We start from the raw sequence: 57,671 nt of genomic DNA, 5'->3' as shown, positions 1-57,671 counted from the left end.
CAGCACCTTGCACTGGGCCAGCGTCAGGTTCAGGCCGACCGCTTCGCGCTCGAAGTTGAGCCCGGACAGGCGCGATACGTCCTTGAGCAGAAAGCCGAAATTGCGCAAACGATCCATGGGATGAGCCGCCGCCAAGATGAAAACGGGAGAGATAATATCATATGATATTAAATAATGTGAGCCTATTTACACAGGAATGCGGGCGGGGGCCCGGCAAGTGCAAAGCCGGTTTCCGCCGGGGGTGGTTTGGTGGTGCAATACCCGCACGGGACAAGCGAAGCCGTTCGAGCATCGCCACGGGGGATAGCCGATGAAGGTTGTTGCTACGGTATGGCTGGCCGCGCTGCTGTGCGCCTGCTCGGTCTGGCCGGCGGGACACGATCCGCAGGGGGATGTGTTGATGCAGAACGCCACGGCGGTGCTGGCGGCGCTGAATCACTATGTCCAGGTCAACCACCGCGTGCCGGCCACGCTGCGGGCCCTGGTACCGCGCTACATCGCCGCCCTGCCGGAGCAGCCCGAGCTCAACTACTCGACCAAGCGCAGTTCACTGGTGTTCAACTACGCGCCGAGCTGGCCGACGCCGGGGATCAGCGCCTGCGAAGCCCATTTCGGGGAAACGGCGTTCCACTGCATCGATGCCCGCTAAGGTTCCCTAGCCCGAAATCGGCGCCATGCAGGCGTTCCAGGCCTCGGCATGGGCTTCGGCGCGGGTCTGCGACTGCGCATAGACCTTGCCGATGATCGCCTTGGGCAGTTCGCCGGGGAAACGCGAGAAATACTGGTCCACCTTTTCGATCGGCACGCCCGCCGCTTTCGAAGCCTGGGCGTTGGCGGCGATCATGCTGTTGAGCATGCAGAAACCGGCCGGCCCGGAGCGGTCCCGCGGCACCCGGGAAACGCGCGTGGCGCAGTCGCCGAAGAAGACCACGGCGTAATCCCAGACATTGCCGATCCTGTCGTCGTAAACCCGGTCGGCGGTGGCCAGGGTGAGCTGCGCATTCGGCCGCTCGGCGAAGAAGGCCTTGACGTCCTGGATCGCCGCGCCTTTCTGCTTCATCTCGGCGATGATCATGGCGCTGTCGGTCAGGGCCGAACAGCCATACAGGCTGTTCCGCTCCTGCGCCGAGTAGTGCGGCATGTCGGCGGCGGCCTGCGCCGCGCCGCCGTCCGCGGCCGGCGTGACGGGATGCGTCGAGCAGGCGGCGCAGAAAACGCCCAGCGCCAGGGCAAAGGCGCGTAAAATCTTCATCGGATTCCCGGTTCGTGCGATGCGGCAGTTTAGCCGCTGGCTATTCGTGGCGCGCCGCCCCCGCTACCGTAAGCCGCACAGGGAATCGGTGATATAAGCTGACTCGCCGGCCTGGCTGCCCGGATGGTCGAACCCGATTGATGCACGCACCTGGCCGGTGCGATTTCCAGGAGTGTGGATGATTCGTCATGTGAAGGCCGCGGTGCTGTGCCTGCTGGCGCTGGCTACAGCGGCTCCCGAGTGTTATGCCGACGTCGTGGTGCAGAAGCCGGAATTCTCCGTGGCGCTGCCGGACGGCTGGGTGGAGATGCCGCAGGACGCGCTGGCCGCCGCGCGCGACAAGATCGCGCGGACGGTACCGAACGCGGTGATTCCCAGATACGACTACGGCTTCCAGCTTGCCGCCAACAAGACGATGGAATACCCGTACATCCTGGTCCAGCTCACCGACAAGGGCCGGATCCCGCCGGAGCAATTGCAGAAACTGCCGAAGCTCGATCTGGGCGCCGCGCTCGACGGCAAGACCGATGTCCTCAAGGCCCTGGTATCCGGTGTTTCGCTGGGCCACATGCAGTACGACGAGAAGGTCGGGGTGATCTGGCTCAGCTCGCAGTCCGAGGTACCCGGCGTCGGCACCATTCACGGCCTGTCCGGCCTGATCCCGACGCAGAACGGCGCGCTGCAATTGCATTGCTATGCCCTGGACGCCTCGTTCGACACCTACCTGCCGCTGTTCCGCCAGATCGTCGCCTCGGCCACGCCGTCCGCGGCCCTCGCTTACCAGCCGTCCCCGGCTGCCGCGCACGCTCCTGCTCCCGCACCGGCCGCGGCGGGCTTCGACTGGCGCATGGCGCTCCGGCGCACGGCCCTGGGGGTCTTCATCGGCGGCGCGGCGGCTTGGCTGCTGCGCATCCGCAGCCGCAAGAAGCCGGCATGAGCGGACCGGCTTGCCCCGCGAGAACTGCGGCAGCAGCCATGCGGTCCATGGTGCTTCACCAACGATTTTCCTGCGGGAGCTGCAGTGCGGTGACCGGCAACGTATCGACAGGCAATAGATGAGTTCAAGGATTCCCCCGGGCCGCGGTTCCGGCACTTCGCAGATCGGGCGCGGGCCGCAGGCGGGGTTCGGCCTGCCCGAGACGTTCGAGTCGGTCAAGGACATCTTCGAGGAGAAGCGCTCCTTCACCCGGCGCGTCGTGGTGGCCGGCCTGTTCGTGGTGGTGCTGGCCGGCCTGCTGCTGGCGCGGCTGACGCAGATCCAGCTGGTGCAGCACGACTACTACGTCACCCGTGCCGACGAAAACCGCATGCGCCTGATCCCGGTGGCGCCGGTGCGCGGCCTGATCTACGACCGCAACGGCGCCCTGCTGGCGCAGAACCAGCCGAGCTTCGTGCTGGAAATCACCCCGGAGAAGGTCAAGGGCCTGGACAACACCCTGGCCCGGCTGGGCGAAGTGCTGCAACTGAGCGACCGCGACATCGCGCGCTTCAAGGACCGCATGCACAAGACCCAGCGCTACAACGCCGTACCGCTGCGCACCCACCTGTCGATGGAGGAAGTGGCGCGCTACGAGGTGCGCCGCTACGAGTACACCGGCGTCGACGTCAGCGCCCAGCTGTCGCGCGACTACCCGATGGCGGACGTGACCTCGCACCTGATCGGCTACGTCGGCGGCATCTCGGACGCGGACTACGCCAACCTGAAGGAAGACGAGTACCAGGGACTGACCCAGATCGGCAAGGCCGGCATCGAGCGCAGCCACGAGGACGATCTGCGCGGCCTGCCGGGCAACAAGGTGATCGAAGCCAATGCCGGCGGCCGGCCGCTGCGCGAGCTGGACTACCATTCCGGCAACCCGGGCGAAGACCTGTACCTGTCCATCGACGCCAAGCTGCAGGCCGTGGGCGAGCAGGCCTTCGGCGACCTCGACGGCGCGGCGGTGGCGATCGACCCCAAGACCGGCGAGGTGCTGGCCCTGGTGAGCAAGCCCGGCTTTACGCCGGCGCCGTTCGTGGAAGGCATCGACAACGACACCTACCACGCCCTGCTGGAGGATCCATCGCGGCCGCTCTACAACCGCGCCCTGCTCGGCACCTATCCTTCCGGCTCGACCATCAAGCCCTTCCTCGCCATCGGCGGCCTGCACTACGGCACCATCAACCCGGAAAAGGCGATCTTCGATCCCGGCTATTTCCAGCTGCCGGGCGTGTCGCGCAAATACCGCTGCGACAAGCGCACCGGCCACGGCTGGCTGGCCCTGGACCAGGCCATCGCCCAGTCCTGCGACGTCTATTTCTACCAGGCCGCGGTCAACCTCGGCATCGATCGCATCGACGAGGTGCTGGCGCAATTCGGTTTCGGCAAATCCACCGGCATCGACATTCCCAACGAGAAGGCCGGCATCCTGCCGACACGCGAATGGAAGCGTCGCGTCCACCACGACAGCTGGTACCTGGGCGAAACCGTCAACATGGGCGTCGGCCAGGGCTACTTCACGGTGACGCCGGTGGAGCTGGCACAGGCGGTGGCGCGCCTGGCCATGCACGGCGGCGGCTACAAGCTGCATATGGTGCATGCGATGAAGGATCCGCTCACCGGCAATACGCGGGAAGTGCGGCCGGAAGCGCTGACGCCGATCAAGGATATCGAGGAAAGCGTCTACGCGCGGGTGATCAAGGGCATGTCGATGGTGACGCAGACCCCTACCGGCACCGCCTACAACGTGTTCAAGGACGCGCCCTACACCTCGGCCGGCAAGACCGGCACGGCGCAGGTGGCGGGGCTGAAGCAGGATGAAACCTATGCGCCGAAGCTGGACACGGTCGCCAAGCAGCTGCGCGACCACGCCCTGTTCATCGCCTTCGCCCCGGTGGAGGATCCGCAGATCGTGGTGGCGGTGGTAGCCGAGCACGCCGGCTGGGGCGCTACCTCGGCCGCGCCGGTGGCGCGCCAGATGATCGACCAGTACCTGCTCGGCAAGGTGCTGTACCACCCGCCGCAGGCCAAGGGCGTGGTCACGCCGCAGGACAGCGTGCCGGCGGAGACCGACGACGACGGCACTGCCGACGACAGCGCCGGTGCGCCGGCACCGGTACCCACGGATGCGGCGCCGGTACCGCCTAATTAACTGTCCTGCGCCGGATACCCCAGTGCGCCTGGCGCAGAGATGGTCTCAGCGCTTGACCGCCGAGCGCTCGAACGGCGCCAGTGCGGCGACGATACGGTTGCACACGTGGTAGCGGGTGTGTGAGGCCTCGCAGGCGAGGTAAGCGTTCTCGATCACCGCGTTGTACTCGGTCTTGGTCAGGGACAGGCCGTACTTGGTGCCCAGATCCTGGTCGACGGTGCCGGTCAGTACCAGCGTTTCGAGATCGTCCTGCAAGGCCTTCTGGCGCGCGGTGTCGCCGTTGAAGCCGAAAATGCGGTTGATGCGGTTGTCGCCCTGAACGTAATAGTTCAGGTCCTGTGCCCACACGTCCATGGCGGCCTTGCTGCCAAAACGGTTGTAGGCATCGGCGGGAACGCCGCCGTAGGTGACCTCGGCGTGCGCGGTCGCGGCCAGCAGCAGGGCGGCAGGCGCCAGCAGGGTCAAGGTTTTAAGGGTGCGGTTCATGGGTAGCCTCCAGCGAAACAGGTGGACCGGAAACGATCCGGAATTCCTTGATGGCGCGTCGTCGGGCCATTGCGGCGCATCGTCGGGCCGCATCTTAGTTTACGTCCGTTGCTTCGTCATGGATGCATGTTTGCGGCGATGAACCAGAATGGTGCGAGCGGACGCCGGAGTCACCACCCCTCCGCTTGGCGACCCTGCCGTTCCCCCGCGCTCAAACCGCCCAGATGTCCTTGAAGGCGCGGCGGAAATTCAGCCCCAGCACCTTGTCCACAGCGGCGCTGCCGTAGCCGTGCGCAAGCAGCGCATCCGACACTTTTTCCAGCTTGCGCGGCATGTTCAGATCCGGAATGTAGGGCGGCCGGTTTTCGCCGGGTGCGGCGATGCCCTTGGCCTGGCGCTCCGCCTCGTCCCGCTTCATCTCTTCCAGGTCGCTCGCGCTGACGGTGAAGAACGGCACGTCGGTGCCGATGCCGACGTGATCCTCGCCGCAGACCTGGAGCGCATGCAGCATATGCCGCATGTAGTCTTCCAGCATCGGCTGCCGGGTGTCCTCGGTCAGGAAGGGCAGCATGTAGATGCCCATGACGCCGCCCTTGTCGGCCAGCGCCTTCATCTCCCGGTCTTCCTTGTTGCGCGGATGGGCGAAGACGCTGCGGCAGCCGGCATGGGTGATCAGCGGCGGCTTCGTCGACAGGGCGATGCCGTCGGCGGTGGTGCGGGTGTTGGCGTGGCTGAGGTCGAGCGCGACGCCCAGCGCATTCATCTTGGCGATGGCCTGCTTCCCGAGTTCGGTCACGCCATCGGTATCGCCATCCAGGCAGCCGCAGCCGAACGGCGACTTGCGGTTGTAGGACAACTGCATCACCCGCACGCCGAAGCCGCGGAACAGTTCGATGCGGTCGAGCTTGTCCTCCAGCATGCTGGCCGCTTCGAAGGAAAAGATCACCGCCAGCTTGCCCTCGCGTTTGGCGCGATCCAGATCGGCGATGCCGGTGGCCTTGATGAACAGTTCCGGGTGGCGCTCCATCAGCCCCTGGGCCGCGGCGATATCGGCGACCGTGGCTTCGAAGTTGCCCCCGCCGCCGCCCAGCGTGCTCTTGACCACGTTGACGCCGGAGTCGCGCAGGAGTTGCTTGATTTCGGGGATGTCGCTTTCGGAAAAGCTGCCGATCGAAGCGAGGGTGTTGCAGTCCAGCACGAAGGCCTTGCGGTAGACCTCGGCGTTACCCGCCTTGCCTGCGGCCGCCCCCGACAGCGGGGCCACGCCGGAGGCGAGCAGTGCGCCTCCCGACAGGCTGAGGAAGTCGCGGCGGGTCCAGGATGCATTCATGTCGGAGGCTCTTTTTTTTTGATTTCAGGAAGGGCGTGGCCGTCCATGCTCCCGGCATGGACTCCAGTCCGCGTCCAGGTTGGATGCTTCTCCGGGCCAATTGGATTACAGGGTGACCACCTGCCGGTCGGATTTCCGGCATCGAACGCGTTTCATCCACGGCAAGTCGCGTAGTGGCCCTCGCGCGTTTCAGTATCCGTCCGGCTGCGGCAGTTCGCCGCGGGCCTTGCGCTGCGCCAGGATTTTGCGTGCGGCACGGACCACCAGCACGGTGAGCAGAATCGCCAGTACCGTGCCTAGCAGCGGTGCCAGGAAGGCGAAAGCGATCATCACCGCCGACACGCCGTCCTCCAGCAGGCTGAGGACCGGATTGGCGATACCTCCGGTCAGCGCGGTGGAAGCGCCGCGGGCGGCGGCGGACGCGGCGTGCACGCCCAGTGCGTTCAGCGCGCCCAAGGCCATCAGGCCATAGAGCTCGGGCGTGTTCCGGGTGTGCACGATGCCGCCGACGAGGATCGCCGCGGCGGCGGGCTTGAGGATGGTCTGTACGACGTGGAAGGCATGATCCAGCACCGGGATCTTGTCGCCGAGGATCTCCACCAGCGCCACCGCGGCCAGCGCCAGCGTCACCGGGCCGGAGCCGAGCCAGGCGAACGCGGCCGGTGGATGCAGGATGCCCAGCTGCACGGCGATCGAGACCACGGCCAGCGTCAGGATGCCGCGCAGGCCGGCGCTGGTACTGAGCGCATAGGCCAGGGCGTATTGCGTGGCTGCGTCCATGCGGTGTCGTGGTGACGATCCGGAAATTACTTGCTGCGCTTGTCCTTGAAGAAGGACCAGGCTTCCTCGGCGCTTTCGAAATCGCTGTTCTGGGTGCCGACGAGTTGGTGATAGAGCCAGCCATAGTGGTAGATCAGGCTGGGTTCGATATGGCCGCCGTTCTGGATGGTGACCATTTCCACCTGCGGCCCGCTGTTGGGACCATAAGTGACCTTGCTGGCGCGGGTGGTATCCGAAGAAGACAGGTGCGGGAAGCTGTAAGCGATGCCGGGCACGTCGGCGAGGCCATCGGTATGCAGCCAGAAATCGCGCGTGGCCTCGGCGCCGATCACCGTGCCGGTCTTGTAGCCACGCAGCCCCACCTTGCCGCCGCCGTAGGGGACGATGGGATCATCGGTGCCGTTGATCAATAGCACAGACACCTTCGGCGGCGTCTGGCCGCAGGCGGTCTGGCTGGCCATGCTGGACGAGACGCCGGCGATGGCGGCCGGCGTCGGGTGCATCTCGAGCGCAAGGCGATAGGCCATCATGCCGCCGTTGGACATGCCCATCACATAGATGCGGTGGGGATCGGCGCGGCCGGCCTGCACCAGGCCGTTGACCACGCGTTCGACGAAGCCGACGTCGTCAGCAGTGGGATCCTCGGTGGCGTCGAGACGGCAGTCATGCCAGCCGGTGTGGTTGTCGCTGCCCTTGAGACCTTGCAGCGCCACCACCAGCAGTTGTTCACGATCGGCGATGTTGAGCCAGGCCGACAGCGGCGAGGGCGTCTTGCCGCCGCCGAGCGCATTCGCGGCGGTGCCGATATGGCCGTGCAGGATGATCACCAGGGGGCGCGGGCCGGCGGCAATGTTCGGGGATTTGGCCAGGATATAGTCGCGTGTGCCACTGGGCGTGCTGATGCTGAGCTGCTGCTGCAGGGCAGCCTGGGCTGATCCGGTGGCAATGCCCAGCAGGGCTGCGGCGGCGCAGCAGAAGGAGCGGATCATGGTGCTGCGGATCATGGCGAGCTTCCCTGGTCTGGTGGCGGAGAGCATGGGTACAAAGCGGCAGCTTATTCAACCCTCCAGCCGCTGACTGCCGGCTGAACCAAATCCATTCTACGTCTCCCTCACCCCAGCGGCTTGCACCGCTGCACCGGATTTGCACACTTCGGGCACCGGTTCGGCAAGTCGGCCCGCTAAAGTGCGATGAATCTTTCCGGAGCCCATCCCGCCCATGCAGCTACCCGACCTCAGCCGCCGCGGTTTTCTGATCGGTGCCGTCTCCCTGATTCCTGCTTTCCGTGCCGCTGCGTCTCCATCGACGGCGATTCCGGTCTTCAGCGACGATGCGCGCTTCGCGGCGATCGAAAAGCGGGTAGCCGGCCGTCTCGGCGTGGCCGCCCTGGATACTGCCAGCGGCCGCCGTATCGGGCATCGCGCCGCGGAACGCTTCCCGTTGTGCAGTACCTTCAAATTCCTCGCAGTGGCGGCGGTATTGAAGCGGGTGGATGAGGGGCGGGAGAATCTCGACCGCCGTATCGGCTACAGCCAAGGCGACCTGCTCGAGTACGCGCCGATCACCCGCCAGCACGAAAAGGAAGGCGGCATGACCGTATCCGCCCTGTGTGCCGCCGCAATCGAATACAGCGACAACACTGCCGCCAACCTGCTGCTGCAAAGCCTTGGCGGACCAAGCGCCATCGGTCGTTATGCGGCAACGCTGGGAGATGGGGTGACGCGCCTGGATCGGACCGAGCCGAGCCTCAACGAAGCGGTGCCGGGAGATCCGCGGGATACCACCAGCCCGGCCGCCATGGTTGGCGACCTGCGGGCGATCCTGCTGGGCAAGGCATTGTCGCCGGCCTCTCTTCAGAACATCCAGACCTGGCTTGTCGCAAATACCACTGGGGGCAGCCGCTTGCGCGCGGGCTTGCCGGCGGATTGGCGGGTGGGCGACAAGACCGGCACCGGCGGGCACGGCGCCACCAACGATATCGCAATCCTGTGGCCCCCTGGCCGGGAGCCGATCCTGGTGGCTGCCTACCTGACCGAGACGGCGGCGCCCGCCGCAGAGCGCAACCGGGCATTGGCCGAGGTCGGGCGCATCATCGCCGGGTCGTTCCCCGGCGCCTGAACATCGGGACTGCTGCGAGCTACGGCGATACGTTGACGATCGGGCCGGCCTCGCGCGTGCGCACCGGAGGAACGTTGCTGCCCACGGGCATGACCACCTTTGGCGCCGGCGCCGGTGCTGCTCTCGGTACCTGCGGTGGGGCCATCGCCACGGGGGCGGCTGACGGTGCGCCAGCGGCCACGTCGATGCCGCTGCGGACCGGCACGGCCACGCTGGGACCGCCCAGCGGAGTGGGAATGATGACGCGCTTGGTGTCGGCCGGCAACACCACCACCGGAGCGGGGGCTTTCACCGCACCGTGCCGGGGCTGATCGGCGTGCGCTACGGCGGTGCAGACGACAATACCGAAGGCGGCGGACAGAATCGTGCGTTTCCTGAGCTTCATGTGCGGTGCTCCGCTTATTGACTACGCTGTTTCGACCCCTGCGAGCCCGATGAAGTTCAGGGAGCGCGCGGTTATGCTTGAATGGTAGCCGAAAGGGGGACAGGGACGTGAAATCGAGCATGCTGGCAATGGTTTTGGCGGTCGTCGCATTTCCGGCGCTGGCCGGGGATGATGGCGGCCGTTTCACCTCGTTTCTCGGCTTGCGCCTGAATGTCGGCACGCTCAACGAGGTCCAGGCGCGGCTGGGCAAGACCAAACTGATCGAATCCACCGATACCGAAGACTACGAGGCGCGGATGTGCTACCTCGGCTCGAACGGCGTGGTCAGCTTCGTTTCCGCCGTGCCCCGGCTGGAGCTTTCCGGCTTCGAAGTGCGGGAGGCGGTGAGCGCCACCGCCGAAGGCTGCCGCGAACTGCACGGCCGCAAGGCCGAGCAGGCCAGGGACCTTGCCGGCCTGCATCTGGGCATGAGCAAGGCCGAGTTCGTTTCCCTGCTGGGCGAACCGGTGCAGTGGGATGGCAATACGGGGCAGCGCCAGTTCGATAGCGAGCAGAAGATGACCGGAAGCGAGCGCGGCCTGTTCAAGGACTCGCCGGAACTGCTGCTGCGCGGCACCTTCAACGTCAGCGTGACCGTGACCGGCACCTTCCTGGAGGATCACCTCGTGGGATTCAGGGTGTGGAAGATCGTCTCGGTTTGAGCCGGGCCTGATCCGCCGGGGCAACTCGTCGGACGAATGCGGCGAATCAATCGCGCATCCCACACCGCTCGCCACCCGCGGTACTACCGCTCTTCAGCCCCTATTCAGCATTAGGTTGTTATACCCACTCCAAGGCGTATGGTGCTGCGGTTACTCTGCGTTGGCAATGGCTGCATCGGCAATGGCGCAAAGGAGAGGGCCATGAATTCGGGTCTGAGCGAGATGGAGTTGGCGGCTTTGCACAACATCGGCGAGGGGCGCGATCCCTTCGGCGAATGTCATGCGCGCGGCGACTACGGCAAGTGCATGCTGGCGCTGGCCTCCCTGCGCCGCGCCGGATTGATCGACCATCACGACCGCTTGACCGATGCCGGTCGGGGTGTGCTGACCAGCAGCGCCGCCTAGACCGTTCGGGTCTGGATTGAGCGGGGCCAAGGCTGCGCCGCGAGTTCCCGTCGCAGCCAGAAAATGCCCTGGAGCAGGCCGAAGACCTCGAAGGCGGCGTAGATCCACACGATCTTGCCCGGTACGCCGTCGACCACCAGGCCCACCAGCCGGCCCACTTCGAGGCCGCCGAGCACCAACGTCACCATCCACAGGGCCGGCAGAACCAGCCTGCGGTAGCGGGCGCTGGCGATCAGGAAGAGGCCCACGGCCAGTGTCACGCCGCCGGCGGTGCCGCGTTCCTGGCTGAAGCTGTTGACCGTCTGGAAGTGCAGGTCCAGCGGGGCCAGGGCGGCATTCGGATCGATCAGGCTGTACAGCCCGACCAGCGCGAAAATCAGGCCGGTGACGAACAGGTATCCGATCATGGGGCTCCTCGTTGTGGGAATCTCGTGCTGCGCCGGGACGGGGTCTTCGCGCTGGCCGTGATTCGTGCTGTTATAGGCGCCTAATATAGATGAATCGGACCCGCCGCCGCGGTGGCTCAGGCGATGCCGGCGACCTTAGGTACCGCGGCGGTCAGCTCCGACAGCCGCAGTTTCTGCAATCCCCGGGCGTCGAAATTATCCGGCGCCAGCCAGCGCACGAAGGCCGCTTGCAGCCCCGGCCACTCGCCGTCGACCACCGAATACCAGGCGGTGTCGCGGTTGCGGCCCTTCACCACGGTGGCCTGGCGGAACACCCCCTCGAAGCTGAAGCCCAAGCGCAGGGCCGCCGAGCGCGAGGGGGTGTTGAGGGCATTGCACTTCCACTCGTAGCGGCGGTAGCCCAGCGCGAAGGCCTGCCGCATCATCAGGAACATCGCTTCGGTTGCGGCCGGCCGGCCTTGCAGCAGCGGGGAGAAGTTGAGCCCGCCCACTTCGATCGAGCCGTTGCGCGGATCGATGCGCATGAAGCTGGCGACGCCGACGGCCCGGCCCGAGGCCAGGTCGACGATGGCGAAGAACAGCGGGTCCGGCCCTTTGCTCGCCGAATCCACCCAGGCACGGTAGCTGTCGAAGGAATCGTAGGGACCGTAGGGCAGATAGGTCCAGTTGCGGCCATCCGCATCGAGCGCGAAGGCTTCATACAGTGGCCGGGCGTGGTGCTCCGCATCCAGCGGCTCGAGCCGGCACCAGCGGCCCTGCATGGCTTCGCGCGGCGGCATTGTTGGCGCCTGCCAGTCTGGCACCGGGCGGTCCAGGAGTTGGCCGAGTGCGTTGGTTTGCGGAGTCATTGCCGGATCCGGTGTATGTGGCGGAGGTGCTATTACGACCGATCGGAGCGGCCGCTTCAACCGACACACCCGCCTGCCGCGGGGGAAGGCATCTGTATCATGTCCGTGCCGTGCCGGGCGCCGGCATGCGGATCGAACCAGTCGTATGGAACAGCCGGGGAATAGCCGCGATGAATGTGACTGATGCCGTACTGGGCCGCCGTTCGGTGCGGGCCTTCCTCGACAAGCCGGTGCCGCGCGCCCTGGTCGAGGAAGCCCTGGCCAAGGCTTCACGGGCGCCTTCGGGCGGCAATGTGCAGCCCTGGAAGATCTACGTGGTCTCGGGCGAGCCGCTGGCGCAGTTCAAGGCCCAGGTGGCGAAACAGCTGGCCAAGAATCCGATGGGCGATGCTCCGGCCGAATACGACGTCTATCCGAAGTCCCTCAAGGCTCCGTACCGCGACTACCGCTACAAGAACGGCGAGGATCTCTACGGCCTGCTCGGCATCGCGCGCGAGAACAAGTTCGCCCGCCTCAGCTGGTTCAGCAACAACTTCAAGTTCTTCGGCGCGCCGATGGGTCTGTTCTGCCTGGTCGACCGCCAGATGGGGCCGCCGCAATGGTCGGACCTGGGCATGTACCTGCAAACCCTGATGCTGCTGCTGCGCGAAGCCGGCATCGACAGCTGCCCCCAGGAATGCTGGTCGCTGCTGCACCGCACGGTACGGACTTTCCTTGAAGCACCCGAGGAACTGATGCTGTTCTGCGGCATGGCCATCGGCTACGAGGATCGGGCCGCGGTGATCAACCGGCTGCGCACGGACCGGGCGCCGCTGGAGGAATTCTGCCGCTTCATCGGGTGAAGCCCGGGCCGGTGATGGATGGGCCGGCCGCGATGCGGCGCGGCCCATCCATCGCCCGGTCTCAGAACTGGTAACCGACGCGCAGCGTCACCTCGCTGGCATAGTCGAACGTCGACAGGGCATTGTTGGTCGGTGTGCCCAGATGGCCGTCGATGAAGTTGTAGAACGCTTCGACGGTGAAGCGGCCGTTCGGCTTCCAGCGCACCGCTGGCTGCAGCAGGATGCCACCCTTTGGATCGTAGAGCGCGGCGAAGTCGGCGCGCCAGATCAGGTTGGGGAAGGGCTGCTGCAGGGCGAGGGCGAAGGCGTTGTAGCCGCCGCCGTAGCCGGGCGGCGGCTTGCTCACATCGCCGCCCATGCCGCCGAGGTAGCGGCCGAACAGATCGCTTTCGGTCTTGTGCAGCCACTGGAACACCATGTAGGTTGCCGGCAGGCTGGCCGAGAACCGCTGGTATTTCTCCATCACCAGTGCGGTGGTCCATTCATGCTTGCGCAGGAAGCCGGCGCCGAGCGAGGGATCGGTGAAGGTGCGATCCGGCACGTACAGCGCTTCCACGTTGATGATGAGCTGGTCCAGCAGGGAGCCCGGCGCCGCGGAGATGACGTAGCTGGCGCCGCCGCCCAGGTCGGTCTCGGCGCGGTATGAGCGCTGGATGTGTCCGCGCAGGCCGCTGCCCGAGGCCTGGAAGAAGGTATCCAGCTCCTGCCGGGCCAGGTCGTAGGTCGGCACCTGTGCCGCGCCGAGCAGGGCCGCGGCGGGGAAGTCGCGCACCGCAGCGTTGAGGCCGTCAAGGCCATTGAGCCGCGCCATGCCGGCGTAGGTGAACCATTCGGCCGAACTCCATACGCCAGTCGGATCCACCTCGAACGGCGTCTGCGCCAGCACACCGCCCGAGCCCGGAGCGCCGGGCAGATCGCGGTTCACGCCCGAGGCGGTCCAGCGATAGACGCCGTCCGGGTTGTAGCGCCGCGCGGCGATGGCCTGCAGGCCGATGTCGCCGAAGTCCGCTTTCAGGCGCAAGCCGTAGTCCAGCTTGCTGTCGTAATTCCTGTAGTTGTCGTGCACCGTGAACTGCGAGGGGATGGCGTTGTACGGCGTATTCGGATTGCCGTAGACGGTCGGCTGGAATTTCTGCACGAAGCCGTCCGCCAGCCAATGGTCGGCGATCTGGTACAGCACCCGCACCGCCGGCGCCGGCACGCGCTTGTCCGAGAATTCCTCGGAGGCATAGTCCAGTGCCGAGTGACGCCGCAGGTCCAGGCCGTCCGGCACGTCGAGCACGCGGAAGAAGATGGCCTGGCCCCAGGCGATCTGCTGGTTGCCGACGCGCACGTCCAGCGGGCCGTTGCTGTACTCGAGGAACAGGGCGGGGAAGTAGAGCTGGTAATTGCGCCCGGCCCAGTCCAGGGGTTGCGGGTGGCCGCTGCCCTCGACGTCGTATTTGAAGTAGTTGGGCCGCCCATAAAGGCTCCCCGCGGCTTGGCTGCCGACCGCGCCGGGATCGAATTCGTCGTAGGCCGCGGGATCGAAGATGCCGCGCAGCTTCGCCGTCAGGCTCAGTTGCGGGGAGAAGCGCAGCGAGGCATCGAGTTCGGCGCGCAGGAAAGCCAGGTTGAGATAGTTGTCCGCCGGCTGGCCGTTGCGTGTTGTGACGTCGTCGGCGACGAAGCTGTGGCGTGCCACCGGCACGCCGTTGAAGAGATTGCCGCGCTGGTTGAATGGATCCTCGCGGTCCGAGGCCTTCAACGCCACCTCGGGACGGACATAGCCGCTGAGGGACGCCCAGTCCGGCAGCGCCCAGCTCGATGCCGCCGGCGCGGCCTCCTCATCGGCGCGCGCGGCGCCCCCCAGGATCAGGCAGGCAAACAGGCAGATCCGCCAACGTGATGCTTTCGCTTTTTTCATGGTTCACCCTTATGTCGATTGCAAGACTTCGCTTGTCGCGGTCCCTGAGCCGGCAATGCTTTGTTGTAGCGGGCGATGTTAGTGGAAGCGTCTTCTTACGCAATGATCCGGCACACCTGCATTGGGTGAGACGTCTTGCGGTACCGCTTCCGGTTCTCCTCGCGACAACAGGTTAGGGGGCAATCGATCCTCCAGCCCGACCCGAACGGGTAGTAAAAATTCCGTTCACGGCTTCATTTGCTACCGTTCGGCTGGTGACTCAGGATTCGGGTTTGCGGCCACAAAAAAGGCGGATCGAAGCTTCGATCCGCCTTGATTTGCGCAAATTCCCCCGATAAACCGGGCGGAGGAATGGAGCCGCTGGGCGATTCCCGGGCTCGTCGTCAGGCCTGATGGTCCGGCATCAGCTCAACGAACGCGCGATCACTTCCTTCATGATCTCGTTGGTGCCGCCGTAGATGCGCTGCACGCGCGAGTCGGCGAACATGCGGGTGACCAGGTACTCGTTCATGTAGCCGTAGCCGCCGTGGAGTTGCACGCATTCGTCGAGCATCTGTTGCTGCGTGTCGGTGACCCAGTACTTGGCCATCGAGGCGGTGGCGGTGTCGAGCTTGCCTTCCAGGTGGTCCTGGATGCAGCGGTCGATGAAGACGCGGGCGACGCGGGTGTGGGTGGCGATCTCGGCCAGCTTGAACTTGGTGTTCTGGAATTCGGCGATGCTCTTGCCGAAGGCCTTGCGCTCGCGCACGTACTGCTTGGTCGCTTCCAGGCCGCCTTCCATCGCGGCGACGCCGCCCAGGGCGACAATCAGGCGCTCGTAGGGCAGGTCGGACATCAGCTGGTAGAAGCCCTGGCCCTCGCGGCCGCCGAGCAGGTTGTCGGCCGACACGCGCACATCCTCGAAGAACAGTTCCGAGGTGTCCTGCGCCTTCATGCCCATCTTGTCGAGGATGCGGCCGACGCGGTAACCCTTCAGCCCCGGCGTTTCCACCAGGAAGATCGAGGTGCCGCGCGCTCCCTGGCTCGGGTCGGTCTTGGTCACCACGATCATGATCTCGGCGAGGTAGCCGTTGGTGATGAAGATCTTGGAGCCGTTGATGATGTAGTCGTCGCCGTCCTTCACCGCCTTGGTGCGGATGCCCTGCAGGTCGGAGCCGGCGCCGGGCTCGGTCATGGCGATGGCGCCGACCAGTTCGCCGCGCGCCATGCGCGGCAGGAAGCGCTGCTTCTGCTCCTCGGTGCCGTGGTTGAGGATGTAGTGGGCGCAGATGCTGTGCACGCCCTGGCCGAAACCGCTGAGGCCGCGGCGCTGGGTTTCCTCGTATACCACCGCCTCGTGGCGGAAGTCGCCGCCGGCGCCGCCGTACTCGGCCGGGATGTCGGTACAGAGCAGGCCCTGCGCGCCGGCCTTGCGCCAGATCTCGTGGCCGACGTGCTTCTGGTGCCGCCATTGCTCGTCTTGCGGCACCATTTCGGCTTCGACGAAGCGCGACACGGCGTCGCGGAACATGGTCAGGTCCTCGTCCATCCAGGGCGAGACGTAGGGAAGGCTGGGGGCGGGTGCGGAGCTCATAGATTGGTCGTCGGTGCGGGGAGCGCGGTGCGCTCGTTCGGTGGAAGATCGGGGCCTGTAGCAGGCCGCCGGACCTTCGCCGATTTTATCCCGTTACGCATCGTCTACGCAGATGAGTGGTAATCGGCCTTATCCTGCGCCGCCGGCGTGCGGATGCCGGGTGGAGTTCAGCCCGCCGGATCGGTTTCCAGCACCGGCAGCGTTTCGTCGCCCTGGATCGATTCCGCCGGCGGAATCGGGTGAAGCGCGACAGTCACCGCCTGGTCCCGCCAGCTGAAATCCAGACGGTATCGCTCGCCCAGCAGTGGTTCCGGACCTTCCGGCCACAAGGTGCGGAAGGTCGTGCAGTCGGTGAATACGGAAGGCAGGATTTCCAGCCGTTCGATGCGCTGTCCCGGCCGCGGCCGCCGGCGCGCCGCGTCGGCCAGCGCCTGCGGCAAGGCGAATTGCACGCGCGTGCCCGGGCTCAGCAGGATGCGGTGGCGCACACGCAAGCCATCGGTGCGCGCCGGGCCGCCGGGCTCCGAGTGCAGCGGCGGATCGAATTCCAGGCCACCCAGCGTGCTCAATTCGCCGGCCTTGCTCACCGATGCGATACGGCAGCCCAGCACTGTGAGTTGTCCCGTGACCCGCCGCGTCTTGGCCAGGGTATTGAGGTTGAGCAGGGCCTGCGCCGGCCGCGGCGCGGATTCGGCGAATTCGAGCAGGGCTGCGGCGACCGCAGCGGCATCGAGCCCTTCGCTGTACTGCGTCGTGGCTTCGAGCATGGAGGCGACCACCGAGGCTTCGCTGCGCAGCGCGGTGCGGTCGCAGCGGTCGATGGAATAGGGACGGGTGCCGCGAATCACCAGGTGGGCATTCGCCCAGGGATAGGCCAGCCACGAGGGATACAGCGAATAATTGCACGCACGGAAGGCGAGGTTGCGGTCCACCACCTGCAACCGCAGTTCGGGCAATGCCGGGCGTACGCCGCCGGCGGCGTGATTCTTTACATGCACCACATCGCTTCCTGAGCAGGTGACCGCTTGCGCCCGTTGGGCGCCCCTTTTTGTGCGCTATGTAATAGCGCAAGGCGCCAGCGGAAAAAAATGATCTCCGCGTCTATCCATATAACGGAGTGGCAGGTGCACGTCTTTTGATGCGATGTGGCAAACCGTGCTGCGCCTCTTGCAGGTCAGGCCGGTCAAGCCTGAACATGAATAAAACCCCTTTGTTACAACGTTTTTCCGGCTTTCCACGCTGTCGCTGATTGCGTTTTTGCCGCTCTCCGGTTCTATCGCGGCTGCTTGAACCTGGAAGGGTGGACGGCGAATCGCTGCGCAATCCATCTATGAATAGCGCGATTCGATCTGGAAAACCGGTGTCTGCCGCGCATCGGCCAAACCTATGATTCCTTCCCGCGCGCATGTCGCGGGAAGCGGCTCAGGAACGGGACAATGAAAAACAGGATGAACCTGGCGGCGCGCCATCTGGCCGCCGCATGGTTGTTGCTGCTCGCCGGCTGTGGTCAGGGCACGGCACAGGGCGGCTTGCCTTTGCGCATCGAGATCAGCCACGTGGTCGGCGAGGCGCCGCTGCGCCTGGGGGACAGCTACAAGACCGGCGCGGGCGACAGCTGGAGTGCCGAACGGCTGCGTTACTACCTGAGCAACTTCCGCCTGCGACGCGCCGACAGCACCTGGTTCGTCAATCCGCAGAGCGCGGACAGCAGCCGCGGCTATTTCCTGGTGGACGAGGCGGACGCGGCCTCGAAGCAGTTCCAGATCGGGCCGATACCGGAGGGAACCTACAGCGGCATCGAATTCCTGGTCGGTGTGGACACCGCGCGCAATGGCGCGGGCGCGCAGACCGGCACCCTGGATCCGGCACGCGGCATGTTCTGGACCTGGAACACCGGGTACATCTTCTTCCAGTTCGAGGGGCACTCGCCGCAGTCCAGCGATGGCGAACACGCCTTGACCTACCACACCGGCGGCGGCGCCGATTCGCCGGCACGCAGCGTATTCCTGCAATTCCAGACGCCGGTGCAGGTCACGGCGGACAACAGTGCGGAGTTGCATCTGTACGCGGACCTTTCGCGGCTGTTCGACGGCGCCCATGCGCTGCGCCCGGCGACCATGCCGACCGCGATGGACCCGAAGGCTTCGGCCGAGGTGGCGGACAACAGCGCCGGCCTGTTCCGCATCGACCACATCCACAAGCTGCCGAAGGCGGGTCTTGCGCAAGGCCGGTGAAGCGATCGACGCCATGGCTGCTCGCTGTGCCGCTGCTGGGGATGCTGGCGACCATACCTTGGGCGCAGGCCTGGATGACGGCGCACTCCACGCCGCGCCTGCAAGTGCCCGAGGGCTGGCCGGCGCCGCGTTATGACTTCGCCGGCAACCCGGTGACCTCGGCCGGGTTCGCCCTCGGTCGCCGCCTGTTCTACGACCCCATCCTGTCGCGCGACGGCAGCGTGGCCTGCGGCAGCTGCCACCAGCAGTTCGCCGCCTTTGCCCACCTGGACCATCGCGTCAGCCACGGCATCGGCGGCGTCAACGGCAAGCGCAATACGCCCGGCCTGTTCAATCTGGCCTGGCAGCCGGAGCTGATGTGGGATGGCTCGGTGCATCACCTGGAACTCCAGCCGGTGGCGCCGATGAGCAACCCGGTGGAGATGGGCGGCAGCCTGGCGCTGGCGGTGGACAAGCTGCGCCGTGATGCGCGCTACCCGGAGCTGTTTGCCGAGGCCTTCGGCTCCCCCGGTGTCGATTCGCAGCGCCTGCTGCGCGCGCTGGCGCAGTTCACCGGCACCCTGGTCTCGGCGGATTCCAGGTACGACCGCTTTGTCGAGGGCAAGGAAGCGTTCACGCCGCAGGAGCGCGACGGCCTCGACCTGTTCCGTGAGCGCTGTGCGTCCTGCCACCGCGAACCCCTGTTCACCGATTTCAGCTACCGCAACAACGGTCTCGACGCCGCGCCGCGCGATGCCGGGCGCGCCGTCATCAGCGGACGCGATGAAGACCGGGGCCGTTTCCGCGTGCCCTCGCTGCGCAACATCGCCCTCACCGCGCCCTATATGCACGACGGCCGCTATGACAGTCTGGAGCAGGTCCTCGACCACTACAGCGGCGGCGTCCAGCCTTCGCCCACGCTGGATCCCTCACTGGCCGGCGGTGTGCCGCTGTCCCCAGATCAGCGCAGCGCGCTGCTGATCTTCCTCGATACGCTCACCGACGAAAGCTTCATCCACGACCGGCGCTTCGCCGAGACCCACGATTGATGCCCATGCTCAAGCCCTGCACACCGTTGTCGAACCTGCTTGCCGTGCTGCTCTGTTGTGTGAGCGGCGCCGCACCGGCGCATGAAGGCCATCACGAGCCCGTGCCGGAAACGGCTGCGGCGGCCGTGGCGCCCGCACCGCGTGCCGCACTGGATACGCCGCAGCTGGAACTGGTGGTGCAGCGTGAGGGCGCGGACCTCGTGCTGTACCTCGACGACTACGACACCAATGCGCCGTTGAGCGGACTGCAGGTCAGCGTGCGCAGCGGCACCCTGACCGTGCAGGCGGCGGCCAGCGGCGAGGGTGCTTACCGCATCGCCGGCGACTTGCTCGACGGCCAGGACGGCCAGCCGCTCGATATCGCGGTGCATGGTCCCGGTATCGATGCCCGCCTGCAGGCGCCGCTGCCGGCGGCGGCAGTACCGGATCACGTCGCGCATGCGGAGCCGGCGCGCCGTGACCAGGCCTGGATCATCGCGGCCGCCGCCGCGGTATTGCCGGTTCTCGTGATCGGCTGGCTGTTGTGGCGCAGGCGCGATGCGCGCGCGGCGCGGGGGCTCGGCGCCGCCTGATGTTCTCCTGGATCGTAGAAGCCAGCCTGCGCGGCCGCGTGCTGGTGCTGGCTGCCGCCCTGGTGCTGCTGGCGCTGGGCGTGCGCGCGGCAGGCAGCTTGTCGGTGGACGTGCTGCCGGACCTGACGCGGCCGATGGTGACGGTGCAGACCGAGACCGCCGGCCTCGCGCCGGAGGATGTCGAAAGCCTCGTCACCTTTCCCGTGGAGACCGCGCTGAGCGGCCTGCAGGACGTGGCCCGCATCCGCTCGGTCACCAGCCCGGGATTGTCGGTGGTCTACGCCGAGTTCGACTGGAACAGCGATCCCTGGCGCGACCGCCAGCTGGTGGCCGAGCGCATCGACGCCATCCGCTCGCAACTGGCGCCAATCGCCGAGCCGCGCATCGGGCCGCTGACTTCCCTGATGAGCGAGATCCTGCTGGTCTCGCTGCAATCCCGCAGCGGCGATACCAGTCCGCAGGAGTTGCGCACCCTGGCCGACTGGACCCTGCGGCCCAAGCTGCTGGCCTTGCCCGGTGTGGCGCAGGTGCTGGCCATCGGCGGCGAGGTGAAGCAATACGAAATCCATCCCGATGCGCAGCGCATGCGGCTGGACGGCATCGGCCTGGCGCAGATCAACGACGCGGCGCGCGGCTTCGGCAACAACACCGGCGCCGGCGTCGCGTTCTCCGGCGGCAGCGAGTACGCCATCCGCGGCATCGGCCGCCCGTTCCGGCTCGAAGACCTGGCGCAGGCGGCGGTAGCCTGGCGCGGCAACGGACCGATCCGGCTCGGCCAGGTGGCCGATCTCGCCGTCGGCTCCAGGCTCAAGCGCGGCGATGCCGGTTTCAACGGCAAGCCGGCGGTGATCCTGTCGATCCAGAAACAGCCGGGGGCGGATACGCTGCAGCTGACGCAGGCGGTGAAAGCGGCGCTGGCGCAGCGTGAAGGGCATCTGCTGCCGGACGACGTGCAGGTGGTGAACGTATTCCGCCAGGCCGACTTCATCGAGGAATCCATCGCCAATGTGAACCAGGCCTTGTGGCATGGCGCATTGATCGTGGCGTTTACCCTGCTGCTGTTCCTCGCCGGCGGCCGCGCCACCGTGATCTCACTGGCCGCGATTCCGCTGAGCTTGGCCGCCGCCATCCTCACGCTGGGGCTGTTCGGGCTGTCGGTCAACACCATGACGCTCGGCGGGCTGGCTATCGCCATCGGTGAACTGGTGGACGATGCGGTGGTAGGTGTCGAGAACGTCATCCGCCGTCTGCGTGAAAACGCGCTCCGCGCCGTGCCGGAACCCGCGGCGCAGGTCATCGTCCGCGCCACGGTGGAGGTGCGCTCGGGCATTCTCTATGCGACCTTGCTGATCGTGCTGGCCTTCGTGCCGCTGTTTGCCCTGGAAGGCGTGGAGGGGCGGCTGTTCGCGCCGCTGGGCGTGGCCTATATCACCGCCATTCTCGCCAGCCTGGTGGTGGCGGTGACGCTGACGCCGGCGCTGAGCTATTTCGCCTTTGCGCGCAATGCCTCGGCGCCACAGGAGCGGCAGTGGCTGCATGGGCTGAAGGCGCGTTACGCCATTGCCCTGCGGACGGTATTGAGTGCGCCGCGCCTTCCGTTCCTGTTCACGGCCTTGCTCTTGCTCGGCGCGCTGTTCGCGGCCTGGCAACTGCCGCGCGCCTTCCTGCCGGCGTTCAACGAGCGCACCCTGACCCTGAACCTGCTGATGCGGCCCGGCGTTTCGCTGGATGCCTCCAACGACATCGGCACCACGGCCGAACGCCTGGTCCTGGCCGTGCCGGAGGTGGCGAGCGTGGGCCGCCGCACCGGCCGCGCCGAACAGGACGAACACGCCGAGGGTCTGCACTATTCGGAACTGGAGCTTGCCCTGCGGCCCGGCGGCCGGCCGCGTCCCGAGGTGGTGGCCGATCTGCGTGCGCGCCTGTCGGCGCTGCCGGCAACGGTGATCTTCGGCCAACCGATCTCGCACCGGCTGGACCATCTGTTGTCCGGGGTGCGCGCACCGCTGGCGGTGAAGCTGTATGGCGAAGACCTGGGCGAGCTGCGCCGCCTGGCGGATGAGGTGGTGGAGCGTCTCCACGATGTAGGCGGCCTGGCCGATGTACAGGCCGAGCCGCAGGCGGACACGCCGCAGCTGCGGGTGCAGGTCGATCCGCGCCGCGCGGCGCAATACGGCATGTCGCCGCCGCGGGTGCAGGATGCCCTGACCGAACTTACCGTCGGCGGTACCGTCTCGCGCATCGTCGAAGGCGAGCGCCGTTTCGACCTGGTGGTGCGCCTGCCGCAGGCTACGCTCGATCCCGCCGCCATCGGCGAGATCCCCATCGATACGCCGGCCGGCGCGGTGCCGCTGAGCTGGCTGGGCGATGTGCGGGCCGGCAACGGGCCTGGACAGATCCTGCGCGAGAACCTGCGCCGGCGCGTCGCGGTCTCGGCCTATGCCGGTGTCGGGCGTTTCGATGAGGCCGTGCAATCGGCGCGTGCCCGGCTGGCCGACCTGACGCTGCCGAATGGTTACGAGCTGCACCTGGAAGGCGAGTTCCAGGCACAGGCCGCAGCGTCGCGGCGCATCGGCGGCCTGGCGCTGCTGTCACTGTTGTTGATGCTGGCGGTGCTGTACGCGCGCTACCGCTCGCTGCGCTTCAGCCTGATCATCCTTGGCAATGTGCCGCTGGCGATGATCGGCGGCGTTGCGGCGCTGGCGTTGACCCACACACCGTTGTCGGTCGCCAGCCTGGTCGGCTTCGTTGCGCTGGCCGGCATCGCCGCGCGCAATGGCATTCTCAAGCTCAGCCGCTATCTGCAACTGGCGCGGGAAGGTGAGCCTTTCGGCGATGCGCTGATCCTGCTTGGCTCGGGCGAGCGCCTGACGCCGGTGCTGATGACCGCGCTTATTGCCGCCGCGGCACTGCTGCCTTTGCTCGGCGCGGCCGATGCGCCGGGCAAGGAGATCCTGCATCCGGTGGCCCTGGTGATTTTCGGCGGCCTGATCAGCGGCACCTTGCTGGACAGCTTCGTCACGCCGCTGTTGTTCCGTCGTTTCGGCGGAGCGCCCTTGCGCCGACTGCTCGGCGATGCGGAGAGATCCGCGCCGGATTGAGGCTGCATTGCGCAAGGTCATAACTGCGCGATCTATGTTCAGCACCGGAATGCAGGTGCTGCAATAACCCTTTAGCCGGATTCCTCAATGGTTACCGGGTCATTTGCTCCGTATCCATCCGCGCGCGATGCCCTAGTGCCGCAAGGTCTTAGCCGCTTCGGAAAAAGTCTAAAAACGGGGCCTTGCACTCGCGCCCGCCTGTGTATTGTCCATTCTCCGCGGAAAGCCTGCATGGGGCCGATGGAACGGGGAGAGGGCCTCGGCGCCTGGGAAGATGCCGCGAGCCTCTCTTACACAAGGGACAATACGCTCAGGAGTTGGACTATGAATTCGCCCTCTCGCGAGAGAACGCGATCGCTTGGACGTCGGCTGGCCATATTCGCCGCCGCGGGAATCATGGGCGCCTCAGGCGCCGTATCGGCGCAGGCCGCCGGCCTGCTGGGTGGCCTGCTCGGCAAGCCCGCCACGGGCGCGGCGACCCCCAGCGGCGCGCCCGCCGCGATCAACAAGTACACCGGACAGGTCATCCCCAACGGGGCGGTACTGCTGGTCTGGACCGGCGACGGCTGCTCCACGCCGCTGTGCGATCCGAAGACCAGCCAGGACTTCCTGGCGGTCGTCGATGCCGAGCCCAACTCGACCACCTTCGGCAACGTCATCGACACCGCCGAACTGCCGAACATCCTCGCTTCCGATGTCGCCGGCAACGTGCTGGGCGTGCTCGGTTCGGACTCGCACAACGATCCGCACCACATGCTGAGCTACACCTCGTACATCTCCGGCGGCGGTGACGGCCTGATCCAGGGCCACAAGTACACCTTCGCCGGCGGCGTCATCAGCAAGAACGTGTTCCGCTTCGACATCACCAGCGTGCGCCATATCCAGAAGGCGGACATCGCGGTGTGCGGCACGCAGCCGCGCCGCTCCTCGCTGACCGACGACTTCATCGTCATGCCCGCCCCGGGCGCCAATCACAAGATCATGTACACCTACATGAGCAACTATGTGTACGGCCCCGGCGGCACGGTCACCGAGATCGATCCGGGCCGCAAGGCGCCGACCGCGCTCGGCCTGTGCGTGGCTTCGATCCCGGCCGTGGTGCCGCTGCTCGAAAGCGCCGCCCAGGGCGGCATCCTGCCGAGCCTGCTGGCCGGCGTGGACGTGGCGGACGACAACGCGCTGCTCGGTCACAAGGGCATCACCGAGTATTCCTCCGTGGTGAAGGCAAATCAGCCGCGCAACCCCACCGAGTACACCAGCTACCCGGACAAGCGCGTGTCGCGCTCCTTCAACGAGGGCGTGTTCTACTTCGGCAACAAGGATGTCGGCATCGAAGGCCTGCCGCATGGCATGGCCCTGACCTATGACGGCAAGTACCTGGTGCAGTCCGACTATGCCGTGGCGGCCAGCATCGGCGCGGCCGCCATCAACGGCGCGCTGCGCGGCCTGTGCAACCAGGAGCCGCTGATCGCCGGCGGCAAGAGCATCAGCGCCGGCCCGCTCGGTGTCTGCGGCTCCACCTACGGCAGTTCGGTGCGCGTCTACCCGACCAGCAACAGCTACACCAACGGCAAGACCAAGGACTCGCTGGCGCAGGCCGGCATCTATGCCGGCAACCCGTACATCCGCTCGGTCAGCGCCGTGCCGGATGGTCCGCGCCAGGAGGAGGTGATCTTCCACGAAGAGAACGAAGGCCTGATGGCGTTCGGCCTGCCGCACCAGTCGCATCACACTGTCAATCAGAAAGGCTGGGTCAGCCTGGGCGATCCGAGCTACGATAAGGCGGTTTCCACCGCCGGCGTCGCCGCCAATGCCAGCTCGGCCATCGGTCCGGCCAACAGCGTCAAGGGCACCAGCACCTACATCCCGCATGACGGCGCCTTCTCCGCGGCGATGTGCGGCGGCGTGGTGTATTACAGCCCGGACATCACCCTCGACGGCAACACCACCAATGCCTACGGCGGCAAGGGTCCGTACTGGCGTGCGGTCTACGATGTCGGTCCCTGCACCGGCGTGTCCTACTTCACCCTCACCGACGACGACCGCTTCCTGATCCTGCCGATCTCGGGCATCGAAAGCCCGGCTTCGATCGATCCGGACGGCGCGGTGGAGTTCGACCGCGACTATCCGCGCGAGCACAGCCGCCGCGTGCTGACGGTGGACATCCGTCCGCTGCTGTCCAAGGGCCATGCCGATACCGCGGCGACCCGGATCCAGTGCGACTTCCCGCCGCCGGATGCGAGCCGTACCGCCAACACCACGCTGGGCCTGCCCGCCACGCGCGCCGACCTGTCCGGCGGCGTCAGCGGCAAGTTCAACGTATTGCGTCACAACAACGAGGCGGACGACTGCCCGCGTATCCGTGGCGCCATCGGCCAGTTCGAAACCGGCCCCAACGGCGTTGGCCTGGCGACCACCGAGTCGTCCAACACCAGCGAACCGGGCACGGGCTACATCCGCCTGGGTCAGACCATCCAGGAAGTCGAGTCCGGCACGCTGGGCAACATCCTGCTGTCTCCGGCCAAGACCGGCGGCGAACCGTCCGGCAACACCGGCGGCGGTCCGGGCAGCGGCAACCTCAACACCATCCAGAACCTGTACACCCACGGCGGCCCGCATTTCACCGTGATCGACCGTATCGGCTACCAGCCGATCCAGACCACGGGTCAGGGCGGCTATCTGGATCTGACGCCACTCAACGATGGCTCGGGCCTGGGCCTGCCGCGTGACGCGGTGGTCGGCAAGCCGGCGGCCACGGGCACGGAACGCTTCGCCTTCATCCAGTACTTCGTGGAACTGAACCATGTGCCGCTGCCCGGCACCGGTTCGGATGGCGACCGCACCATCTGCCTGGGCAAGGTCGACCGCACCACCGGCGCCACCGTGCTGGATACCTCGTTCACCGACGAAATCCTCGGCACGCCCTGCCTCGACTTCGACAGTGCGGCGCGCGATGCCTGGCTGTGGCCGGGCGCCCGCGGCACCAAGGGTTCGGCCAAGCCGCACTCGGCGATCTTCGAGCGCGACGGCGCACCGTTGTTCGGTCCCGGCTACTACCCGGCGGCTCCGCTCAACCCGGACGGCAACAGCTGAGATGAGCTGAAGCTGAAACAAGAAGGATAGGGGAGGCGCCGCCTGCGCAAGCAGGCGGCGCTTTTCCCGTCTCTGAATCACCATGCATCACCGGATACAGAACATGAAAAAGCAGCATTCACACCAGCGCATCGTGTCGTCTTCCCTCAAGCTGACCCTGCTTGCCGCCGGCCTGTTCGCAGGGCAGGCCGTGCTGGCGGCCGACGACACCGTCATCAAGTCGAACTCGGGCCTTGCCGCCGACGTCATCGTCAACGGCCAGCCGATCAGCCAGAACCACATCACCCTGATGAGCGCCAACTTCACGCCGGACAAGGCCGTGCCGGGGCCGGAAGCCAAGGCGGCGGCGCGTTCGGAGCTGATCACCGAAGAGCTGCTGGCGCAGCAGGCGCGCAAGGAAGGCCTGGACAGGAAGCTCGATGTTGCGGATCAGATCGCCTTCCAGGAGCGCGCCATCCTGTCGCGCGCCTACCTGGAGGACTATTTCGCCAAGAACCCGGTCACCGAGGAGAGCATCAAGTCGGCGTACGAGTGGAGCCGCGCCAACGGCAAGATCGTCGAGTACAAGGTGCGACAGATCCTGCTGCCCACCGCCGAAGAAGCGCGCCAGGTGATCGACAAGCTCAACAAGGGCGAGGACTTCGCCGCGCTGGCCACCCGTTACACGCAGGATCCGGGCGGCCAGAGCAACGGCGGCGACCTCGGCTGGTTCCGCCCGGACATCTTCGTCGACCACGGCTTCGGCGATGCCGTAGTGGCCCTCAACAAGAACGAGTACAACAAGACGCCGCTGCGCACGCGCTTCGGCTGGCACGTCATCAAGATCGAGGACGGCCCGCGCCCGGTGAAGAACCCGCAGCCCTACGATGCGCTGGACGACAACGTCAAGCAGGCGCTGCGGCAGAAGACCGCACAGGTCAAGCTGGAAAACCTCACGGCGAAGTTGAGCGCCGCCGCCAAGGTGACCGGCCCCGGCGCGGTCGCTGCCAACGCCAAGAGCACGCGTTGAGTTGGTTTCTCCCCTCGACCCATCCAAACAAATCGTGAAGTCCACCATGAAAAATCTATTGATTGCGTCCGCGCTGGCCTCGCTGTTGCTGGGCGCTTGCGCCCAGCAGTCGGCCAAGCCGGACGCCGCACCTGCCGCCGCTGCCGATGGCCTTTCGCAGGAAGACCGCATCGCCTTCTTCGTAAACCACGCGCGCAGCGGCGAGATCGAGGCGGTGAAGCAGGGGCTGGCCGAAGGCATCCCGGTGAACGGGCGCGATTCGCTCGACCAGACCGCCCTGCTCGCGGCCATCAGCAGCAACTCCCTGCCGGAAGTGCAACTGCTGCTGGCGCACGGCGCCGATGTCGATATTGCCGACAACGCCGGCTGGACGCCGCTGCACTACGCCACATGGTTCGGCAGCAGTTCGGTGGTGCTGAAGGAGCTGCTCGACCATGGCGCGAAGATCGATGCGCGCAATGGCCGCGGCATCACGCCGCTGTACTTCGCCAGCGTCACCGGGCATGAAGCGCAGGTGAAGCTGTTGTTGGAGCGCGGCGCCGACCGCAGCGTGGTTTCCACGTCCGGCTATACCGCGCTGCGCGCGGCCAAGGTCAAGGGGCTAGACGGCATTGTCGCGCTGCTCGATCCGCAGGCCGCGGCGACGGTTTCGCCGCCTGGTAAGCACTGAGTGGATGGCGGGTGCCGCCAGGACGATCGCTGATGCCGAATCGTACGGCGATGGCCTCCGGGCTGGCGCTGCTGTTGTGCAGCGCGGTGGTTTCGGCACACGAGTCGCCGGCACCTGAAGTGCTGCTGGACAAGGCGGCGCAGCATCGGGCCGGTATCCGCACGCGGCTCGCCGGTGGTACGGCGGACGTGGTGCACCTGCCGGGGCTGGTGATCGCCGACCCGCGGCGGGAACTGCGTGTTGCCGCGCCGCAGGACGGCGTGGTCGAGGCCGCCGGTGCGTCATTGCCCCTGGCCGGTCAACAGGTGAAGGCTGGTCAGGTGCTGGCGTATCTGCGGCCGGTGCTGAGCCAGCCGGACCGGCGCGACATGAACGTGGAACTCACGGCGGCGCAGCGCGACATGAAGCTCGACCGGATCCAGATCGACCGCTATGGCATCAACGAGAACCAGCGGCTGGAGATCAAGCTGCCCACACCTTCGGTGGAAATCCTCACCAATTACCGCACCGCCCAGGCGCGCAGCGGAGAATTGGAAGGCGCCTTGCAAAAGCCCTTGCCGTTGCTGGCGCCGCGCGCCGGGACCATCCTGCGCAGTCCCGCTACTGCCGGCCGTGTTGTCGCGGCGGGGCAGTCGCTGTTCGAGCTGAATGCGCCAGGCGCGCTGGCGGTGGAGGCTGAATATGCAGACGACGATATCGATGCCGACGCGGTGCGGCAGGCGACGATGGCCGACGGCCAGACGGTAGGCCTGGAATTCATCGGGGTCAGCTACGACAGCGGCCTGCGTACGCATCGGGCGCTGTATGCCGTCGCCGATGCGGATGCCGATGTCCACGTCAACCAGCCGCTGTCGCTGGCCGCGCCGCGCGAGCAGGGCGGGATTGCATTGCCCGCCGCCGCGGTGTTCAGGCGTAATGGTCATGTCTGGATATGGGTGCATGCGGAGGCGCAACGGTTCATTGCACAACAGGTCGAAGTCGCCGCTGCCGATGGCGATGAACAACTGCATATACGCAGCGGTTTGCACGGCGGCGAGCGGGTGGTGACGGATGGTGTCGCCGCGCTCAATGCCGCGGTTGCCCAGGCCGGAGCGGTGAGGCCATGAGGCGCGGCATTGTTTCGGCAACGGGGATGACGCTGGGCGTGTTGGTTGCCGCCAACAGCGCGGCGCACGAAGGAGAGGTGCATCGCGACGAAGCGGCTGCCACAGCACCGCCATCCGCTGCGGCCCTGGCCGAACGGCCGCGGCGTTTGCCCGATGGCGAGTTGTACCTGCCGAAGACGGCGCAGCATCTGCTCGGCATTCGTACACAACCCTGGTCCGCGGCGATGACCGTGCCGGTGTCGCTGGTGGCCGAGGTGCAGGCACAGCCTGCCGCCGCGGTCACCATCACCGCGCCGGAACCGGGCCGGCTGGAGTCGGGTGAGGGTGGCGGGAGCTGGCCGCTGCCGGGTCGCACGGTGCACGCGGGCGATGTACTGGCCTGGCTGTCGCCGCAAATCCCGCAGCGCGATGCGGCGCGCCGGCGTGCGCTGGTGGCGGATCTCGACCAGCAGCTGGTCATCGCCAACCTCAATGTCGATCGCCTGGGGTTGCAGGGGGCGGTCAACGCCGACCAGAAGGTAGCCACCGGCAATATCTACCTGGAACAGGCGGTGGCCGAGCGCGATGCCCTGTTGCATCAGCGCGAGCTGGTGGCACAGAGCCTGAATGACCGTGTGCCCTTGCGTGCCCTGGTTTCCGGGCGGGTACAGGCGGCAACGGCGCGTGCCGGCGATGTGGTGGCGGCCGGGCAGGTGTTGTTCCAGCTGGTTGATGGTTCGCGTTCGCGGTTGGTGGCCATCAGCTTCGATCCGGAACTGGGCGAGCGGGTGCGTGGCGCGAAGCTGCGGCTCGATGCGGCGACGGAAGCGGCATTGGTGTATCGCGGGGAGGAACCTCTTGCGGGCACGCCGGGGTGGCGGCTGCTGTTCGACTTGGCGCAAGGGGCGGCCTTGTCGCCGGGGCAGCTGGTGGAAGTCAGGGTGGAGGCGGCCGTGGACGGGGTTGCCACGTTGCCGGCGGGAGCCTGTGCGCTGGAGGCGGATGGAACGGCGGTGGCCTGGGTGCATCGCGCGCCCGAGCGGTTCGCGCCGCTGCGGCTGAAATCCTGTGCTGGCGGTGTGCAGCTGGCGCAGGGCGACCGGCTGGTGACGCAAGGCGCGGGGTTGCTGTCGCAGTACCGGTAATGGTGCTTTCCGGGTGAATTGCCGCCCGGGATAGCGTTGCGCGCTTCCCGGACTGCATGGCTATCTGATCGCTGAAAACACCATGCGCGCCATGCGTGCCAAGGCTTTTTGTTGGCACGCATGCGGTGAGCGCGCGGTGTTCCTGTGTCTTTTGAAGCGTCCGGAAGAGCCGGAATTGCCCGCAAAGCGCCAGACCGGAAAGCGAAAATTCCGCTGGTTTGGGTTGATCTTGTTTTTCCTGAGGTCAGTAACATTATAATCGTCATATAAAACAGGAGGCTCAGATGAAGACCATCCAGCGGGTAGCGGTATTGGGCGGCGCGCGTATCCCGTTTGCCCGGCAGAACACGGCTTATGTCGATTCCAGCAATACCGAGATGCTGACGGCGGCGCTGAAGGGCGTGGTGGAGCGGTTCGGTTTGCAGGGTGAGCGACTCGGTGAAGTGACGGCGGGGGCGGTGCTGAAGCATTCGCGCGACGCCAACATCAGCCGCGAGGCCACGCTGTCCAGCGGGTTGTCGCCGCAGACGCCGGCTTATGACGTGCAGCAGGCCTGCGCCACTTCGCTGGAGACGTCCATCCTGGTCGGCAACAAGATCGCGCTCGGGCAGATCGAGGTGGGGATCGCCGGCGGCGTGGATTCGGCTTCCGACGCGCCGGTCTCCCTCAACGACAAGCTGCGCAAGCTGGTCCTGCGCTTCAACCGCAGCAAGACCCGGCAGGATCGGCTCAAGCTGCTGACGCAGTTGCGCCCGGCGATGTTCACGCCGAGCGTGCCGAATGTGAACGAGCGACGCACCGGGCTGACCATGGGCGACCACTGCGAGCTGATGGTGAAGCAGTGGAACATCAGTCGCGAGGCGCAGGACCAGCTGGCGCTGGCCAGCCACCTCAATGGCGCGCGCGCCTACGAACAGGGTTTCTATGACGATCTGCTGGTGCCGTTCAACGGCCTCAAGCGCGACAACAACCTGCGCGCCGATACCTCGCTGGAGAAGCTGGGCAGGCTCAAGCCGGCGTTCGACCGCACTTCAGGGCGCGGCACGCTCACGGCCGGCAATTCCACGCCGCTGACCGATGGCGCGGCGGCGGTGCTGCTGTCGTCCGAAGCCTGGGCCCAGGCGCATGGCCATGTGCCGCAGGCCTGGCTGGTGGATGCGGAGACGGCGGCGGTGGATTTCTTCGGGCCGCAGCCGGAGGGCCTGCTGATGGCGCCGACCCATGCGGTGCCGCGCATGCTGGCGCGCAATGGCTTGAGCCTCCAGGACTTCGATTTCTACGAGATCCATGAGGCGTTTTCCGGGCAGGTGCTGTGCACGCTGGCGGCCTGGGAGAGCGCGGACTATTGCCGCGATGTGCTGGGGCTGGCGGGGCCGCTGGGTTCGATAGACCGCGGCAAGCTGAACGTCAATGGCGGCTCGGTCGGGCTGGGGCATCCGTTCGCGGCGACCGGGGCGCGCATTGTCGCCTCTGCGGCGAAGCGGCTGGCGCAGTTCCGGGCCGAAACCGGGCGGTCCGGGCGCACGCTGATTTCGGTTTGTGCGGCGGGTGGGCTTGGTGTGACGGCGATACTTGAAGGTTAGCGCGTAGGTTGGGGTGAGCGTAGCGAACCCCAACTTTGCGTCTGAGTCGAAGATGTTGGGGTTCGCTACGCTCACCCCAACCTACGATTGAGTGCGGCGAAGGAGTCGGCCAGATCCTTCGCTGCGCTTGGGATGACAAGGGTGGTGGATGACAGTTGGAGTTGTGCGCTTTAACGGAAGTCGTAGGTGAGGGTCATGCCGTAGACGCGGGGCATGCCGGCGTAGGCGAATACCGTGTCGCCGAGCTTGATCACCGAGCTGCGGTAGAACTCGTTGCCGAGGTTGCGGCCGTAGGCGCTGAGGGACCATTTGCGGTCCGGCGGGGTGAGGGCCAGGTGCACGTCGTAGATGCGGTGGGCGTCCATGGCGAACAGCGGGTCGTGTTCCAGGGTGGCGTTGGTGCTGCCGGTGTAGGTGAAGCCGGCGCCGGGGGTGAGGTTGAGGTCGCGGTTGAGGGGGAAGGTGTAGTTGGCGAGCAGGCTGGCTTGCAGGCGCGGGGTGTAGTTGAAGGGCTGGCCGGCGAAGTCGAAGTCGTCGCCCTGGGTGTTCTTGCCCTGGTACTCGATCACCTTGGTGCGGATGTACGAGCCCGAAGCGGTGAGGAACAGCCGCTCCAGCGGCACGTAGGTGGTGGAGAGCTGGAGGCCCTCGTCCAGCGACTTCGGCACGTTCTGCAGGTATTGCAGGGCGCCGAAGATCGGGTCCTTGAAGTAGGTCAGCAGCTGCTTGTTGCGGTAGTTGTAGTAGAAGCCGGAGAACGTCGCCTGCAGGGTCTTGCCCGGGGAGGCGAACTTGGCGCCGATCTCGTAGGCGTCGAGCTTCTCCTGCACCACCGGCGACAGGCTCTGCTGGTCGACCGAGAATACGGTGGGGAAGCCGCCGGCCTTGTAGCCGCGTGAATAGGAGGCGTAGAGCAGGGTGTCCTGCAATGGGGTCCAGCTCAGCACCGAACGCCAGGACAGGTTGTGCTCGGTCAGGCTGTCGATGAACAGGCCGGCGTTGGCGCTGGCGTCGAGGCTGCCGCAGGCGCCCTGCGGCACCACCGAGTGGCCGCCCTTGAGGAAGCTGGCGGCGGTGAAGAAGGGGAAGGGGATGATGGAGTCGTTGTCGGGCAGCACGTAGGTGCAGCCCGAGTAATTCTGCTTCTCGCGGGTGTAGCGCACGCCCAGGGTCAGCTTCAGCGCATCCAGCACCTGCACATTGCCGTCGGCGAAGGCGCTGTCGGCCAGCACCTGGGCGTCGCCCTTGGACGCGCCTTTCTGGAAGAACAGCGGTTTGTTCAGCGGGGCGGTGTCGCCGAAGATGAGGACGTTGAGGCTGTTCTCCGAGCCCAGGCCCTCGTCCACCTCGTGGTGCTTGTCGAAGTTGCCGTTGAGGCCGACCAGCCAGTCGCCGCGGCTGCCGAACTTGCCGGACAGGCGCAGCTCGCCCTGGTAGGTGCGGATGTAGGCGTGCAGCATCTGGTCGATGTCTTCCAGGTCGGTGCCACCCTGCGGCAGCGAGGAACCGTCGGCGCGCATCTGCTGGTAGCTGAACAGGCCGGTGAGGTTGACGGTGTCGCCGATGTCCCAGCTCGGCCGCAGCGAGGCCATCCAGAAATTGTCGTGCAGGCCGTACTTGTATTCCGGGTTCGGGTTCCAGTCGGCGATGCGCGGGTTCTTGTTGTCGGGAATGAGCGGATAGTTCTGCAGCGAGGGATCGAGAAAGGCGTTGTTGATGTTGATGCCGGTGAGGCTCTGCAACAGCTGGGTGAACTGGGTGCCGAGGGGCAGCTTGAACTGCGCCTGGCGGGCGATGGCGAACGGCGCCTGCGGCTCGCTCTTGTCGGTCCAGCCGGAAAGGGTCAGGCCCAGCAGCACGTCGTCGCTGGCCTGCCAGTCGAGGATGGCGCGCGCGGCCTGCTTGTTGAGCTTGCCCAGGGTGTCGCCGGGGCGGGTGTTGCTGGTCTGCCAGCCTTCGGACGAGGTGGTGCTGCTGGCGGCAAGGCGCGCCTTGAAGGAGTCGCCGATCGGGCCGCTGACATAGCCTTCGGCGTCGACGCGGCCGAAGCTGCCGTAGGAGACATCGGCGCCGCTGGTGAATTTGGAGCTGGGCTTGTTGGCGATGTAGTTGACGGTACCGCCGGTGGCGTTGCGGCCGTACAGGGTGCCTTGCGGCCCCTGCAACACTTCCACCCGGCGCAGATCGAGGTCCGGGCCCTTGCTCATGATGGGGTAGGCCAGGCTGACCTCGTCGTTGTAGATGCCGACGGTGGAGGTGGTGGCGAAGCTGGAGTCGGCGAAGCCGACACCACGCAGGGTGTAGGTGGGTGTGTCGAAGCCGGAGTCGGCGGCGGTGAAGCCGGGCACCAGCTTGCCGAGGTCGCGCGTGTCGTAGACGCCCGCCGCCTGCAGCTCCTCGCCGCGGAAGGAGCTGATCGCCATGGGGATGGAGTTGATCGCCTCGTTGCGCTTCTGGGCGGTGACCACCACGGTCTGCAGCTGGGTATCCGAAGCGGCGCCGGATGGATTGACCGGCGCGGCGGCGGGCGCCGCCGCGTCGTCCGCCTGTGCCTGGAACGACAGCAGGGACAGGCAGGTGCAGGCCGACGCGGCAAGCAGCAGCGGAGGTTTCTTCGATGCTGGCGACGACAACAGCTTGAAAGGTGCCACGGCGATCCCCGAATGACGACACGGCCTGGGCTCGCGGTCGGCCCGGCCTTCTTGGAAGAACGCCACTATGTCCCGTGGGCCGCTGCGGGGGTAAATACTGTTTTATTTGTTGGATATAGCCGGGATGCAGGAAGGTACGCCGGCGGTTGCCCCGGTGTCGCGGCGGGTTTTAGCCGGCGGGCTCGCTGTTCAGCCCGACCCGGCGGCTGCTGACCACGGCGGCGGTGGCGGCGCAGCCGGCGGCGACCAGCAGGGCCCAGTGGGTGCCGGCGGTATGGAAGTGGTGCAGCAGGATCGACACCACGGCGGCGCCGGCGGTCTGCCCGGTGAGCCGCGCCGTGGCCAGCATGCCGCTGGCGCCGCCGCTGCGGTTGCGCGGAGCCGAGCCGAGGATGGCGCGGTTGTTGGGTGTCTGGAACAGGCCGAAGCCGCCGCCGGCCAGCATCATGCGCCAGCTGATGTCGAACGCGGTTGGATGCTCCGGCAGCCAGGCCAGGAGGGCGAGGCCGGCGCAGCACAGGCCCATGCCGATGCCGCCCAGCAGCCCGGCCGGGATGCGGTCGGCGAGGCGCCCGGCGAACGGCGCCACCACGCCCAGGGTCAGCGGCCAGGGCGTCATCAGCAGGCCGGTGCTGACTTCGGACAGGCCGAGCCCGTCCTGGAAATAGAAGGGCAGGGCGACGAAGCACAGCATCTGCGCGGCGAAGGAGGCCGTGGAGGTGCCGATGGAGAGGCGGAACATGGGGATGCGCAGCAGGTCCAGCGGCAGCAGCGGCGCCGGCTGCCGCAGCTCGCGCCGCACCAGCAGCACCGCCGCGACCAGGGCGCCGGCCAGTTCGGCGCCGGCGTGGAGCGGCGGGGCGTTGCGGCCGAGGCCATCCACCGCGGTGAACAGCAGGCCGAACATGGCGGCGCTGAACAGAGCGCTGCGCCAGTCGAAGTCCGCTTCGCGGCGTTCGCTGCGCGGCAGTACGCGCAGGGCCAGCAGCAGGGCGCCGACGCCGATGGGCACGTTGATGGCGAACAGCCACTCCCAGGAGCCGACCGAGAGGATGGCCGAAGCCACGGTGGGCCTGGCGGCGGCGGAGACCGAAACCACCACCGCGTTGATGGCGATGCCGCGGCCGAGCAGGTGGTTGGGGTAGATGGTGCGCAGCAGGGCGGTGCTGACGCCCATCAGCCCGGCGGCGCCGATGCCCTGCACCATGCGCGCGGCGACCAGGGCCGGCAGGGTGGAGGACAGGGCGCAAGCGAGCGAGGCGAGGGTGAAGACCGCCAGGCCCACCTTGTAGACCCGCCGGTACCCGATCAGGTCGCCGAGCGAGGCCACCGCCAGCAGGATCATCACCAGCGGCAGCTGGTAGCCGTTGACCACCCATACCGAGTCCGCCGCCTGGGCGTGCAGCTGGTGCGCGATGCTGGGCAGGGCGACATTGGCGATGCCGCTGTCGAGGATGGTCATGGTGATGCCCAGCGCCACGGTGAGCGCGGCGAGGTGGCGCTGCGGCACGGGCAGGCCGTCGGCGGGCTGGGCGGGTGTGGCGGCGTTGACGGGCATGAGTCGGCGACGAAGGGGCGGCGGCCGGGGGAAGCCGCTGCCCTGGTGCGGGGGATGCGGATTTTAGGGCAAGCCGGACAGTCGTATCCGATTCCATCCGCTATGCGGAACCCGATCGGGCCGCCTCCGCCGCCGGGCGTGGGGCCGCTTTCCGCGTTTCATACGGCGGCGGCATACTGGGGCATGAGCGATTTCCCCACACCCGGCGGCTGGCATGGCGAACCGGCGCCGGATGCTGCGCCGGCACCGCTTCCGCCGTCGCTGCCGCCGCCCTTGCCGGCAGCGCGGGAGCCTTCAGCCTGGCGCAACTATCTGCGCGCCATCTACGCCGGCTGCCGCATTGCGCTGCTGGGGCGCCCCTCGCTGCTGGGGCTGCGCCTGGGGCCGGGTGTGTTCTGGGCGCTGCTGGCGACCAGCCTCCTGCTGAGCGGAGGCCTGGACTGGCTGGCGGCGGAGGCTCCGCGGCAGTTCGATCCGTGGGGGCTGGAATCGCAGGCCTTCTTTTTCCTGCCGCTGCTGCTGTTCGCCACGGTGGTGGCGCGGCTGTCGGCGCGGCCCGAGCTGCTGTGGCGCTACGCGGCGCTGGTCGCCGCCGCCGGCTTGCTGATCGACAGCGTCGGCGGCCTGGTCTACCAGCATCTGCCGCAAGGGCAGCACGCGGATCGCTGGTACTGGGTGTACTACGCCTTCGTGCAATGCTGGGATTTCGCGGTGGCCTGGCGCGTGCTGTCGCTGCTGGGGGCGATGGGGTCGGCGGTCAGGCGCGGCGCGGCCGCGGCGGTGGTCGCCGCCGTGTCGGCGGCGTTGTTCCATTACATTCCGTACAGCCCCATCTGGAGCCAGGACTACAGCGCCGACGATGCGCAGGAAGCGCGCCCGCGACTGGTGGCCGAGGAGGTCTTTGCGCGGCAGGACCAGCTGATGTGGCAGGCCCTGGCCAATATCGCCCCGACGCGACCGGGCAAGCCGAGCCTGTATTTCGTGGCCTATGCGCCGGACGGCGAGCAGGACGTATTCCGCAAGGAGGCGCTGTACAGCACGCGCCTGTTCGCCGAGCGCTTCGGTGCGGCACAACGCAGCCTGACCCTGGTCAACAGCCGCAGCACGGTGAAGGAGTTGCCGCTGGCCAGCGTGAGCAACCTGGACCAGGGGCTGCGCGCCATCGGCCGCAAGATGAATCCGCAGCAGGACATCCTGTTCCTCTACCTGACCAGCCATGGCTCGCGCGACGCCACGCTGGCGACCGAGCTGCCGGGCCTGAGCTTCAGCAGCTTCAACGCGCCGCGCCTGGCGCGGATGCTCAAGGACTCCGGCATCCGCTGGAAGGTGATCGTGGTCTCCGCCTGCTACAGCGGCAGCTTCCTCGACAGCCTCAAGGACGAGCACACGCTGGTGATGACGGCGGCGCGCGCCGACCGCACTTCCTTCGGCTGCTCCGACGACGCGGAGTTCACCTACTTCGGCCGGGCCTACCTGGAGCAGGGACTGAACCGCAGCACCTCGTTCACCGAGGCCTTCGCCACGGCGCGGACCCTGGTGGAGCAGTGGGAGACACGCGACAAGGAAGTGCATTCCGAGCCGCAGATCGCCGAAGGCGCGCTGATCGGGGCGAGGCTGGAGCAGTGGCGGGCGACCTTGCCGGCCGCCGGGCGGAATATCCCCACCGGGAGTGGGCGCGCGGTCAAATAAGAGAGGCACCGGGGCGCAATTTTACGTCCGTTCAATTCTTTCGCCGCAGGGTCCGGCTGTGAGTGAATTCCACTCACCAATTCGGACGATGTTCACCCCGCGACCACTCTATAAGGTAAGCGCACAACTAGTAGGAGGGGGAGTTCATGCCCACAGTGCGCGGGGAGCAGGTTTTGTTTGTGCGGAAAAAGGGTGCGCGGCTGGCCGCGTTGTTTCTCGGCGGCGCGCTGTGCCAGGGTGCGGCGCATGCCGGCGAGCTCGAGCTGTGGGACGATGCCACACTGGATTACAAGCTGACGGTGTCCTACGCGGCGGCGATTCGTACCAAGAACCCCAACGATGCACTGATCAACGGGCCGGTGGACCAGTTCCAGTCCTACCTGTTCCCGGTGCAGCAGCCCAACCAGCCGGCGCAGATCTTCTCCTTCACCCATACCGGCCTGCCCACCACCGCCAATTACGACGATGCCGACCGCAATTTCAAGGCCGGCAGCCTGATCAACAACCGCGCCACCGGGCTGGGCGAGCTGCAGTTCCACTGGAAGAACTACGGCATCGTCGCCAGCGGCGACGGCTTCTTCGACCAGGTCTACCACCATCCGAACGACAACGATTCGCCGTCGACCGTCAATACCACCCTGCCGAACAGCCACTGGACCGACGGGGCCCGCTACTACGACGGCCAGCGCGTGCGCCTGCTCGACGCCTATGCCTATGGCGACTTCTCGTTCTTCGACATGAACCTCAACGTGCGCGCCGGCCAGCAGCTGGTGGCGTACGGGCAGAGCCTGTTCCTCTCCGGCATCGCCCTGGCGCAGAGCCGCGCCGACGCCACCAAGTCGGTGATTCCCGGCGCCGAGGTGAAGAGCATCCTGCTGCCGACCAACCAGATCTCGTTCCGCCTGGGTATCAACAACGAGCTGTCGATGGTCGGCTATTACAAGCTGGCCTTCCGCGCCACCGAAATCTTTCCCGAAGGCGATTTCTTCTCCCCGGCGGACGCGGTGGGGCCGGGCGCGACCTTCGTCTACGGCTCGGCCAACCCGCTGTACGGCGGCCCGGGCGAGTGCAGCGGCCTGCTCACCAATTTCCACATCGGCAACACGCCGGCTCCGCTCACGCCGGCGCTCGAGAACCTGGTGTGCACCCTGTTGTTCCCGGTCGGGCAGTTGCTCAATGCCCCCAAGACCATCAACGCCACCCGCGGGCCGGACATCAAGCCCAGCGACTTCGGCCAGTACGGTGGCGGCCTGGAATACCAGCTCACCTCTCGCACCAACGTGGCGTTCTACTACCTGCGCTACGACGACACCAATCCGTCGGTGAACCTCAACGTCGGCTACGCGCCGTTCGGTTTCAATCCCATCACCGGCGCGCCCGTTACGACGCAGATCATCAACCAGCCGGTGCCGAACACCTACAACGTCAAGTACTTCGACGGCATTCACCTGTATGGCGGGACCTTCTCCACCGTGCTGGGGCCGTTCAATGTCGCCGGCGAGGTGAATTTCCGCGACGGCACCGACCTGCCGATCGATTCCACTATCTCCGGCGTGGTCAGCCCGGTCTACACCCGCGGGCAGACCACCCAGGCGCTGCTGTCGGCGATCTACGTCAACAATCCGAAGTTCTTCTTCGACGATCTTGCCGTCACGGCCGAGGCCGGCTACCTGCATGTCAATGATGTCGATCCGGTGGCTTCCTCGCCCGGCATCATCACCCACGGCAATGGCGACGTGCTGTTCTACAACCGCAATTCCTGGGGCTTCCAGACCCTGACCATTCCCACCAAGCACAACATCTTCAACGGCTGGGACATGTCCACTCCGATTTCCTTCGGCATGCTGGTGAAGGGCACGCCGGAGCAGGCGGGCGCCTTCGGCGCACTGTACGGTGAGGGCGACACGCGCCTGGGCGTCAGCCTCAACTTCCAGTATCTCGGCAACCTGGAAGTGGGCGTCGGCTACAACTTCTTCTTCGGCGATCCCAACAAGACCATCGGCGACAGCCTGCTCAAGGCCAATCCCTACATGGATCGCGACTACGCCACCTTCCACATCACCTACAACCTCTGAGTCAGGGCATCCGGGGCGACCTCGGCCCCGCGCGAAGTTTTTTGAGCGAAGTGGCACTTGAAGCCCGGGGACGGGGGTCCCTGGGCTTTTTTTTGTTCGCGCCCTGCCGCCGTGGATCTCACCTTTTGTGTGCGGCAGGTTGGGTGTCCAAGGCCCAAGCAAATCGAATGACCAGTCCTCGCGCACTCAGGCGTCCCACTACGGCCTGGAAAATATGGAGAGGCCGGGGCACGCCCGATCCGGGCGCTTCGATCAACCCTGGAAAACCGAACTGAGGCAGATTGGGATGGCCGCGTTCGACCCATGCTGCCGCGACTGCGGAAACTAGCGCACTCGCTTGCCAACGGCCGGCCTGATACGCCTTTTCACCTTGTCGGCTGTCAACGGGATTTCCGCACTGATCGTCGCCCCCTTGCCCGGCGTCGATTCAATGCCAAATGTGCCGCCCAAAGCGGCAACGCGATCAGACATTCCCAGGAGACCCATGCGGCCCTCCGCTTGCGGTGCGTCCACATCGAATCCCACGCCGTTGTCCCGCAGTTTCAATCGAACCACTCTGGTTCCGGCGTCCACGGCGATGGTGACCGTTTGGGCCTTGGAGTGACGCACGTTGCGCAGCGCTTCCTGCACTACGCGGTATACGCACAGGCTCACCGGGCCCGGCAGGCGATCGATCGTCTTGCCGGCGCGCAGGCTGACCTTGATCCCGTGAAGCTCCTCCACCGCTCGGCACTCTCCCCGCAAGGCCTTACGCAGGCCGAGGTCCTCGACCACCGACGGGTGGATGCGGCGCGCAAGATCATGCGTGCTTGCCGATAGCTGCTGCATTTTCTGTTGTGTCGCGCGTATTCGGCGCGCAACCGCGGCGGAGACCGCATGTTTGGACAATTGCGCCAGTTCGATGCTCAGGCTGGCCATACTCCCGCCGGATAGGTCATGCAGTTCGTGGGCAATGTGTTTCTCTTCCTCTTCGAGGATCCGGTTCAGGCGCTGCGCCGAATCTTCGGCGCCGGTGACGTCCTGGAACATCAGCAGGATTTTTTGCACGCCGATGCCGGCGTCGACGATCTGCTTCCCGGCGAGCCGGAATGCCCGCGGGCCGTCCACCGCGGACTCATGTTCCACGCGAAAGTTCTGGAACTGCCGCCGCTTGGGCAGCACTTCCTCAAGCAGCCGATGCAGCTCCGGCACGTCCCACTGCCGGTTGCCCAGTTCGAACAGGCTCGACTCGAGGGTTTCCTTCTGCGTCGTCCGGAACACCTTGCAGTACGCCGGATTTGCCGCCATCACGCGGAACTGGCGGTCCAGAACCAGCAGGGGTTCGTTCATCGTTTCCACGATTCCCGTGATGCTCCGCTTGGTGGCGTCGATGTCCACCAATGCGATGAGGGCGCCGTCGCTGCGTCCGCCGGAGATGCTGAACGGGCGCACCCGCAGCGAATACCAGCGGCCGTGCTGGTCCTGCACTTCGCGCTCCGCTGCCACACCGCGCGCGCGCGCGGCCGCCACCAGTCCATCGAGTTCGGGCAGCGGCAGCGATGGAGTGATCTGCGAGAGGGGGCGCCCGATGTCCGACGCGATCAGGTTGAACATCCGGTGCGCCGCCGGACTGTAACGGCGCACATGCCCCTCCCGGTCGAGATGGACAATGGGGATGTTGATCCCCGCCAGCAGGGTGTTCAGTTCGCTGACGAGATGGTCGAGTTGCTGGTTGCGCTCCATCAGCTCTTCGTTGACTGTCGCCAGCTCCTCGTTCGCCGATTGCAGCTCCTCCTTCGCCGTCTGCAGTTCCTCGTTGCTGCTTTGCAGCTCCTCGTTGCCCGACAAGGCCTCCTCATGGGCCGAGCGCAGTTCCTCGGCGGAGCCCTCCTGCTCCTCGAGCACGGTCTGGAGCTGTTCGCGCGTCGCCGCCAGCTGCTTGCTCATCCGCGCAAGCTCGTTGCGCTGGCTCTGGCGCGGGGGCTTGCGCGGCTGGGCGTTTGCGGGTTCCGGCGCGGCCGCCTGTTCGAACATCACCAGGTAGCATCTGCGCCCGTCCGGCTCGGCGACGCGCATCAGCACCAGGACCACCTCGCGCGAGCTGCCGTCCGGTGCGAGCCAGGTGATTTGACGCCTGACCGGCCGCGCCGACTTGCGCGCCGCGCGCAACGCGGTGCGGACGTCCAGGGCCACGCCGGCAGGCAGCATCCGGCCGAGTTGCAGGTTGGCCTGTCCGGCCGCCGGCTGCAGGTAGGGACTGACGTCGCCGACAAAGGCGCGGATCACCAGGTCCTCATCGACGTACAGGCCGGGCGGCGCGTAAAGGTCCAGCAGGGCACGTTCCATGCTGTGGGGCGTAGACGGCGCGGCGACGCGCGGCGGGACGTGCGGCAGCGGCGGCGCGCTGATCCTGCCCGGCGGCCCGCCCGGTACGGCGCGTCCGGGCAGCGCTGGCTTGCTCCGGTAGATGCGGCACTTCCGATCGAGCGCGGTAAACAGCTCGGGATGCCCGCCGAGCGATTCGGAACGCCCCAAGAACAGGGCGCCCCCTGGTTTCAGTGCGTAATGAAAGGTTTCGATCACGCGCTGCTGCAACGGCCTTGCAAAGTAAATCAGGAGGTTGCGGCAGCTGACCAGGTCGAGGTTGGAAAACGGGGGGTCGCTGCCGATCTCATGGCACGCGAACACGCAGAGCTCGCGCAACTCGGAACGCACCTGATAGCCACCCGGCACCTTGTCGAAGAAGCGCTTCAGCCGGCTCGCGGACACATCCGCGGCGATCTGCTGGCCAAAACGGCCGGTGCGTGCTGCGTCGATGTCCGGTGCGCTGACATCGGTGCCGAACAGCTGGATCTGCGGAGCGTGTTTGAGGCGGGCGGCCTGTTCCAGCAGCAACATGCCAATGCTGTAAACCTCTTCACCGCGGGCGCAGCCGGCTACCCAAACGCGGATCGGCTTGCGTGGGTCGACTTTATTCAGCAGGGGCGCGATCACCTTGCGCCCAAGCACCCGGAACGCCTCCGGATCGCGAAAGAAGCTGCTGACGTGAATCAACAGGTCCGAAAACAGCTTGCGCGGCTCGTCGGCGTGGGAGCGCAGATGCCGCAGGTAGTCGGCCGGATCGGCGAAGCCTTTCTGCGCCATGCGCATGTCGATGCGCCGGCGCAGTGTGCCGGCCTTGTACTGGTTGAAATCGATCCCGGTGATCCGCGGCAAGGTGGCGATGATCCGTTCGTACGGGTCAGCTGCGGCCTGCCGCCGGGAGTGGGCCGCGGTGTCCGCCGGCGACGGATTCAGGAGCTGGCGGGCGATCTGCGCCGGTGACAGGACGTGGTTGACGCATCCGGCGGCGATGGCGTTGGCCGGCATCTGGTCGAACTGCGCAGTACTGGGGTCCTGGGCGAAGGTGATGCCACCTTCCCGCTGGATCAGCCGGAGCCCCTCGGTGCCGTCGCTGCCGTTGCCGGAAAGCACCACCCCACGCGCGTTGCCGCGCTTCTCGCTGGCGAGGCTGGCGAAGAATGTGTCGATGGCCGTGGGACCGCCCCGCGTCGCGCCGGGCTCAAGGTGCAGTGCGCCGCCGCGCATGACCAGGCGCTTGCCCGGCGGAGCGACGTAAACCTGGTTCGGCTCGACCGGCTCTCCCTCATGGGCCTGGTGTACCGGCATTCGCGTCTTTCCGGCCAACAAGCTCCCGAGGATGCTCTTGCTTCCAGGCGCCAGGTGCGAGATCACCACGAAGGCCATGCCCGGTTCTGCAGGCAGGGCTTCGAGCAAGGCGAAGATGGCCGCCAGTCCGCCGGCCGAGGCGCCGATGCCGACGACGGGAAAGCTGCCCCCAGCCCTGGGCCCGGGCTTTACGGTACGATGAATTCCACGCGCAGCGAGCGAAGCACGGCGCGGACTTCTGATTTTATTCGACACGGCTTGGATGCCTCGCCCGGCACTTTTTGGAGCATACTAACCATAAGCCAGCTCCGGGGATACTGGGCCATGAGCCCGCCGACCAGTTCCAGCGCGACGCATGCCGAAACATCAGGCAGCGATGCCCTACCGCCCCGCCCGGCGCACGCCAGACCGCGCGTAATCCTGGCCGATGATCACATCCTGGTCGCGGCCGGGGTGCGCGGGTTGCTCGAGCCCGGGTTTGACGTAACGGACATGGTGACCGATGGCGAGGCCCTGATCGAAGCCGCGCACAGGCTCCGGCCAGATCTGGTGATCGCCGACATTTCCATGCCGCTGCGCAACGGCATCGAGGCGATCCGGGAAATCCGCAAGGAGCTCCCAAAGGTGTTGGCGATCTGCCTGACGATGCATGCCGATCGAATGTACCTGGCCGAAGCCCTGGAGGCCGGAGCCTCGGGTTTCGTGGTGAAGCACGCGGCAGCCGAAGAGTTGCGCGAGGCGATCCATATCGTACTGGGTGGCGGTACCTATATCTCACCCCTGGTCGGAGGCCATACGGAGACGTTTGCCCGGCATGATATGCCGTTCAGGCTCACCCCCCGGCAACGCCAGGTGCTGCAACTGGTGGCGGAGGGCCATACCGTGAAGGAAGTCGCCCGCATGCTCAGGCTCGCGCCAAAGACGGTGGAGTTCCACAAGTACCGGATCATGGAGGATTTGGGGCTGACTTCCTCGGCGGAACTGGTGCAGTTCGCCGTCGAGCACGGCATGGTGTCGCGGCGGCCCGTGCCTTGGAGAAGCTGAGGGTTCAGAGCCGCCAAAGGCAGTTCCAGCCATTCCCATGAATCAAGGCCCGTCCGCCTCAGGCATCCGGGCCTGCCTTGACGCATCAGGCCAAGGCTTTGCAGCGGGGCGAGTCCGCCTTGAGTGCCGCGATCGCCAGGTTGCAGGCACCACCGGGCTGGCGCCCTGCCTCGAAGTATTCGGGCAATTCAACAAAGCCAGTGATTTCTTCGAGCAGGAATTGCTTCCAGCCAACCTTGACGCCCGACTCGCATCCGCCGTTTCTTTGCCAGGCGACCAGCACCGGCTTGCCGGCTTCGTCGCGGCCGAAGGCATGGGGCTCGACCACCCGCGAATACTGGTGATAGTTCAGGCGCAGCAATTGGCGTGAACGCACCGCCTCGTAAACCACCTGGTGCAGGAGCCCTGCCGCGTTCAACGGACCCACTCCGCCCGCATTTGGAGGCAATCCTGGCGGTACCTGCACTGTTGCTCACGGCACGTGTAGCGCGCCGCCGTGCGAAAGCACGGTTCGTGGCCTTCTTCGATTTGGCGGCGCAGGACCATCCAGCTCGGGCATGCGGCTTTCGCCGGTGGAATCCCGGTCTGCGAATTCGTTTCGGGCTGGTACGCTAGAACGGCGGCTTCAGGCGGCACGTGCTGTCTCCCATTCGCAGATGCGAAACGGACCTCGGCAGCGATCTCTGTCCTGCTCAAGGAAGTGCATAGGTCGCTCTGAGCCAATCCTCCAGAATATGCAGCATGCGCCACAGAGTGACTTGTCGGGAACTAGGAATAGTCCTAATGGCTCTTCAGCGAAATATCAGCACACACGCGCCGGCATAAAATGAGATCAATCCGGGGCAATACAAGCCATTCGAGGTGTTTCAGGCCGACGATGCGTCCTGTCGCCAGTATACGCAGGCACAGATTGGCGCAGGCATAGATTGGCCCATCGCCGGGCGAAGCGGCGGCAGACTCGACTGCTGCCGGTGCGGTCGCCGGCACTGCTTTAGGCGCTGCCGCCGGGGCCTCCATGGACGCGGGCGGTGAAGGCGCCGCTACCGGTGCCGGCTTGCTGGCCGGAGCTGCCATTGGCGACGGAAACGGCAACCGCTCGGTCCGCTGTCTTCAATATCGCTATAACGTCGCTTACGATCAGTGCAGGTACACCAAGGGCGATCAGGTGCCTGGATTCACAGCGAGGTTTGCAATGCCACCGCTTCCGCCGTCGGCTGCACCTCTATCGGCGATGGAGCGCTGAGCAGTTTTCGGGCAAGGTTCCGCAGGACATGAGGGGCAGGGACGCAGCGCTGGATGCCCTCACAAGCCGCCTCTAATTGATAGGATTGAAGCCTTGGATTCATCGGGAGCCAAGTTGCCGGCTGTGGGCCTCACCTCGGAGGAGGCGCTTCGGCGGCGGGCGCAGCATGGCCCCAATACGGTGGCCGAGGAACGGGAGTCGCATTTTCGGCGATTTGTCCGACATTGCTGGGCGCCCGTGCCGTGGATGCTCGAGGCCACGGTGCTGCTGCAGCTTGTGCTTGGCGAATATGTCGAAGCGGCGCTGATCGCGGGGTTGCTGGCATTCAACATCGCCCTCGGCGTATTCCAAGAGGGTCGTGCCAACGCGGCGCTGAACCTGCTCAAGCAGCGCCTTGCCCCCAGGGCTAGGGTCCGCCGCGACAACTGCTGGAGAGAACTCCCGGCCGTGGAACTCGTACCCGGAGATGTCGTACAGCTGTCCCTCGGTACCTTGATTCCCGCCGACGTGCAGCTTCTCTCCGGCTCGGTGCTGCTGGATCAGTCTATGCTCACCGGGGAGTCGGTGCCGGTCGATGCGGCGGCCGGCAGTGTCGGCTACGCCGGAGCCTTGGTCCGCCGCGGCGAAGCCATTGCACTGGTGACGGCGACCGGGTCGGCCACATATTTTGGGCGGGCTGCCGAGCTGGTGCGCATTGCGCATATCGAGAGCGCGGAGTTCAAGGCGGTACTCGGCCTAGTCCGGAACCTCTCGATCATCAACGGGGCCGTCGTAATCGGGCTGGTTGCCTATGCCCAGCTCATCGGATTGCCGGCCGCGCAGATCATCCTGCTGGTGTTGACGGCAATGATCTCGGCGGTTCCCGTGGCGCTACCCGCCACATTTACCCTGGGTGCGGCCCTGGGCGCCAGGGCTCTGGCGCAAAAAGGCGTGCTGCTGACACGGCTGTCGGCCCTGCATGAGGCTGCGGCCATCGACCTCCTGTGCGCCGACAAGACCGGTACGCTCACCAGCAATGAACTGGCGGTAGCCACGGTGCGGCCTCTGGCTGCGGGCTGGAGCGTCGGCGACATCTTGGCCTTCGCCACGCTGGCCAGCTCGCCGGATGGCGACGATCCCGTCGATGCGGCGATCCGCCGCGCGGCGGCGGCAACCCCAGGGCAGCGCAAACTCCCACATGTCGTCAGCTTCACGCCGTTCGATCCCGCAAGCAAGCGGGCCGAGGGCCTGGCACAGGATGCCGATGGCACCAATATCCGAATCGCCAAGGGCGCGCCATCGGCGGTCGAAGACCTGGTTCGCTGGAGCCCGGCCGCAAAAGGGCAAGTCGCAGCGCTGGCCGGTGACGGGTACCGAACCCTGGCAGTGGTGGCCGGCCCGCAAGAGCATCCGGAATTGCTCGGTCTGGTAGCCTTGAACGACCCGCCACGCGCCGACTCCGCGGCGCTGATTGCAGGGCTGCACGCCATGGGTGTGCAAACTGTCATGGTGACTGGCGATGCAGCGGCCACGGCGGCGACGGTGGGGCGCGCCATCGGATTGGAAGGCCGAGTTTGCCCGAGAGAACAAATACCCGACCGCGTTACCCCGGACGAGTTCGCTATCTTTGCTGGCGTGTTTCCGGAAGACAAGTTCCGGCTGGTACGGGCGTTTCAGCGTGGCGGCCATGCCGTGGGCATGTGCGGCGATGGCGCCAACGACGCGCCCGCGCTGCGCCAGGCGCAGATGGGGATCGCGGTTTCGACGGCCACGGACGTAGCGAAGGCAGCCGCGGGCATCGTGCTGACCACTCCGGGTCTTGGCGGCATTGTCACCGCCATTCGCGAGGGACGCACTGTGTTCCAGCGCATCCTGACCTACACGCTCACCATCCTGGTCAACAAGTGCGTGACTTTGATCGTGCTGGGTGGGGGGCTGATACTCACCGGACACGCCGTGCTCACACCCATGCTACAGGCCCTGATGATGTTCGCCGGCGACTTCGTCAGCATGGCGCGGACGGCCGATCGTGCGACACCATCGCTGCATCCAAACTCCTGGCGTCTGCCCAGCCTTATCCGGGCCGCGATTCCTTTGGCCGTATGCAAGCTGGTGTTCTGCTTCAGCGTACTCGCCATGGGAGCGTTTCGGCTGGGCCTGGGTGTCGGGCAGATGCAGACTCTTACGGTGGCGATGCTGGTCTACGCAGGCCAGGGCATGAACTACCTTCTGCGCGAGCGAGGACACCTGTGGGATTCGCGACCGAGTGCGCTGATGATGTTGTTCTCGCTTGGCGACATCATGTTGATCTCGACGTTCGCCGCTTGTGGCGTCCTGATGGCTGCGCTACCTGTCCGCCTGCTTCTCGGCCTGTTCGCCGCAACCGTAGCGTTCCTGCTCCTCACGGATCAGATCAAGGTGGTGTTGTTCCGTCGGCGGAGAATTGATTGACGCCAGGGTCCATGGCGACAAGGACTCGTTGTACGAGGAAATTCAAGAAGAAGCGGGAGAGCAATCTGGTTATGGCAAAAGCGGCCAGTACGCCGAACAGGGCGCCGGATGCGCCCAAGGTTGGGACCTTGTCGGTCGGCAGGCTGGCGACCACGGGCTGTATTTCCAGGGCAAACGCCGCGAGATTCACAATCAGCAGAATGCAGGTAAGCCGTGTCATGACCGGATTGGGCACACGGACAGGCGCTTTTTTACAGTTCCAGACACTGGCTGTATTCCCCGATTACCAATAAAGGAGTTCGATCGGTTAGGATTGCCTGGATGATGCTCTGTGCGCTTGGGGGAGCAGGTCATGAATACAATAATTAAGTCAGGAGCGCTGTCGCGCATCGCGGCGGCATCGCTGGTCGCAGCCGGACTGGTGTTGGGCGGTTGTTCCAACAATGGCGGCACCGGAGGCGGCAGCAGCGGAGCGTCGTCGTCGAGCGGCAGTGCCGTTTCCACGGCCGTGTCGATCGAGCTTGTGCCCAGTTCGGTAACGCCCGGGCAGTCGTTCCGTCTGATCTATACCGTCCCTGGCGGGGCATCGAGCGGTACTACCTGCACCGCATCCAACGCCGCTGGCGACAGCAACTGGAGCGGCAAGGTGGCGGCGACCGGCGGGACCAAAACGCTGGTGGCGCCCGCAGCGGCCAATATCTACATCTACAGCATCAGTTGCACCATCTCCGGCTCGACCGAAACGGCACAAGCAAGCCTGTTCGACGGTGTGGCGGCGCCCACGCCAGCCGACTGCGGCGTCACCAACAGTTCCGGAGTGGCGGTACCGACTCGGGACTTGATCGCCCCGGACGCCAGCGTGACCACCAGCAGCAGTGGCCTTTGCGTCGGCTGCTCGGTAAGCAATCCCGGCAATGTGCTGGATCAGGATGCGCTGAACTACGCCACCATCAACACGCCGGTGGGCTTGATTGCCGATGAAACACTGACCGTGACCAGCGCGGCGAACACCTATGCCGCCGGACACCTGGTGGGCTTCGTCGCTTCCAATCCGGCTGAATTGCTGACCCTGGATCTGCTGCAAAGCGTGACCGTCAGTACATTGCTCGATGGCGTGCCGCAGGACACGGCCGGCGCCACCGCCAGCACACCGCTGCGCCTGGACCTGTTGACCCTGTTGGCCAGTCCGAAGTCGGCGTTCATCGGTTTTACCGCCACCAAGCCCTTCAACGCGGTACAGCTTTCCGACGGCAACCTGGTTTCGGCGCTGGGGCGGGTCAATGTCTATCTGGCCTGCGTCAGCACGCAGCCGGTGGGCTCCTCGGGCGGCAGCGGTTCATCGTCGTCCTCATCCAGCTCTTCCAGTGGCAGCAGTTCGTCCTCGTCGTCTTCCGGCTCTTCGAGTAGCGGCAGCTCCTCGTCTTCGGGCAGCGGCGGGTCGTCCGGGGCGGGCTCCAGCAGCGGATCTTCTTCCGGTGGGGGCTCTTCCTCCTCCGGCAGTAGCTCCAGCAGCGGCGCAGCCACGTACGACTGGAGTCAGCTCGGCACTACGCTGGACAGTTATGTATCGAGCGCCAGCCCCGTGCCGAGCGGTGCAGTCAGCGGTTACAGCTTCATCCTCTACAACAAAACCGGAATTCTTTACAGCCGCGCTGGCGGCAACCAGACGGCCAGTTCCGTGCTGACGCTGGCTTCGGCTTCGAAGATGCCTTCCGCCGCGGCGATTCTGACGCTGGTGGACAGTGGCAAGCTCAATCTCGACACGCCGGTCGCTACTTACCTCGCGATAAGTGGCGTGGTCTGGCCGGTGGACAAGATCAAGATCACCATGCGCATGCTGTTGTCGCATACCTCCGGACTGCCCGGGCTTGGCGACAGCACCAACCCCACCTGCGTCAACGATGAAACCGGCACGACGCTGGCGCAGTGTGTGCAGACTATCGCCAACACGGACCTGACTTCTCAGCCGGGGGCCGAGTTCAATTACGGCGGCGCTGATTACCAGGTGGCGGGCTATATCGCGACCGTGCTGTCGAAGCAGGACTGGCAGACATTCTTCGCGGCCGCTATCGCGCAGCCGCTGGGTCTCACCACCTTCACCTATGGCTCTTCCAACATTGTGACCAACCCGCGCATCGCCGGCGGCGCGTTCAGCGATGTGGCCGACTACGCCTCCATTCTGCAAATGCTGCAGAACAACGGCCTCTTCGGCGGCAAGCAGGTTCTGTCCGCAACCAGTGTCGCCGACCTGGAAAGCAATGAGATAGAGGGGCTGCCGGTGGCCTTCACGCCGTTCCCATTTGGACAGGCCCGCAACTATCCCGGATATGGATTGGGCTTGTGGATTTCCAGCCCTTCGCTGTATCCGGGAAGCTCCGGGCCGGAATTCAGTGATCCAGGCCTGTACGGCACCAGCCCGTGGATCGACAACGGCCTGGGCTATGGCGCGATCATCCTCATCGATCAGGATGTGCCGACCGGCTTGACCATGTGGAACGCGGCGCGTCCGCTGATCATCAATCAGTTGACCGGCAACGGCGGATAACATCTCAGCGCGGTCGATCACATCCGCCGCTTGTTTATGAACGGCCGCTTTTCTACCGCGAATATCAAGGGGCGGGAGAGCGCTTGTGGGCCACTGCGGCTGAATGAGGACAGCCTGCAGACCGGACACTCCCGCCGATCAGTCATGGGGGCTCAGGGTGACATGAAGAGTCATTCGGCGCCTTGACGTCGCCGCCGAACAGCTGTCGGACAAGCGGCGCACTGAGACTCGAATCGGCGACGGACGGCTCCTAAGCAGATTCATCGAGCGCGACCAGGCGTTCGCCCTCGACGAAAATGCGCGTCATTTCTGCCCGATACGGACTATTCCCGCGGTCCAGCCCGCCAGCACGTGCCGTGCGCTATCGACCGTGGATGTGACGGAACTGAATCTGCTGCTCGCCGTAGTTGCACGCGGTCGCGCCGCTTGATCCAGGTCAATGCCCGGTTGTCGCAAAGGTCAAACACTGAGTCCCTAGCTCCTGAGGCATTTTGAGCGGACGTTTCGTGATTGCTATGTGCGATCCCACACAGACCGCATTAAGCATGCTCAAGCAACGTCGGCAGGGCTGAACTTCAAGAATTTGGGAGGAGCGATCGTGAAACGCGCATCGGCGATGTATCGGGGGTTTCTGATCGTCCTGGGTTTGCTGGCCATATTCGCTACTGGCACCGCCGGCGCGGTTCCGGTATTCGCCCGGCAGACCGGCGAAGCCTGCGAGTCCTGCCACGTCAGCTTTCCCGAACTCACGCCCTTCGGCCGCATGTTCAAGCTCAACGGCTTCACGCTGGGCCAGCGCCAGACCATTCCCTTTGCGGCGATGGCGCAGGATGGATTCACCTGGGTCAACAAGAACCATGACGACCAGGGCAATCCGGTCACACCCAATACCGGCAGGCCGGCATTCTCCGCCGCCAGCATCTTCCTGGGCGGCAAGGTAACCGACAACATTGGCGGCTTTGCCCAATGGACTTACGACAACCAGTCGGTCAATCCGGACGGTGTCAGCACCACGGGACACGGCTCGATCGACAACACCGACCTGCGCGTGGTCGGCCGATACGTCGGCACCGATTCCAAACAGACCGACTGGATTTACGGATTGACGCTGCACAACAACCCGACCGTGCAGGATGTCTGGAACACCACGCCGGCCTGGGGCTTCCCGTTCACCGCGCCGCCCAACGCGCCGACTCCGGCGGCGAGCAGCCTGATCGACGGCGGCTTGGCGCAGCAGGCGGTGGGCCTTGGCGGGTATGCCTTCTGGCACAAGATGATCTATTCGGAACTGACCTTCTACCGCAGGGGCGATGGCATCTTCAGCTTCTTGCGCGCCGGCCAGGATCCGGCCGGGCTCGATGGCTACAATCCTTACTGGCGACTGGCCTTCAACCATGAGTGGGGGGCAAGTTCGCTGATGATCGGTACCTTCGGCACCATCGTGAAGCTGTTTCCGGACAGCAGCATGCGTGATACGCCGACCGACAAGTACACCGACCTTGCGCTCGACTCCCAGTATCAGTACATCACCAATCCGCACACCTTCACTGCACAGGCAACGCTGATCCGCGAGAGGCAGGACTATCGTGCGAGCTTCCCCGCCACGCAAGGCGGCAATCCAATAGGTGCAGGGCCGACGCCACTCAACGCGGTGGATCACTTGCTGACCCTGAAGCTCAAGGGCACTTACTACTATCTGCGGAAATATGGGGGAACTCTCGCCTACTTCACCACTACCGGCGATGCCGATGCCGGACTGTATGGGCCGGCCTCGGTGGGTGGCAGCAACAACAGCAGTCCCAACAGTCGTGGGTACATCGTCGAATTGAACTATGTGCCTATCCAGTACGTGCGGCTGATGTTGCAGTATACGGGCTACAGCAAGTTCAACGGTGCCAGTAGCAACTATGACGGTGCCGGACGCAATGCCAGCGACAACAACACCTTGTTCCTGAATGTCTGGGCTGCCTACTGAGGCTCACCATGCGAACCAATCCGTATCAATTTACGCCGCACATCGGTCAATGGCCGGTCACCGGTGGACTCCATCAGGGCATGCGTCCGATGTTGGTGATGACCATGCTTTTGTTGCTGGTTACCCTGGCGCTACTTCCGCACGCGGCGCGAGCCTCGGAATCGGCGAACGGCGTCGATGCGGCGGCGGCGCAGATTGCCGGGCAGGTCTGCTCCAACTGTCACGGACCCGCGGGGGTGAGCGTTTCTCCGCTGTTTCCCCGCCTGGCAGGGCAGCAGGAACAGTATCTTGCCGCGCAGATTCGTGCCTTCAAGGCCAAGACCCGCTCCGATCCGGAGGCGCACGACTACATGTGGGGCATGGCAACCCTGGTCAGCGAGCCGATGATCGATGCCTTGGCTCGCTATTACGCGAGCCAGAAGCCGGGCCCCGGGATCAGCGGGAACCCGGCAAGGATCGAGGCCGGCAAGCACCTTTTCGAACAGGGCATTCCGGAGCGCGGCGTGGTTGCCTGCGCCAGTTGCCATGGCGCCGGTGCGGAGGGCAGCGTTATCTTCCCGCGGCTGGCGGGGCAGCATGCGGCCTATCTGGTGAGGCAGTTGGAGGTTATCCAGAAGCAGCTGCGCAGTTCGCCCATCATGCACGGCATCATCAAGAATCTGAAACCGGATGAGATGAAGGCAGTCGCCGAGTACTTACAGGCTCAATAGCGACGCAACAGGCAAAGACAGCTTGCCCGGCTACAACCTGCGGCTACCGATATCGGAGGTAGGCGCTCGTGCAGGGCGGTCCTGCGGGATCTTCAGCCGAAGTCCGTTCTGCAAGCCCGAAGCAGATCCCGTTCCTTCCTCACGTAATCGACGAGCGGTGCCACCGAGGTAGATGGTGAGTGCGACGCCAGCGGCGGCGATGTATGGTCAAAGGAATGCAGTTTGCGCGCCCTATGGTGGGCACTGCCGCAGGCCTCTCAGATTCTGTATTGAGCCGTCTCAGTGCGCGCCCTTGCCGTCGCCGCGCTTGAGCTGCGCCTCGGCCAGCGCCACCAGATCGCCGTCGCGCTTGCGGAAGTTTTCCAGCATCGGCGCCATCTTCGTCCCGAGTTGCGCCACCGCCCCGCGCAGCAGGGGCAGCGCCGCGGCCGGGTCGCCGCGCTGCAGGGCCACGCGGCCGGCCTGGTAGTCGATCATCGCCTGCGGTGCCGGCGGTGGCGGCAGGCTGCTCTGGGCGAGACGCCCGGCGTCGATGCCTTGCAACAGCGGCGCCGCCTCGGTGGGACGGTGCAGATCGAGCAGGCAGGCGGCCAGGTTATAGCGCATTCCGTCCTGCATGGGACTGTCGGCCGGCAACTGGTCCTGCGCGATACGGAACGCCTTGCGCAACAGCGGCTCGGCCGCCCGCGCGTCACCGGACAACAGGGTGGCGTTGCCGAGCGTTGACAGGTAGGACAGGGGCGCAAGCGAGTTTTCGCCGCTGAGCTTGACGAAGCCCGCATAGACCTCGGCCAGCAGCGGCATGGCTTGGGCGTACTGCTGTTGCTGGAGATGGATGTTGGCGAGGATGCTACGGGCCATCAGGGCGCGGCGGCTGTCGCGGCCCAAGCCAGCGTCGAGCGCCGCGATCGCCGGCGGCAGCAGCACGGCGGCCTCGGCGTAGCGCTGCTGAATCATCAGGTTGTTGCCGAGCACGGCGCTGGTGAACTGGGTCTTCCAGTGGCTGGCGCCCCAGTGCAGGGTCTGCCGGGCGACGAGATCGCGCAGCACCGCCTCGCTCTGCCCCACCTCGTTGGCCATGCGTAGCGACTCGGCCAGGTTGAATTCGATGCGCTCGCGGAATACCGGGTCGGCGTCGGGCAGGGTCTGCATCAGGGCCCAGGCCTTGCGGTCCAGTTCCAGCGAGGCCTTGCCGTCGAGCTGGTCGATGGCGATCTGACTCTGCGCCTCCCAGTGGCGGATCTGCGTTTCCGGGTGCGCCGGCACCAGCTGCGCTACGTCCGGCGCCGCGTCCTTGAGAAGCGCCGAAGCCTCGTCGTAGTGGCCCTCGCGCGACAGGCTCCAGGCGAGGCGGATGCGCGATTCGCTCAGGCCCAGCACGTCGACTGGCCGCGCCGCCAGGTGCGCTTCAACCGCCTTTCGGCCTTCGGGGATCGAGCTTTCGTAGTCGGTGAGGCCGGCCAGGGTTTCCTGCATCGCCTGGTGCAGCGCGGCGCGGATCTCGGGCGCATCGGCAAAGCGCTGGTCGATGTGCGGCTGCGCCGCCTTTGCCGCTTCGATCACGGTAACGCCGGTGCGGCCGCTGGTCGAGGGATTGGCGGCACCGATCAGGTCTTGTGCCATGAAGTCGTCGACGGCGCGGGCGACGCGCACCTGCCGCTCCAGCTGCCGCGCCGTATCGGCGGCCCGCAGGTAGAACAACAAGCTCACGCCCAGGCCCAGCACCAGCGCGGCCAGCACGGCGAACAGCAGGGGGCGCCGCGCCCGGGTGCGCTCCAGCGCTCGCTCCGCGGCCTCGGCGCGGCGCGCGGCGGCGTGCGCCTCCTCGCGCTGGCGGCGGCGCTCCTCGCGGCTGCCGAGACGAGCCACCAGCTCGGCCACGCCGGCCAGCCGGTGCGCGGGGTTGCCGCGGGTGGCGGCGCTGATGTCCTCGACCAGCAGCGGATCGCCGATCTCCGCTTCCCAACCCGGCGCCAGCAGGCGGCGCAGATCGCCGCAGACCAGCTGGTACAGGATCAGGCCGAGCGCATAGACATCGCTGCGCACGGTCGGCGGTTGCCCGGCGATCAGCTCCGGCGCCAGGTACAGCGGCGTACCGCTGCTGCTGTCGCTGCCCACGCCTTGGGTCACGGTGAGGCCGAGCCGGGTGATGCCCAGCTCCTCCAGCCGCCCCGGCTCGAGCAGGCGGCCGCTGCCGAAGTCGGTGAGCCGCACCTGCCAGTCGCGCTCGCGCGGCGCCACCAGCACATTGGCCGGCTTCAGGTCTTTGTGCAGCACGCCGACGCTGTGCGCCGCCGCCACCGCCGCGGCGATCTGCAGGAACAGCCCGATCCTCTCCTCCAGGCCCAGCGGCTGCAGGTGGCCGGCAGCGGCCCAGTCGCGCAGGTTGCTGCCGCCGTACTCGCATTCCAGGAAGAAAGGCGGCGTCTCGAAGTTCCAGTCCAGAATGCGGCCGATGTCCGGCCGCTCGCCCAGGCTCTCCGCCAGCACGCGGTAGAGCGTGGCTTCGCGCTTGAGCAGGGCGAGCTTCTCGCCGTCGGCGGCGAACTTGTAGACGCGCGGCTCGTGCGTCTTGGCATGGCGTGCCAGCCACACCTCGCTGCCGCGCGAGGGGCCCAGGCGGCTTTCGAGCTGGAAATTGGAACGCCCCGGCACGGCCGCGCCGGGGCGCAGATCAAGGCTGCTGTCGAGGCGGCGGCCTACCGATACCCGCTCCACCGGACCGGCGAGGCGGTAGCCGACGCGGGGCAGGGTGACGATGCGCTCGCCCGCCGCCGGACCGAGGGCGCGGCGCAGCTTGGCGATGGCATTGGCGAGGACGTTGTCCACCGTCGGGCGGCCGGCCCAGACGCGCTCGAACAGCTCTTCCTTGGTCAGCACCTCGTCGGGCTGGCGCAGCAGCTCGGCCAGCAGCTGCAGCGGGCGCTGCTCCAGCTCCACCGGCAGGCCGCCCACGCGTACTTCCAGGCGCGCCTCGTCGAACTCGGCGTCCTCGAACCGGTAACGATAAAGCGGGGCTTCGTCCCGCCCATGCGGCTGCTGCATCGCTGCTGCCCCTGTCGGCGGACGTGGCTCCGCCATCCCTGTCCGGATTGTAGGCGGCACGGGGGCGTGGCGGTCAACGCGGTGTCGTGAAGCAGTTCGGATCCGCAATCCAAGTGCTTGATGAAGCGTGGGTTCTTGCGCCGTTAGAAATGCGTTAGGACGGCGTGAAGATTCGCCGCGCCGTTTGCGCCGTAATCGCCGCCACGACCACTCGACGGGAGACGTGAGATGCGGGCGTCATGGTTGATGCAGGCGGGGCTGGCGGGATCGCTGTTGCTGGCGGGATGCTCAGGTGGCGGCAAGAGTGCGGCGCCGCCGGCTCCGAAAAACGGTCCGGTACAGGCCGCGGCGGCGCCGGCACGTCCGGCACCGGACGAGCGGCGGCTGCCGCACCCGGACCTGTCCACGCCGGACTCGGCCTATGTGCCGCTGACCAGCGGCACCCAGCTGATGTTTTTGTACAACGCCTTCTCCGGCCTGCCGCCCGACTTCGAGCGCATGGCCAACGAGTCCTCCGACGAGTACCAGCGCACCTCCGACGCGTTCCGCAAGCAGGATCTGCTGAAGGCGCTGATACCGCAGTACCAGGCGCGGATCGAGGACGCCAAGGCGCACCCCTACGTGCTGTGGCAGGCCGACTGGACCCACATCGAGCACTACGACATGGCGCGCAAGGGCTTTCCCCTGCTCGACAGCCTGCTCAGCGACGGCGGCTCCGGCTACATGAGCGACGTGCGTGGCTACAACTTCCTGTTGAGCAACTCCGAAGGTTTCCGCTTTTTGTCGGTGGACGACGAGGCCCGCGCCCGCGAGATCGAGGCAATGATGGTCCACACCAGCTTCCCGATCCGCATCTACGCCTTCGTGCAGAGCGCCGACGACCAAGGCGGTCGCAATGTGCGCGCGCACGTGGTGAAAGTGCAGATCCTCGAGCGCAACAGCGGCCGCGTGCTGATCGAGCAGAAGGCAGAAGACTGAGACACCCCCATACGATAGCGGAGACCGACATGAAACAGATCCTGCCCTGCCTGCTGCTCCTCGCCAGTCTGGCGCCTTTCGCCAGCCAGGCCGACGCCTGCGCCGCCGCGCCCCGCTGCTACGACGCCGGTCCCTTCACCGCCGAAGTCACCAGCCTCAGCCCGAGCTGGAACAACACCCACAACCAGCACTTCCTGCGGCTCAACCTGCGCTTGCGCAACACCGGCGACCGGCCGCTGATCCTCGGCTTCCCCTGGGGCAGTTCGCCTTCCATCACCGACAACTACGGCAATGCCTACAGAATCGACGGCAACAGCACCAGCAACATCATCGGTATCGGCATCGTGCGGCGCGAAGGCGCCGACACCAGCTTCGTCCTCGCTCCTGGCGCCAGCCGCT

At 66.1% G+C, this 57,671-nt stretch carries 44 protein-coding genes (2 of these 44 cut by a window edge); 26 read left to right on the top strand and 18 right to left on the bottom strand.

What is annotated here, in order from left to right:
- A protein-coding gene (locus BP26_RS0123995) for a MarR family winged helix-turn-helix transcriptional regulator (RefSeq protein WP_051749390.1) crosses the window boundary here: on the bottom strand, nt 1–117 show its 5' portion. The gene continues 426 nt to the left of window position 1, outside the view; only the first 117 of its 543 coding nucleotides appear in the window; the start codon lies at nt 115–117; its stop codon lies beyond the left edge, outside the window.
- A gap of 193 nt (nt 118–310) precedes the next feature.
- Between BP26_RS0123995 and BP26_RS0123990 the strand changes: the two genes are divergently transcribed.
- Nucleotides 311–649, top strand: a complete 339-nt coding sequence (locus BP26_RS0123990; protein ID WP_029923081.1) for a hypothetical protein — start codon at nt 311–313, stop codon at nt 647–649.
- Between the two features lie 6 nt (nt 650–655).
- On the opposite strand, the gene BP26_RS0123985 is transcribed toward BP26_RS0123990, so the two are convergent.
- Nucleotides 656–1,252 carry a hypothetical protein gene (locus BP26_RS0123985; RefSeq protein ID WP_029923080.1) on the bottom strand — a complete coding sequence of 199 codons (597 nt, stop codon included), beginning with the start codon at nt 1,250–1,252 and terminating at the stop codon, nt 656–658.
- Between the two features lie 178 nt (nt 1,253–1,430).
- On the opposite strand from BP26_RS0123985, the gene BP26_RS0123980 reads away from it, so the two are divergent.
- Nucleotides 1,431–2,189 carry a hypothetical protein gene (locus tag BP26_RS0123980; RefSeq protein WP_029923079.1) on the top strand — a complete coding sequence of 253 codons (759 nt, stop codon included), beginning with the start codon at nt 1,431–1,433 and terminating at the stop codon, nt 2,187–2,189.
- A gap of 118 nt (nt 2,190–2,307) precedes the next feature.
- The gene (gene mrdA / locus BP26_RS0123975) at nt 2,308–4,380 is read left to right on the top strand and encodes a penicillin-binding protein 2 (protein WP_084183400.1); all 2,073 of its coding nucleotides are present in this window, start codon (nt 2,308–2,310) and stop codon (nt 4,378–4,380) included.
- A 45-nt stretch (nt 4,381–4,425) separates the two neighbouring features.
- On the opposite strand, the gene BP26_RS0123970 is transcribed toward mrdA, so the two are convergent.
- From BP26_RS0123970 to BP26_RS0123955, 4 genes are all read right to left on the bottom strand, one after another.
- Nucleotides 4,426–4,866, bottom strand: a complete 441-nt coding sequence (locus BP26_RS0123970; RefSeq protein WP_051749388.1) for a globin family protein — start codon at nt 4,864–4,866, stop codon at nt 4,426–4,428.
- A 211-nt stretch (nt 4,867–5,077) separates the two neighbouring features.
- A complete protein-coding gene (locus BP26_RS0123965) occupies nt 5,078–6,196 on the bottom strand; it encodes a dipeptidase (RefSeq protein ID WP_084183399.1) in 1,119 nt (372 codons plus the stop codon).
- A 189-nt stretch (nt 6,197–6,385) separates the two neighbouring features.
- Entirely contained in the window at nt 6,386–6,976 is a 591-nt protein-coding gene (locus BP26_RS0123960) for a DUF4126 domain-containing protein (protein ID WP_051749386.1), read from the bottom strand.
- A 26-nt stretch (nt 6,977–7,002) separates the two neighbouring features.
- A complete protein-coding gene (locus BP26_RS0123955) occupies nt 7,003–7,980 on the bottom strand; it encodes a CE1 family esterase (RefSeq protein WP_051749384.1) in 978 nt (325 codons plus the stop codon).
- Between the two features lie 214 nt (nt 7,981–8,194).
- Here BP26_RS0123955 and bla point away from each other — a divergent pair, with 214 nt between their 5' ends.
- Nucleotides 8,195–9,094 carry a class A beta-lactamase gene (gene bla, locus BP26_RS0123950; protein WP_029923073.1) on the top strand — a complete coding sequence of 300 codons (900 nt, stop codon included), beginning with the start codon at nt 8,195–8,197 and terminating at the stop codon, nt 9,092–9,094.
- A 19-nt stretch (nt 9,095–9,113) separates the two neighbouring features.
- On the opposite strand, the gene BP26_RS0123945 is transcribed toward bla, so the two are convergent.
- Nucleotides 9,114–9,479 (bottom strand): hypothetical protein, encoded by a 366-nt coding sequence (locus BP26_RS0123945; RefSeq protein ID WP_029923072.1) that lies wholly within the window; start codon nt 9,477–9,479, stop codon nt 9,114–9,116.
- 119 nt (nt 9,480–9,598) lie between these two features.
- On the opposite strand from BP26_RS0123945, the gene BP26_RS0123940 reads away from it, so the two are divergent.
- Both BP26_RS0123940 and BP26_RS0123935 read left to right on the top strand, forming a co-directional pair.
- Entirely contained in the window at nt 9,599–10,180 is a 582-nt protein-coding gene (locus tag BP26_RS0123940; protein ID WP_029923071.1) for a hypothetical protein, read from the top strand.
- 201 nt (nt 10,181–10,381) lie between these two features.
- Entirely contained in the window at nt 10,382–10,585 is a 204-nt protein-coding gene (locus BP26_RS0123935; protein ID WP_029923070.1) for a hypothetical protein, read from the top strand.
- Here the strand turns inward: BP26_RS0123935 and BP26_RS0123930 are convergent.
- Both BP26_RS0123930 and BP26_RS0123925 read right to left on the bottom strand, forming a co-directional pair.
- A complete protein-coding gene (locus tag BP26_RS0123930; RefSeq protein WP_029923069.1) occupies nt 10,582–10,992 on the bottom strand; it encodes a DUF4345 family protein in 411 nt (136 codons plus the stop codon). The genes BP26_RS0123935 and BP26_RS0123930 overlap by 4 nt on opposite strands.
- Nucleotides 10,993–11,108: 116 nt before the next feature.
- Complete coding sequence (locus tag BP26_RS0123925) at nt 11,109–11,840, bottom strand: GNAT family N-acetyltransferase (RefSeq protein ID WP_029923068.1); 732 nt, start codon at nt 11,838–11,840, stop codon at nt 11,109–11,111.
- A 170-nt stretch (nt 11,841–12,010) separates the two neighbouring features.
- Between BP26_RS0123925 and BP26_RS0123920 the strand changes: the two genes are divergently transcribed.
- On the top strand, nt 12,011–12,682 hold the full coding sequence (locus BP26_RS0123920; protein WP_029923067.1) for a nitroreductase: 672 nt from the start codon (nt 12,011–12,013) through the stop codon (nt 12,680–12,682).
- A 61-nt stretch (nt 12,683–12,743) separates the two neighbouring features.
- Here the strand turns inward: BP26_RS0123920 and BP26_RS0123915 are convergent, their stop codons facing one another.
- The 3 genes from BP26_RS0123915 to BP26_RS0123905 form a co-directional block, all read right to left on the bottom strand.
- The gene (locus BP26_RS0123915) at nt 12,744–14,588 is read right to left on the bottom strand and encodes a DUF1302 family protein (RefSeq protein ID WP_051749381.1); all 1,845 of its coding nucleotides are present in this window, start codon (nt 14,586–14,588) and stop codon (nt 12,744–12,746) included.
- Between the two features lie 403 nt (nt 14,589–14,991).
- Entirely contained in the window at nt 14,992–16,116 is a 1,125-nt protein-coding gene (locus tag BP26_RS0123910) for an acyl-CoA dehydrogenase family protein (RefSeq protein ID WP_029923065.1), read from the bottom strand.
- 212 nt (nt 16,117–16,328) lie between these two features.
- Nucleotides 16,329–17,162: a hypothetical protein gene (locus tag BP26_RS0123905; RefSeq protein ID WP_029923064.1), complete on the bottom strand. Its 834-nt coding sequence runs from the start codon at nt 17,160–17,162 to the stop codon at nt 16,329–16,331.
- Nucleotides 17,163–17,597: 435 nt separating this feature from the next.
- On the opposite strand from BP26_RS0123905, the gene BP26_RS30230 reads away from it, so the two are divergent.
- From BP26_RS30230 to BP26_RS0123855, 10 genes are all read left to right on the top strand, one after another.
- A complete protein-coding gene (locus tag BP26_RS30230) occupies nt 17,598–18,395 on the top strand; it encodes an MbnP family protein (protein ID WP_169740774.1) in 798 nt (265 codons plus the stop codon).
- Entirely contained in the window at nt 18,392–19,423 is a 1,032-nt protein-coding gene (locus BP26_RS30225) for a cytochrome-c peroxidase (RefSeq protein ID WP_169740773.1), read from the top strand. Before BP26_RS30230 ends, BP26_RS30225 begins: the two co-directional genes overlap by 4 nt.
- A gap of 5 nt (nt 19,424–19,428) precedes the next feature.
- Nucleotides 19,429–19,995, top strand: a complete 567-nt coding sequence (locus BP26_RS0123890) for a hypothetical protein (protein ID WP_157572741.1) — start codon at nt 19,429–19,431, stop codon at nt 19,993–19,995.
- Nucleotides 19,995–23,096, top strand: a complete 3,102-nt coding sequence (locus BP26_RS0123885; protein WP_029923060.1) for an efflux RND transporter permease subunit — start codon at nt 19,995–19,997, stop codon at nt 23,094–23,096. Before BP26_RS0123890 ends, BP26_RS0123885 begins: the two co-directional genes overlap by 1 nt.
- A gap of 396 nt (nt 23,097–23,492) precedes the next feature.
- Nucleotides 23,493–26,189 (top strand): hypothetical protein, encoded by a 2,697-nt coding sequence (locus BP26_RS0123880; protein WP_029923059.1) that lies wholly within the window; start codon nt 23,493–23,495, stop codon nt 26,187–26,189.
- Between the two features lie 103 nt (nt 26,190–26,292).
- Nucleotides 26,293–27,198: a peptidylprolyl isomerase gene (locus BP26_RS27115; RefSeq protein WP_051749378.1), complete on the top strand. Its 906-nt coding sequence runs from the start codon at nt 26,293–26,295 to the stop codon at nt 27,196–27,198.
- A gap of 46 nt (nt 27,199–27,244) precedes the next feature.
- Entirely contained in the window at nt 27,245–27,868 is a 624-nt protein-coding gene (locus BP26_RS28055; RefSeq protein ID WP_157572740.1) for an ankyrin repeat domain-containing protein, read from the top strand.
- 32 nt (nt 27,869–27,900) lie between these two features.
- Entirely contained in the window at nt 27,901–28,974 is a 1,074-nt protein-coding gene (locus BP26_RS0123865; protein WP_029923056.1) for an efflux RND transporter periplasmic adaptor subunit, read from the top strand.
- Complete coding sequence (locus BP26_RS0123860) at nt 28,971–30,098, top strand: efflux RND transporter periplasmic adaptor subunit (protein WP_157572739.1); 1,128 nt, start codon at nt 28,971–28,973, stop codon at nt 30,096–30,098. The genes BP26_RS0123865 and BP26_RS0123860 overlap by 4 nt, the downstream gene beginning before the upstream one ends.
- A 284-nt stretch (nt 30,099–30,382) precedes the next feature.
- A complete protein-coding gene (locus BP26_RS0123855) occupies nt 30,383–31,681 on the top strand; it encodes an acetyl-CoA C-acetyltransferase (RefSeq protein WP_029923054.1) in 1,299 nt (432 codons plus the stop codon).
- Between the two features lie 170 nt (nt 31,682–31,851).
- Here BP26_RS0123855 and BP26_RS0123850 read toward each other — a convergent pair whose 3' ends face one another.
- Complete coding sequence (locus BP26_RS0123850; RefSeq protein ID WP_029923053.1) at nt 31,852–34,332, bottom strand: TonB-dependent receptor; 2,481 nt, start codon at nt 34,330–34,332, stop codon at nt 31,852–31,854.
- Between the two features lie 169 nt (nt 34,333–34,501).
- Entirely contained in the window at nt 34,502–35,890 is a 1,389-nt protein-coding gene (locus tag BP26_RS0123845; RefSeq protein ID WP_051749373.1) for an MFS transporter, read from the bottom strand.
- A 183-nt stretch (nt 35,891–36,073) separates the two neighbouring features.
- Between BP26_RS0123845 and BP26_RS28050 the strand changes: the two genes are divergently transcribed.
- Nucleotides 36,074–37,579 carry a C13 family peptidase gene (locus BP26_RS28050; protein ID WP_051749371.1) on the top strand — a complete coding sequence of 502 codons (1,506 nt, stop codon included), beginning with the start codon at nt 36,074–36,076 and terminating at the stop codon, nt 37,577–37,579.
- 146 nt (nt 37,580–37,725) lie between these two features.
- A complete protein-coding gene (locus BP26_RS0123835; protein WP_084183393.1) occupies nt 37,726–39,654 on the top strand; it encodes a DUF1302 domain-containing protein in 1,929 nt (642 codons plus the stop codon).
- A 324-nt stretch (nt 39,655–39,978) separates the two neighbouring features.
- On the opposite strand, the gene BP26_RS0123830 is transcribed toward BP26_RS0123835, so the two are convergent.
- Nucleotides 39,979–43,557 (bottom strand): chemotaxis protein CheB, encoded by a 3,579-nt coding sequence (locus tag BP26_RS0123830; RefSeq protein WP_084183392.1) that lies wholly within the window; start codon nt 43,555–43,557, stop codon nt 39,979–39,981.
- 69 nt (nt 43,558–43,626) lie between these two features.
- Here BP26_RS0123830 and BP26_RS0123825 point away from each other — a divergent pair, with 69 nt between their 5' ends.
- Nucleotides 43,627–44,346 carry a response regulator gene (locus tag BP26_RS0123825; RefSeq protein ID WP_084183391.1) on the top strand — a complete coding sequence of 240 codons (720 nt, stop codon included), beginning with the start codon at nt 43,627–43,629 and terminating at the stop codon, nt 44,344–44,346.
- Between the two features lie 85 nt (nt 44,347–44,431).
- On the opposite strand, the gene BP26_RS28045 is transcribed toward BP26_RS0123825, so the two are convergent.
- On the bottom strand, nt 44,432–44,764 hold the full coding sequence (locus BP26_RS28045; protein WP_051749366.1) for a hypothetical protein: 333 nt from the start codon (nt 44,762–44,764) through the stop codon (nt 44,432–44,434).
- A gap of 918 nt (nt 44,765–45,682) precedes the next feature.
- Between BP26_RS28045 and BP26_RS0123815 the strand changes: the two genes are divergently transcribed.
- A complete protein-coding gene (locus tag BP26_RS0123815) occupies nt 45,683–48,019 on the top strand; it encodes an HAD-IC family P-type ATPase (RefSeq protein WP_036517819.1) in 2,337 nt (778 codons plus the stop codon).
- On the opposite strand, the gene BP26_RS29900 is transcribed toward BP26_RS0123815, so the two are convergent.
- The gene (locus tag BP26_RS29900; RefSeq protein ID WP_157572737.1) at nt 47,982–48,254 is read right to left on the bottom strand and encodes a rhomboid family intramembrane serine protease; all 273 of its coding nucleotides are present in this window, start codon (nt 48,252–48,254) and stop codon (nt 47,982–47,984) included. The genes BP26_RS0123815 and BP26_RS29900 overlap by 38 nt on opposite strands.
- A 117-nt stretch (nt 48,255–48,371) precedes the next feature.
- Here BP26_RS29900 and BP26_RS0123805 point away from each other — a divergent pair, with 117 nt between their 5' ends.
- The 3 genes from BP26_RS0123805 to BP26_RS0123795 all read left to right on the top strand — a co-directional run bounded on the left by BP26_RS0123805 (nt 48,372) and on the right by BP26_RS0123795 (nt 53,249).
- A complete protein-coding gene (locus tag BP26_RS0123805) occupies nt 48,372–50,564 on the top strand; it encodes a serine hydrolase domain-containing protein (RefSeq protein ID WP_157572736.1) in 2,193 nt (730 codons plus the stop codon).
- A gap of 598 nt (nt 50,565–51,162) precedes the next feature.
- Nucleotides 51,163–52,539 (top strand): hypothetical protein, encoded by a 1,377-nt coding sequence (locus BP26_RS0123800; protein ID WP_211255037.1) that lies wholly within the window; start codon nt 51,163–51,165, stop codon nt 52,537–52,539.
- Nucleotides 52,540–52,547: 8 nt separating this feature from the next.
- Nucleotides 52,548–53,249: a c-type cytochrome gene (locus tag BP26_RS0123795; RefSeq protein ID WP_084183389.1), complete on the top strand. Its 702-nt coding sequence runs from the start codon at nt 52,548–52,550 to the stop codon at nt 53,247–53,249.
- 279 nt (nt 53,250–53,528) lie between these two features.
- Here the strand turns inward: BP26_RS0123795 and BP26_RS28040 are convergent, their stop codons facing one another.
- Complete coding sequence (locus tag BP26_RS28040) at nt 53,529–56,294, bottom strand: protein kinase domain-containing protein (protein WP_051749360.1); 2,766 nt, start codon at nt 56,292–56,294, stop codon at nt 53,529–53,531.
- Between the two features lie 228 nt (nt 56,295–56,522).
- On the opposite strand from BP26_RS28040, the gene BP26_RS0123785 reads away from it, so the two are divergent.
- On the top strand, nt 56,523–57,272 hold the full coding sequence (locus tag BP26_RS0123785; RefSeq protein ID WP_029923041.1) for a hypothetical protein: 750 nt from the start codon (nt 56,523–56,525) through the stop codon (nt 57,270–57,272).
- Between the two features lie 29 nt (nt 57,273–57,301).
- Nucleotides 57,302–57,671, top strand: the 5' portion of a protein-coding gene (locus tag BP26_RS0123780; protein ID WP_029923040.1) for a hypothetical protein. It continues 272 nt past the right edge of the window; the window shows 370 of its 642 coding nt (coding positions 1–370); it begins with the start codon at nt 57,302–57,304; the stop codon falls past the right edge of the window.

The organism is Nevskia soli DSM 19509 (assembly GCF_000711955.1).
In the GTDB taxonomy this organism is placed as follows: Bacteria; Pseudomonadota; Gammaproteobacteria; order Nevskiales; family Nevskiaceae; genus Nevskia; species Nevskia soli.
The sequence above is the reverse complement of the archived record's forward strand: the minus strand, read 5'-3'. Positions and strand labels throughout refer to the sequence as shown.

Excerpts from the sequence above, each read along its gene's own strand:
- BP26_RS0123990 (WP_029923081.1), top strand. The coding sequence starts at position 311 with ATGAAGGTTGTTGCTACGGTATGGCTGGCCGCGCTGCTGTGCGCCTGC.
- BP26_RS0123985 (WP_029923080.1), bottom strand. The coding sequence starts at position 1,252 with ATGAAGATTTTACGCGCCTTTGCCCTGGCGCTGGGCGTTTTCTGCGCC.
- BP26_RS0123980 (WP_029923079.1), top strand. The coding sequence starts at position 1,431 with ATGATTCGTCATGTGAAGGCCGCGGTGCTGTGCCTGCTGGCGCTGGCT.
- mrdA (WP_084183400.1), top strand. The coding sequence starts at position 2,308 with ATGAGTTCAAGGATTCCCCCGGGCCGCGGTTCCGGCACTTCGCAGATC.
- BP26_RS0123970 (WP_051749388.1), bottom strand. The coding sequence starts at position 4,866 with ATGAACCGCACCCTTAAAACCTTGACCCTGCTGGCGCCTGCCGCCCTG.
- BP26_RS0123965 (WP_084183399.1), bottom strand. The coding sequence starts at position 6,196 with ATGAATGCATCCTGGACCCGCCGCGACTTCCTCAGCCTGTCGGGAGGC.
- BP26_RS0123960 (WP_051749386.1), bottom strand. The coding sequence starts at position 6,976 with ATGGACGCAGCCACGCAATACGCCCTGGCCTATGCGCTCAGTACCAGC.
- BP26_RS0123955 (WP_051749384.1), bottom strand. The coding sequence starts at position 7,980 with ATGATCCGCAGCACCATGATCCGCTCCTTCTGCTGCGCCGCCGCAGCC.
- bla (WP_029923073.1), top strand. The coding sequence starts at position 8,195 with ATGCAGCTACCCGACCTCAGCCGCCGCGGTTTTCTGATCGGTGCCGTC.
- BP26_RS0123945 (WP_029923072.1), bottom strand. The coding sequence starts at position 9,479 with ATGAAGCTCAGGAAACGCACGATTCTGTCCGCCGCCTTCGGTATTGTC.
- BP26_RS0123940 (WP_029923071.1), top strand. The coding sequence starts at position 9,599 with ATGCTGGCAATGGTTTTGGCGGTCGTCGCATTTCCGGCGCTGGCCGGG.
- BP26_RS0123935 (WP_029923070.1), top strand. The coding sequence starts at position 10,382 with ATGAATTCGGGTCTGAGCGAGATGGAGTTGGCGGCTTTGCACAACATC.
- BP26_RS0123930 (WP_029923069.1), bottom strand. The coding sequence starts at position 10,992 with ATGATCGGATACCTGTTCGTCACCGGCCTGATTTTCGCGCTGGTCGGG.
- BP26_RS0123925 (WP_029923068.1), bottom strand. The coding sequence starts at position 11,840 with ATGACTCCGCAAACCAACGCACTCGGCCAACTCCTGGACCGCCCGGTG.
- BP26_RS0123920 (WP_029923067.1), top strand. The coding sequence starts at position 12,011 with ATGAATGTGACTGATGCCGTACTGGGCCGCCGTTCGGTGCGGGCCTTC.
- BP26_RS0123915 (WP_051749381.1), bottom strand. The coding sequence starts at position 14,588 with ATGAAAAAAGCGAAAGCATCACGTTGGCGGATCTGCCTGTTTGCCTGC.
- BP26_RS0123910 (WP_029923065.1), bottom strand. The coding sequence starts at position 16,116 with ATGGACGAGGACCTGACCATGTTCCGCGACGCCGTGTCGCGCTTCGTC.
- BP26_RS30230 (WP_169740774.1), top strand. The coding sequence starts at position 17,598 with ATGAAAAACAGGATGAACCTGGCGGCGCGCCATCTGGCCGCCGCATGG.
- BP26_RS0123890 (WP_157572741.1), top strand. The coding sequence starts at position 19,429 with ATGCTCAAGCCCTGCACACCGTTGTCGAACCTGCTTGCCGTGCTGCTC.
- BP26_RS0123885 (WP_029923060.1), top strand. The coding sequence starts at position 19,995 with ATGTTCTCCTGGATCGTAGAAGCCAGCCTGCGCGGCCGCGTGCTGGTG.
- BP26_RS0123880 (WP_029923059.1), top strand. The coding sequence starts at position 23,493 with ATGGGCGCCTCAGGCGCCGTATCGGCGCAGGCCGCCGGCCTGCTGGGT.
- BP26_RS27115 (WP_051749378.1), top strand. The coding sequence starts at position 26,293 with ATGAAAAAGCAGCATTCACACCAGCGCATCGTGTCGTCTTCCCTCAAG.
- BP26_RS28055 (WP_157572740.1), top strand. The coding sequence starts at position 27,245 with ATGAAAAATCTATTGATTGCGTCCGCGCTGGCCTCGCTGTTGCTGGGC.
- BP26_RS0123865 (WP_029923056.1), top strand. The coding sequence starts at position 27,901 with ATGCCGAATCGTACGGCGATGGCCTCCGGGCTGGCGCTGCTGTTGTGC.
- BP26_RS0123860 (WP_157572739.1), top strand. The coding sequence starts at position 28,971 with ATGAGGCGCGGCATTGTTTCGGCAACGGGGATGACGCTGGGCGTGTTG.
- BP26_RS0123855 (WP_029923054.1), top strand. The coding sequence starts at position 30,383 with ATGAAGACCATCCAGCGGGTAGCGGTATTGGGCGGCGCGCGTATCCCG.
- BP26_RS0123845 (WP_051749373.1), bottom strand. The coding sequence starts at position 35,890 with ATGCCCGTCAACGCCGCCACACCCGCCCAGCCCGCCGACGGCCTGCCC.
- BP26_RS28050 (WP_051749371.1), top strand. The coding sequence starts at position 36,074 with ATGAGCGATTTCCCCACACCCGGCGGCTGGCATGGCGAACCGGCGCCG.
- BP26_RS0123835 (WP_084183393.1), top strand. The coding sequence starts at position 37,726 with ATGCCCACAGTGCGCGGGGAGCAGGTTTTGTTTGTGCGGAAAAAGGGT.
- BP26_RS0123825 (WP_084183391.1), top strand. The coding sequence starts at position 43,627 with ATGAGCCCGCCGACCAGTTCCAGCGCGACGCATGCCGAAACATCAGGC.
- BP26_RS0123805 (WP_157572736.1), top strand. The coding sequence starts at position 48,372 with ATGAATACAATAATTAAGTCAGGAGCGCTGTCGCGCATCGCGGCGGCA.
- BP26_RS0123795 (WP_084183389.1), top strand. The coding sequence starts at position 52,548 with ATGCGAACCAATCCGTATCAATTTACGCCGCACATCGGTCAATGGCCG.
- BP26_RS28040 (WP_051749360.1), bottom strand. The coding sequence starts at position 56,294 with ATGCAGCAGCCGCATGGGCGGGACGAAGCCCCGCTTTATCGTTACCGG.
- BP26_RS0123785 (WP_029923041.1), top strand. The coding sequence starts at position 56,523 with ATGCGGGCGTCATGGTTGATGCAGGCGGGGCTGGCGGGATCGCTGTTG.